Source organism: Enterovibrio nigricans DSM 22720, from assembly GCF_900167155.1.
Taxonomy (GTDB): domain Bacteria; phylum Pseudomonadota; class Gammaproteobacteria; order Enterobacterales; family Vibrionaceae; genus Enterovibrio; species Enterovibrio nigricans.
This window is the reverse complement of sequence record NZ_FUXU01000004.1, coordinates 1-57671: the sequence shown is the minus strand read 5'-3', so window position 1 is coordinate 57671 and position 57671 is coordinate 1. Positions and strand designations below refer to the sequence as shown.

The window sequence follows — 57671 nt, the reverse complement described above, 5'->3', positions numbered from 1 at the left end:
AACCGTTCTTGGTAGCCGCGAACAACTATCGCGCATACTTAGGTAAATTCCCAGGTACAGGTAACGACTTCATTGCGTTTGCATCACCGGATGAAAACCGCACCGTGGTCGCGAACTACATCAGTAAAGTGACCGCAGAGAAAGGTGAAGTCATGCCAACGGCTGATAACAACTGGTCGTTTGCACCGATTGAGACCGATAAAGATCTACAGATTGTGTTTGAAACATCACCGAGCGAAAAAGCAGCCAAATTCATTGAAGAAAAAGGCCAGTACCCAATGAAAAAAGTGGGCACCGATGATGTTGGTTTTGCACTATATAGTGTTGATTTGAAAAAATAACATAGCGACAAGTTAACGAAATAATTAACGAAATGTTTCACAATTGAAAAATCTCGTTATGCAGACAAAAAAACCGCGGCCTAGGTCGCGGTTTTTTTATATGTTGACGGACGACACGTGGTTAATTGAGCTAAACCCAATTTAGCCCAAGATTTTTAAACCTTTGGAATAATAAAAAATGCAATGGATAACCCTGACCTTCGGTCAGCTGTCGACCAGACAGCTTTATGACCTTTTGAGGTTGCGGACTGACGTTTTCGTCGTAGAGCAAAACTGCGCTTACCACGAAATCGATGGCCACGACTTGCACCCAGAAACCCGGCATCTTCTCGGCTACCGAGATGACAAAATGACGGCTTACGCTCGTATATTACCTGCCGGATTGACCTACGATGACATCAGTATCGGCCGTGTTGTCACCGCAAATACTGAACGAGGTAACGGTTGTGGAAATGCCCTAGTCAGTCAGGCGTTGATTCAAGCGAACGGTGTTTGGCCTGATGCACCGATTACGATAGGTGCACAATACCATCTACGTGAATTCTACCGTCGCCATGGCTTTGACGAAATTTCAGAACAATATCTGGAAGACGGGATCCCGCACATTGATATGCGAAAAACGGCGGCCTGAGCCGCCCTTTATAAGCATGCGTGCCGACGCCTTAGTTCCGTCGGGCGAAGCCACCATCAGACAATCGGAAAAAGATCACTGACTTGTCCTTGCTGGCTTCAATCTGCAGCATGTCGAGCTCGCCTTGCGTATTACGCTTGAAGCGAAGCAGTTGCCCCGGCTGGATACGGCTCAGAGGCTTATCTGGGCCTTCAATGGCCGAGATAGCATACAGATCAGGCAATGGCAGTGATTGATCGCGGAAAATATTCGACAGCGTATCACCACGTTGCACTTCGTAATTAACCCAATCCGTGTCCACCGTTTGGGTCGAGATGACCGGCTCAGCATTGTTGTTAAACCCATCGTCATCCGCTTGTTTTGCCTCTTGGGCATTGCCGCTGAGATCTAAGGGCAACGAAACACGCTCACCTTCCGTAACCACAGCGTCATTGCTTTCGTCGCTGGACGGCCAAATCAGTAATACAACCAGTAAGGCTACCAGTACTGAAACTCCCATACGGTGGGGTTTAGGTAATGCCTGCCAGTGCGGTCTCACCTTCTCGACTAATGGCTGTATTTGGGCTCGTACTTTTTCTAACGCGGCTTTGATTACCTCACCCATAGGCGGTGTGGTGGATGCACTCTTTTTCACGCGTTTTCCTTTCAGGGTCATAACCTCTCCCAATTTCCTCATCAGGATCCTGCTAGCAAGTAAAACCGCGCATGCTAGCGGTGCTTTATCAGCAAATTGTCAGCAACCGCAATCTACTGACTGACAATTGTACTTTCCTGTATTTCGTGCGCAGATTCAACAACCAATCTGTAACCCAATTTGTCCCAGACTGCCTGCACCTGTTATCCTTCGCTACTTTAAACCCGCAAATAAAGAGAGACGACATGTCTGATGTAAAACTGGAGACCGTAGAGCAAAAAGCTAGCTACGGCATCGGCCTGCAAATGGGTCAGCAACTGGCTGGTAGCGGCCTTGAAGGTCTGAACGTTGATGCAATTGCGAAAGGTATCGCGACCGCTCTGGCGGGTGACATGCCTGAAATCGAAATCGACGAAATCAACAACGCGCTGCGTGAACTGCACACTCAAGCAGAAGAAGTTCGTCAATCGGCTGCAAAAGAAGCAGCGGCAGAAGGCGAAACTTTCCTGGCCGAAAACGCAAAGCGTGCAGAAGTGACTGTAACTGACTCTGGTCTTCAGTATGAAGTACTGGTTGAAGGTAACGGCGAAATCCCAACGTCAGACAAGCAAGTACGTGTTCACTACCACGGCACGCTGACTGACGGTACTAAATTCGACAGCTCTGTTGAGCGCGGTCAACCTGCTGAATTCCCAGTAACTGGCGTAATCAAAGGCTGGGTTGAAGCACTGCAAATGATGCCTGTAGGTTCTAAGTGGAAACTGTTCATCCCACAAGACCTGGCATACGGTGAGCGCGGTGCGGGTGCAGCAATCCCACCATTCGCGGCACTGGTATTCGAAGTTGAGCTGCTGGACATCCTGTAAGCCAACCTCAAAAAAGCCAGCATCACTGCTGGCTTTTTTTATGTCTGCGCTTTGCGAAACCTATAAATAGTTAGCTCGCCTCTTGATTCTGTTCATCATCAGAGTGTGACTCTTCCTGATGCTCCTCCTCCAACCAAGGCAAGTGGTGGGAAAAGGAATCGGAGAGAAAATCCACAAACAGCCTCACCTTCGCAGACAAATTGCGATTAAACGAATACACCGCCCATACCGCAGAGTCCGGAGCATGATACTCGTGTAAAACTTCCACCAGCTCACCAGAGAGGATTTTCTGGTTCACGTAGTAGTCAGGTAACTGCGCTAAGCCTAAGCCCCGCAGCGATGCATCAAGCACCGCGCTGCCACTGTTTCCATGCCAGCGCCCTTTGGGTTTAATTTGCACGCAGGTGCCATTGTCAGAATACGTCCAAGTATCTACCAGCCCGACCAAACAATTGTGCGACTGCAGGTCTTCGAGTGTCTGAGGAATACCATGTTCACGAAGGTAAGAAGGCGATGCACAGGTGTAAAGCTTACGCGGGGCAAGTTTCTTCGCCATCAGCGTACTGTCTTTTAGCTCCCCCGTCCGAATAGCCAGATCATACCCATCATGAACGATATCAACGACATCATTGGTAAAGTGAAATTCAACACTGAGTTTGGGATGCACCTTAATAAAGTCATTGGCCAGTGGCGCAATGAACTTCTCCCCAAAAATAGACGGTGCGGTGATTTTTAATGTCCCCACAGGCTCCGTCTGCATCTGGGTGACCAGTGCTTCGACTTCAGCAAACTTCTCGATCAAGTTATTACAGTGATCGAAATACATCTTGCCGACTTCCGTCAGCGTTATTTGTCGTGTTGTACGATAAAGGAGTCTTGTGCTCAATCGGCTCTCCAGCGCATCGATACGACGGCTGACATGAGAAGTAGAAACACCCAGCTTCCTTGCGGCGGCAGTAAAACTGCCACTGTTAACAACTTCAACAAATTCTTCAACACCACTCCAACGGTTCATCTTTGCTCCACTGAAAAGAAGTTTATTGATGGCTGCAACAATAAAGTCCGCCCTTCGACGGTCTGATTGTTATCCTAATGTTAATCCATAATGGGTAACTCTCCGCCCTTCTCCTACTAAGGTAGGAGATTTATCGGAATAAAGTAGTATGAAAGTCCATAATTTAGTTAAGGTCTTGCGTGTTAATTGTGCAATTTTTATTTGCCTTTGCACCATAAGTATCAATGCGGAAACAGTCTTAGAGCCCCTCGATTACCGAAATAATCAGTATCGGGCACCCGTGCCAACAACACTTCAGGGTGCGCGCGTGATCGAATCACCTGAAGCCCTAAAAGCATTTATGACTCAGGACAATCCTGTGTTAATTGATGTCTATCCCGCACCAAACCGCCCTGACAATTTGTCCCAAAATACGCTGTGGATTGAACCAAAACGCGACACCATCCCGTCATCGCTTTGGCTTGCCAACGTTGGGCATGGCATCGTTCCAGACTCCTTGGTCAAGCTTTTGGCAGACAACCTCCCGCTCAATCGACCCGTGGTGGTATTTTGCGAACCCAGTTGTTGGCATTCGTGGAATGCAGGGAAACGGGCATTGGCGTTAGGCGCGAAAGAGGTTTATTGGTACCGCGCAGGCGTGAAAGGCTGGCAAGAGGCGGGATATGAGCTAGAAACTCATACCCCTGTAAGACCATGACATCGCGATTTCTGCATTTCTTCGTGCACCTTAGCTTGCTGGTTAGCTTTGCAACCTCCGCGCAGACACCTGAGCTCGTTTTTGACGAGGTCGCACCGGGTGTCTATTGCCATCAAGGCGACATAGCCGATCTTTTCACCACGCAAACTGATCCCGTGGCTAACATGACCTTCATTGTGGGCAATGAGGCCGTGGCTGTGATTGACACGGGTGCCAGCCAACGCACAGGCGAGGCGTTATTGAAAGAAATACGGCGCGTTACCAATCTGCCTATTGCCTATGTCATCACTACTCATGTGCATCCAGATCATCATTTTGGCAATCAAGCTTTTGTGAAGGAGCAACCTCAATTTGTGGCGCACACCCGCTATCCCGGCGATTTTGCAGCCAAGGTTGGCTATTACATGGAGAGACTAAACAGCCCATGGTTTACAGGGACGAAACCTGTCGCCCCAACGTACCTTATCGATGCTGAAACCGTCATCGATCTTGGCAACCGGCCACTGATATTGACTGCCCACGATCGTGCTCATACCAGACATGACTTAACCGTGTTTGACGAAAAGACAGGAACCCTTATCGCCGGAGATTTATTGTTTGTTGATCACACACCAACGCTGGATGGCAGTCTGCTTGGCTGGTTGACCGTCACCAAGCAACTAGAAGCTATGCCCTACAAACGGGTGATTCCGGGGCACGGTGCCATTCAAACCGGCCCCAATGCATTCGCAAACCAGACGCAATACCTCACCGCGCTGGCACGGGAAGTTCGTGCCGCTATACAGAAGAACATCAATATAAACACCGCCAGCGAGACGGTATTAACGTCCCAATCATCAGAATGGAAGCTCTTTGAACTGTTCCATCCGCGCAATGTCATTCAGGCTTATAAAGAGCTTGAGTGGGAGTAATGTAAGGAGAATATTCATGAAATCCGTCATTATGATGCTGTCAGCCCTGCTGTTTGTTCTGCCAGTAACGTCACACGCTAAAAATGAACCCGAAAGTGCCAATTGGCCTTTGATCAGAGACAGCCTCTTTCCGAATGCCAGTAGACTCATTGAGGATGATGTCGTCACGCTTATCTCTCCAGAACGTGCGATTGACGCGGCGCTTGTTCCTTTGGATATCCAAGTAAATGTGAAACAAGACGATCCCAATCCCGTCGAAAAAATTTACCTCATCGTCGACAACAATCCTTCGCCCATCGTCGGTACCTTCGATCTCAGTCCAAACAGTGGCATCGCCAATATCTCTACGAGGGTTCGTATCAACGCATACAGTCCGGTCAGAGCTATTGCCCAAACATTGGACGGAAAATTACACATTGCCAGCAATTTTGTGAAAGCGTCTGGAGGATGCTCAGCCCCTGCTGGTGCTGACGATGTATTAGCACGTCAGCGAATGGGTAGAATGAAACTAAAAGATCTGGGGATCAACGACACGAGGCAGTTGCAATTGTTGATCAGTCATCCCAATTACAGCGGCCTGCAAATTGATCAACTGACCCGCCACTGGATCCCATCGGACTATGTCAGTGACGTAAACATCACGTTGGAAGGTGAGCCTGTTATGCGCTTTAACGGCGGTATTTCTATCAGCGAAAACCCCACATTTACCTTCCATGTCGATGGTAAAAAGCAAGGAAAACTGAAAGCGGATGTAAAAGACTCAACAGGACGAAAGTTTTCCAGTGAATGGGATATCTGAATCATTCGTGATTATGTCGCGGTAAGGAAACATTCCGACCCAGGCTTGATATTCAACTAATTTAATTGCATCAAAGCCTGGGAAAAACGCGCTGTTCAACCATAATAAAAACGGCAGAAAATAAAACAAAAATAAACGCAGAATCAATACATTAACCAACATCCCATAACGTTCAAACATTGTTGCCGCCGAACAAAAATGTTGTGTCTTTTTCCCGCTCACACAAGCTGTAAAGCTGCCATAAACTCAATTCACCAACATTTTTTTAACACCGTTTGGCAGCAAAAGACCGCTGAACAATAAATGCTGGAATGAGTTGGCATTCGGGTTCAATGCTGAAACGCGAAACCGCCTTGTTGTAGTTCGCCAGAGACGCCAAGCACACTTCTCATTATTGGGCAATACTGGTTGATAAGAGCGACTCCACAACTCGCGGATTGCGCCCCTAAATTGCGACAAATAGGCATTCTGTGCGAAGCCATGCTTCGTGGCATATGCCGTCATGGAGGAAGTAAACATGATAGTTGTAGAAAAGTTGCGAAGCTCATTGTTAGCTGTTGCAACAGTTTCCCTTGCCATGCTGTCTCCGACAGTTGCTCAGGCAAATGACGAGTTGCTTGAGCTACAAAAAGATCCCAATCAATGGGTAATGTGGGGTGGTAACTACGACGGTACCCGCTACAGCCCACTTGACCAAATCAATGCAAAAAATGCCAAAGACCTTCAGGTTGCTTGGACATTTTCAACAGGTGTTTTGCGCGGACATGAAGGTGGCCCATTGGTTCTGGGCGATACCATGTATGTCCACACGCCCTTCCCAAACAAAGTTTTTGCTATTGATTTGAATACAAAAACATTAATTTGGGAATATGAACCAAAGCAAGACTCTTCCGTTATTGCGGTCATGTGCTGTGACACAGTCAATCGTGGCCTTGCCTATGCAGATGGGAAAATCTTCCTTCAACAAGCCGACACCACGCTCGTCGCGTTAGATCAAAAAACCGGGAAAGTGGTTTGGAAGATTATCAACGGCGATCCTAAAGTCGGTGCCACCAACACCAATGCTCCACTTGTCGTGAAAGACAAAATCATCACAGGGATAAGTGGTGGTGAGTTTGGCGTTCGCGGCTATGTCACGGCGTATAACATCAAAGACGGCAGCGTCGCATAGCGTGCTTACAGCACTGGGCCAGATGACGAAATGCTGGTCGACCCAGAAAAAACCACGGCAATGCTTAAACCCATAGGAAAAAGCTCCAGCCTTAAATCTTGGGAAGGTGACCAATGGGAGATTGGTGGCGGTACAACGTGGGGTTGGTTCTCTTACGATCCTGAGCTGAATCTTGTCTATTACGGAACGGGGAACCCGAGTACATGGAACCCAAGCCAACGTCCCGGTGATAACAAGTATTCCATGACCATCATGGCGCGCGATGCGGATACAGGTATGGCGAAATGGCTCTACCAGATGACACCACATGATGAGTGGGATTATGACGGCATTAACGAAATGATCCTTGTCGACAAAAAGTTCAATGGCAAAGACAGAAAACTGCTTGTTCGCTTCGATCGTAACGGCTTCGGCTACACGCTCGACCGTGTAACGGGTGAGCTTCTTGTTGCAGAGAAATTTGACCCTGCGGTTAACTGGGCAACGCACGTTGATATGGAGACAGGTGTTCCCCAAGTCGTGGCCAAAGACTCTACAGGTCAAAATGGTGAGGATGTTGACACCAAAGGCATTTGTCCGGCGGCACTGGGCTCTAAAGACCAACAGCCTGCAACGTATAGCCCCCGTACGGGACTTTTCTATGTGCCGACCAACCACGTGTGCATGAACTATGAACCTTTTGAAGTCTCCTACACGGCTGGTCAGCCCTATGTAGGTGCAACCCTGTCTATGTTCCCCGCACCCGACAGCCATGGTGGCCTCGGTAACTTTATTGCGTGGGATGCAGAAAAAGGTGAAATCGTCTGGTCGCTGCCAGAGCCCTTATCTGTATGGAGCGGCGCACTGGCAACCGGTGGCGGCGTGGTGTTCTACGGCACACTTGAAGGCTACCTCAAAGCCGTCGACGAGAAAACGGGGAAAGAGCTTTATCGCTTCAAAACCCCCTCAGGCATCATCGGCAACGTAAATACCTATATGCATGACGGCAAGCAATATATTGCCGTCCTATCAGGCATTGGTGGTTGGGCTGGTATCGGCATGGCGGCAGGTCTTGAAGGCGATACCGACGGCCTCGGCGCGGTAGGTGCCTATCGTAAGCTGTCTGACTACACCCAACTGGGTGGCGTACTGACCGTGTTTGCACTACCAAATTAATTATAAAAAAACCAAGAAAGGGGAGATTAGCTCCCCTTTCTTCTTAAACCTGAAACAATGAATCAGGTTGTATTTGCGCCCGCCTTCTACACTCAATTTAGTTATGGAAAGGAATTCACATGTATAAACGTCTACTTATATCGTTTTGTTTATTTTGGGGATTGGTGAGTCATAGCATTGCGGAAGAAGAACATATCGTCAGAGCTGTCGGCGTAAAGTTCGACCCGATGTTTGTCGTATTGCAACCGGGGGATCGCGTCAGCTGGACCAACATGCCCGCACATCTTATTGAAACCATTGATGTCATGGTGCCGGAAGGTACACAGAAAATAAAAACAGAACTCGGCGTGGATGTCAGTTTTGTTTTCGACCAGGAAGGGGTTTATGTCTACAAGTGCACGCCGCACTGGGGATCACGAATGGGCGGCATCCTACTTGTTGGAAACCCGAATGGCATTGAGGGAATCATTGAAGCCTACTTCGCCGAAATTCAGATAGATAAATCTTTATTACCCGCCAAGGGCTTGCTGAAAAAATTCAGAAAATATTTACAAAAAGAAGGTTTGATATAACCTTGCAGGAGGCAACTTATGTTCAACGTTGTAAAAATAAGTTCGCTTTTCATTTTGCTGTCAGGTGTCGCTGCGACGCCTGTCAGTGCCAACGATTTCCCTACCGTTGAAAGAGTGAAATTCGTTCAAGAATGCATGGCCCTTAAAGGCGGCCCCAATTACGTCAATATGTATGGATGCAGTTGTGTTATCGACAAAATTGCCGATACGATGACGTTTGAAGAATACACCTATGCGGACGCCTTCGTTCGTCTAAAAAATATGCGTGGTGAACGGGGCGGCTATTTCCGCTCCTCGAAAGACAGCCGAACCGCGAGGAAAGGGTTCCTCACCCTCAAAGAGGACGCTGAGCAACAATGCTTCGTGGGCCAACAAATCACACAAAATAAAAATCAATAGGAGCCGAAAATGATGCAGATTTTTACTCGACTCCTGATGGCTACATTCTTGCTTGTCGGCGTGACCGCGCAAGCGGGAGAAGCAACCTTCCCCTCCCCGCTTCCGGATAAACTGCGCGTGTGCGCAGACCCAAATAACCTGCCCTATTCCAATCGCAAGCAACAGGGGTTCGAAAACAAAATTGCCAAACAGTTAGGGGACTACTTTGGACTGGAGGTGGAATATGTTTGGTTCCCGCAACGCATGGGATTTATTCGAAACACACTGAAGAATTGGTCAGATGAAACCGGGCGATTTGCGTGTGATTTAGTCATTGGTGTGCCCGCACAATTTGATATCGCCGCCACCATCAAACCTTACTACCGCTCCGCCTACTCGTTGCTTATTCGCAAAGATGGCGCCTTAGCGAACGTTAAAACGCAGCAAGATCTCGCCAACCTTCCCGACGACGTCAAAAAATCGCTCAACGTTGCCGCCTTCACGCCCTCTCCCGCGGTATCTTGGCTTAGAGATAACGGGTTTAAGGACAACACCTCTTTTTTTCGGATAATGAACGGCGACCCTGAAGACTACCCAGGAAAAATGGTCAAACGCGTATCAGACGGTGAATTTGATGTCTTACTCATATGGGGCCCCATCGCTGGTTATTTCGCTAAACCTCAGTCCGATTTAACCGTTATTCCCATGACTTCAGAAGGCAGTAAGGTGTTTGACTTCGCCATTTCTATGGGCGTGCGTTACGGTGAACGTCCTTGGAAACAGACAGTAGAAATGGCCATGGATGCAAATGCCCCGCAAATCGCCATGATACTCGAAGACTACGGAGTGCCCGTGGTAGAGGCATCATCCAAGCCTCGAAAAGATGATGACGATGATTAATCAAACAGCGGCACCGAAAGGTGCCGTTTACGTATAACGTAGGACAAAGCGATGTTGCAACGTTACCAACGTCACTTTTTGTTTGCGTTCATTTTGCTGTCGCTGGATGTTGTAGCACGTCCGCCCAGCAGCATCGTGGTACTCGACTTCGAATTGAATGACCTTACGTATACAGAAGACAATCAGAGTGAAATCAAACGTACCGCGTCCCTAGCCCCACTGCTTAGCGAAGCGTTGTCCTCGTCATTCACCCTCATCCCAGTCTCCCAATCGGCTTATCACTCTGCCAATCAAGGCGTCGGCTACTTGATTCAACATCCCTCAGTCGCTGCTGATTTGGGTAATGCGCACCAGGCGGATTGGATTGTGGTCACGCGACTACACAAACCCAGCTTTCTCTTTGCGTATCTCATTGCGTACGTTGTTCATGTTCCCTCAGGCACAGCCTTACCCAAACGCATTGTCGAAATAAAAGGTCAGCAAGCCAAATTAAATCAGCGAGGCGTCAATAAACTCGCCGAGCAAATTACCCAGCAAATCGCGACGTTTAAACAATAAGAAGCGTTGTCTCGCCATTGCTACTTGAGAGAAAGGTTGCAGAACGCATAGACTGTTGGCTGAATTTGCCATGAATCCTATCCTATGAAGCGTTTATTGATCACCTTCACCACTGTGTTTTTACTTTCCGCCTGCACCGCTGATGCAGGAAGGAACATGGCTGAAGATGAATGCTACAAAATCCGAAACACCAAAGAGCGGCACCAATGCTTTGAGGATGTGGATCGAACATTTCGCGAATATTGAGTGAAGTCTGGGCATAAAAAAAGTGACGCTTTTAGCGTCACTTTTTCGATTGCGGATAGCGATTAAATCCCTTCACCATCACCGCTAACATCGTCTTCATGAAGACCACATTCTCGTTTTAGACCAAAGAAACGGGTCTCTTCTTCGCTCATGCCTTCTTCCAGCTTCCGGGTCGTGTGCACGTCCCCTACAGACACATAACCTTGGTCCCAAAGTGGGTGATACGGCAAATCATGCTCTTTCAGGTAGTAATGCACATCTTTGTTCGTCCAGTCGATAACAGGCAAAAACTTAAACACACCATTTTGAATGCCTAAAATCGGCAGCGTTTGACGCGAACTCGATTGATCACGACGGAGGCCTGAGAACCACGTTCCCACATTGAGCTCATCCAAAGCACGACGCATCGGTTCAACCTTGTTTAAACGGTTGTAACGCTCAATGCCTTCCACGCCTTGCTCCCACAGCTTACCGTGCTGTGCTTCCTGCCACGCGGAGCTTTGAGCGGCACGATAGACGCGTAAGTCCAAAGATAAGGTGTTCGTCAGCTCATCAATGAACTGATACGTTTCAGGGAACAAGTAACCCGTGTCAGTCAGGATCACTGGGGTATCAGGTTTCTCTTGCGTGACAAGGTGCAGCATCACCGCGGCCTGAATACCAAAGCTTGATGACAGGGCGAATTCGCCCTGCAGATTTTCCAACGCCCAGCGAACCCGCTCCTGCGCTGACATGCTTTCGAGCTCAGCATTAATGGGTGCCAGTTCTATTATTTGCCCGGCCTTGGTACGGCCCAGCAGATCGGACAGTTGAAATTTAGGCATAGAAATCCCTCTTAGAGACTTTCACTTCCGCGATAATACCGGCGCGGATAACAAAATCACCGAATCCTTCACCCTCGTTTCGTTCGCTTGACCAGCGACCAACCAGTGTGTCGATCTCTTCTAAAATCTGTGCGTCAGTGATGTTCTCTTTGTACATTTTCGGTACGCGAGTGCCTTCTCGGTTACCGCCAAGGTGTAGGTTGTAACGACCCGGCGCTTTACCCACCAAACCAATTTCCGCCAACATGGCACGGCCACAACCGTTCGGACACCCCGTCACACGCAGAATAATGTGCTCATCTTCCAAATCGTGTTTTTCTAAGATCTCTTCCACGTCTGTCACAAATTGCGGCAAGAAACGTTCAGCTTCTGCCATCGCCAGCGGACAGGTTGGAAAGGCCACACATGCCATGGAATTCTTACGCTGCTCACTGACACCGTCATCAATCAGGCCGTGTGCACGTGCAATTTTCTCGATCTTGGCTTTGTTGGATTTCGACACACCAGCCACGATCAGGTTTTGGTTCGCTGTCATACGGAAATCACCTTTGTGGATTTTCGCAATCTCAGCCACGCCAGTTTTCAACGGTTTACCTGGGTAGTCCAACAGGCGACCGTTTTCGATAAACAGCGCCAAATGGTGCTTACCATCAATGCCTTCAACCCAACCGATGCGATCGCCACGGTCCGTGAACTCATAAGGGCGGACGGCTTCAAACGTAATGCCCGCACGTTTTTCGACTTCGGCTTTAAATACGTCAGTCCCGACACGATCCAGCGTGTACTTGGTTTTGGCATTTTTACGGTTCGAACGGTTACCCCAATCGCGCTGGGTCGTCACCACAGCCGCAGCGACATCTAAGGTTTTGTCTAACGCGACAAAGCCTAAGTCATCGGCTTTACGTGGATAGGTCGCCGTATCACCGTGCGTCATAGCAAGGCCACCGCCAACGAGTACGTTAAAGCCAACCAGCTTGCCGTTGTCGGCAATCGCCACAAAGTTCAAGTCGTTCGCGTGAACATCAACATCATTTTGCGGCGGGATCACCACCGTGGTTTTAAATTTACGTGGCAAGTAGTTTGAGCCCAGAATCGGCTCTTCGTCTTGGTGACCTTCTACCTTCTCACCGTCTAACCAAATTTCCGCGTAAGCACGTGTTTTGGGTAACAGGTGCTCACTGATTTTCTTCGCCCACTCATACGCTTCTTGGTGAAGCTCTGATTCAACAGGGTTCGTGGTACACAGCACGTTACGGTTCACGTCACCCGCTGTTGCAATCGAGTCGATGCCGATTTTGTTCAGCGTCTGGTGCATCAGCTTAATGTTGGGTTTCAGCACACCGTGAAACTGGAACGTTTGGCGCGTCGTCAGACGAATGCTGCCGTACATGGTGTGTTCAGTCGCAAACGCATCAATCGCCAGCCACTGCTTCGGCGTAATGATGCCGCCCGGCATACGAGCACGCAGCATGACATTTTGCAGCGGCTCAAGCTTTTGCTTTTGGCGCTCAGCACGAATATCGCGGTCATCTTGCTGGTACATGCCGTGGAAACGGATCAGCTGGAAGTTATCTGCTGTAAATCCACCCGTGACACGGTCTTGAAGATCTTGCTCAATCGTACCGCGCAGGAAATTGCTTTCTCTTTTCAGGCGCTCGTTATCGGCCAACGGGCCCAACTCTTCGCCCAACACGACTTGCTTGTCACTCATTAATACACATCCTTTTGATAGCGCTTCGCCTTACGCAGTTCATTCAAATAGCTTTCTGCGTCTTCTCGGCTCTTGCCGCCGTGTTCCTGGGCGACAGTAATCAATGCTTCATGCACATCTTTGGCCATGTAGGTTGCATCTCCACAGATGTAGAGGTACGCCCCGTCTTGCAGCCATTGCCATACGTCTTTGCCTTGCTCAACAATCTTATGCTGAACATACACCTTCTCAGCTTGATCACGGCTAAAGGCAAGGTCGATTTTGGTCAATAAATCGTCTTTTAAGAATTTCTGCCATTCAACTTGGTAGAGGAAATCTTGGGTAAATGTACGGTCACCAAAGAACAACCAGTTCTTACCGTCGGCTCCACGAGCATCTCGCTCTTGCATGAAAGCGCGGAATGGCGCGATACCTGTACCCGGCCCTACCATGATCACTGGCGTATTGTCGTCTGCTGGCAGTTTGAAGTTGTTGTTGTGTTCAATGAATACTTTCACAGACTCTGCATCCTCTGCGCGCTGTGAAAGGAAGCTCGATGCACCACCCAATCGGGTATTTTCACCGTGTTGGAACTCCACCAGTCCCACGGTCAGGTGCACCTCTTCACCCACGTCTTCTTGGCTCGATGCAATCGAGTACAAACGTGGTGTCAACTTGCGCAATAGCCCCGCCAATTGCTCCGCAGTCAGCGTGGTTTTCTTCTCGCCCAGCACATCCACCACTTGGGTGTTGTTCGCATACTGGCGTAGCTTATCTTTGTCTTCAGCCAGCTTTTGCAGTTTCTTACTGCCTGACAGTTCAGCTATCGCCGTCACCTGCTGTGGATTTGAAGCAGTGATTTCAAATTTTTCGATAAGCGCCTGGCGCAGCGACAGAGACTCGCCGGCTACTTCTACCGTTTCGTCACCAGTCAGACCGACTTTCAGCAGAATTTCATCCGCAAGTTCAGGGCTGTTGGTGTAGTAAACGCCCAGCGCATCACCCGGTTGGTAAGTCAGACCCGATTCACCCAAGTCGATTTCAATGTGGCGAACATCCTTGCCAGAATCACGTCCTGTGATTTTCTGGTTGGTGACAAGCTCAGCGGCATACGGGTTTTGTTTGTTGTAAGCCGAAGCCGCCCCCGCTGACGTTGCTGCATGCAAAGGAACAACCACTTCGTCAGCACCACCGCCGAGGGTTTCTTTTACTTTGCTCAGAACATCCACGCTCCAGCTTTCTGCGTCCGCATCATAATCCACGTCACAATCAACGCGCGGTAGTATTGCTTTCGCGCCTTGCTTCGACAGGAAAGCGTCAAAATCTTTACCCGTTTGGCAGAAAAACTCGTAGCTTGAATCACCCAAGCCAATAACCGCGTATTGCAGTTTGTCGAGCTTCGGTGCTTTTTTTGATTGCAGGAATTCATGCAAAGAAATGGCATTGTCAGGCGGCTCGCCCTCACCGTTGGTCGAGGCCACGATGATAACGTGCGTTTCCTTCGCCAGATCGCGCGGCTTGTAATCATCCGCCGAGTACAAAGAAACCGCTACGCCGTCAGCCTTTGCTTTGGCTTCCAGTGTTTCCGCCACACCTTTCGCGTTGCCGGTTTGCGAGGCATAAATGATGGTCAGCTTGCCTGCTGGCTTGGCAGCCGTAGCCACAGCTTGTGCCAATGGTTGAGGGGTGCTGCCAGCAGCTGAAGGCGTTTGGCTAAGTCCCCAAAAATAACCGCTGATCCACGCCAGCTGTTGTGGCGACAACTCTGCCACTGCTTGCTGCAACTGACCGATTTGCTGGTCGTTGAGCGGACTTGCCAACGCAGATAGTTCCTTGAGTAACATGTCACGACATTCCTTTATTATTGCGTGAGCATAGATTAGCCACTCAGCGTAATAACTAAAAATAATAGAAACGCATGTTTTATAACCTTGGGTTAGAACAACCCGATAGAAAAGAGGGTGAAAGCGGTAAGTGTTCGAAATCCGGCAAGCAATTGACGGATGGGCGTTTAGCAGCGCCCTAAGGTACTGCTTGAAAAAGGTCTATTGCCCCAGTGAGACAATCACGTGTCGACGATACGCACCTGATGAAAACCGATGTCGAGCGCGTTTTCCGTGGCCATGTCGACATCACCGAAGCATTGCTCAACACCGTTTCCATCGGTCAGCGGTACCAAACCACCGCGCGCATGACGAAACTCAACAATCCAGCCATCACTAGATAACGATGGCTCCACAACCGCTTCCACCAGCATTTGCTGCGTGTACAACGAGCGCAGTTCATTCTTTGTCATTGCTCAATCCTAGTTCGTAAAATCAACGAGTTAAACTGAATAGTTTTAATAATTATGTGGATTAAGCTTAGACGTCACGCTACTGATGTGCCATTTCACTCGTTATCGATTGTGAGACGAGCCCGCGACGACTCTTGGCAATTCACCGTCGTGATGATCGCCACTTAACATGTGAATGAGCGTCATTTTAAGACGCATGGGTGAAACAGGCTTATGCAGCACCATATAGCCAAGCTCTCGCGCTTGATACTGCAATTCCTCGCTGCGATTTGCGGTAACAATGACCGTTGGTACGGGTCGCATCCGCTGTGCATTTAACATCTGGGCCAAGGTGAGCCCCGTCAACTCGGTGTCCAGATGATAATCAACAATCAGAAGCTCAACGGGGTCTTTAACCGTATCCTGTCCTATTTGTAGCTCTTGCAAGGAGGCCGCTGCCGTCACTTCACATCCCCAACGCTTGAGAAGTTCTTCCATCGCATGGCAAATATTGTGGTCATTATCCACCACCCAAGCACGCGCACCTTGCAGCATCACCCCGCCATCAGACACCAATGCCTCGACACTCGGAGAGGCGGTGGTTTCACGGTTACCGTAAGGCACCAGCACGGAAAAACGCGAGCCTATGTCTGGCACAGAATCCACCCAAACGGTATGCCCCAGCACGGTGGCAATTTTATCAACGATGGCTAACCCTAAACCTAATTGGGTGTGGTGATGGTCATGCTCATTCGTCAGTCTTTTAAACTCTTGGAATATTTCTTTTTTCTTGTCCTCTGGAATACCGACCCCTGTATCCAACACATCAACACGGATACCGTCAGCACAACGACGACAACCCAATAAAATTTTGCCTGAATGGGTATAACGCAGTGCATTCGTCATCAGATTTCTAACGATACGTGCCAACAACTGGGAGTCGGTGTACACATACGCAGAACTCGCTACATACCGCACATCGACGCGGCTACCTTCGGCGGCATGAATAAAGTCATCGGCGATATTGTCGAGCAGCTCTCTGATAGGAAACGACTGCTTGTCGGCTCTGACGACACCCGCGTCCAACTTGGAAATTTCAACCAAGGTCGTAATAAGGGATTCAACGTCCTCCAAGGAGTGCGAAAGCGACGTAACCAGCTTTCTCGCGGACGGCGACATTCGGTGGCTTAGCAAAGACCCAAGATACAGCTGCGCGGCATTCAGCGGTTGCAGAAGGTCGTGACTGATCGTTGCCAAAAACTTGGTTTTCGACAAGTTCGCACGTTCTGCCTCCTGCTTGGTTTCCAATAGCCGCTCTTGGACGATACGACGCTCTTCGACTTCGTCTTTTAATTGATCATTCAACGCCTGCAATTGTGCTGTCCGTTCTTGCACACGCAATTCCAACGTCTGATAGGCGCGTTCCAGTTCATCGGCATTTTGTCTACGTTCAGTGATGTCCCAATTCAGCACGAACAAACCGGAAATCTTTCCCGTCGGTGATTGGTTGGGTACATAGCTTTTCACAACGTACCGTGGCTGACCGTTGGCATCGATTTCCTCGATTTCAAACACCACCGACTCACCCGAAAGCGCCCTGTCCACATAAGGTTTCAAGGCGGCAAACTTGGATTCACTGCGAGAAAAAGAGATGTGCTTACCAACCAGCTCGCCACGAGGAAAGCCATACCATTGGTCATAGGCGCGATTGGTAAATTGATAATGAAGATCGTCACCGACGTAGGCAATCAATGCGGGTACGTTATCCGTAATAAGGCGCAACCACTGCTCCGTCTCGCGAAGCTCTTTGGCATCCAGATAGCGCTGGGTGATATCCGTGTAAGTATTAACGTAATCCGCATTGTCCATGGCGTGGCTGCGCACTTCGATAACACGCCCATCCGACAGTGTTTGCACCCGAACACCTTCAGGTGGAAACTTGCCCCCTCGGCCAATTCGCCAGAGCGTAAGAGGTGAGTCTGCCATGAGGGCGTCTATGTTTGCCCCGCTCATTTGCTCTTGCGTAAAGCCCGACATGGCGAGAAAGCGCTGATTAAACACTTGAACGGCCCCTTCTTTGCTCACCATCAGAACACCTTGAGAAAGGTTATCCACCATCGCTTGAAGCAGGCGGCTTTTTTCCGCCATAGCCGCTTCAAAGCGCGCGGTTTCTGCCAATTTGAGCTGGGTGATGTCGGAATACAGCATCACCAATCCCCCGTCACTGGTTTCCCGCTCTTTGACCTGCAACCAACGATTGCCTTGCAGCTTGATGGTCTGGCCGTTTCGTCGCCCCTCCATTTCTTGAACAATCAATCCGTGTTCTTTGGCCAGCTTTCGGATTTTTTCCGGTGTCAGCGATGAGGTATTGAGCGAGACGACATTGTCCTGCCAATAGCGTTGAAAGCGGCTGTTTGAATACACCAGTTCACGGTCGGGGCCGTAGAGTGCAAAGCCATCTGAAATTGACTCAATGGCATCAATAAACCGTTGATGCGCTTGCTCTGCCTGGGATTTGGCGAGGGATAATTGACGGTTGGTCGATTCAATTGACTGGAGTGCATGATTCAGCTCTTCGGTTTTGTCGCGCACTTGATCGGCAAGAACGACAGAATGCTGGAATGCCCCCCACGCATCCACTTGCGTACTACTGCCTTGCTCGACACGATGTACTAATGCATCAATCATTTTTTTTTGACGTTCGTTCTCTGCCTTGAGTACGGCAATTTGTGCTTCCAGATCCTTGTCTTTATTCGTCAATTCATCCCGCTTTTTTATCCCGCTTTTTTATCCAATAACGGTACCGCCCATGAGTCCGATGTGGGAGGGTGTCCAATCATCACGCCAGTGAGCGTCTGATTCATATGAATACCATTCAGTTGTTCCCCATACGTGTTGAACCCTAGCAGTCTGAAGCGACGAAAGATGGCGTGGGCTTTATCTCGTGCCAAGTTTTGCTCAATCTCCAATCGACGCAGGAAGCAATCACACCCCAAGGTCAATTCGGGCTCGCCGACGCGGGCCACAATGGCATCGAGTTTACTTTCCATGTCAGCGAAGATATCACCCGGACGCATCGCCGTTACCACAATGCCGTCATCCACTGCGCAGTAGAAATCTAGGCTCAAATCCTCATTCACTTTTTGAATAGAGCGCACGTAATATTGGTCGCCAATCAATGCAGCCAAGGGGTGCAATGCGTAAATTTCAGGCCTTAATTCTGTTAAGTCTATGCCAATTTCACGCGCATAGACGGCAGCCGCGGGTTCGGCATTAAATTCATAGACACGACGAGCCGTGCTGTCTGCGTGCGTCACGACCAGCTTACTGTCTAGGCTCTCAATATGGTGTGTGGTGAACACCTCAAACGGACAATGGGTGTTAAACATCACCACAATGGCAGACTCTGTATGGAAGGTTCCGTCACTGTAGACATGGGTGTTAGCGAGGTTGATGTCATCACCAGCCGAGCCACCAAAATGCGGAATTCGCCCGAGTGCCGTGTCTAAGGTCACTAAGAATCGCTCTTCAATGGGGGACAATCCATCAATGAGGGTCAACACAAACGTGCCGGAATTGATGGGGGCTTTTTGATTGCTTTGACAGGTATCAATCAATGACGCAATGCAAAGCTGCGCGGATTGCAGATCAAAACCTTCCAACGGTACATGCATACCGCTGACCTGAAAGTCACGTCGGGAAAAACCCAATGCTGAAATACTGCTTTTGGCGTAGCCCGAATCCGTGATTTCACCGGCGGAGGTACAGCCCATAACCTCACAATGAGAAAATGCCTGCTGCATTTCTTTACCAAGCGCGTCTAGATCATAACCCGAAGAACAGAAAAACAGGACGAAACCAATCTCTTCATTGTCGAGCTGCTTCGCCAATTCTCGTGCAGCCTTCGTCGCGTCCAACTGATAGGTGGCAGCACTGAAAATTGCCTTGCGGTGTTGATCGGAGGTTTTTGGTACGGCCATATGCCCTCTCCCGCTCAATGAAGGTGTAAAGGTCCTTCAAATAACCCACCTTAAGTTTACTCTCTGAACGGTTGAGAAGCGCTCCTACTTAAGAAGGAAATTTACACTTTTGCAAACCCAGCAGATCAAAAGTTTCAAGAATGTGACATATTAAAGATCACAATCGGTACTGAGCTCACTACACTGGTCAATAGGCACCTTCGTTATAGGGGCTTCATTGAACATGACAAGATACCTTAACGGAATCAACGACTTTCGCATTGCCCTCCGGATTGAGTGGCAGTTGTAGGGAAGAAATAAGGGATTAAACCATGCATAAGTTTCTTGTTGCTGATGATCATCCGTTGTTCAGAGATGCGTTGGTGGCTGTGATCCGCGCAAGGTTTGAACATTGCGAGATCCTTCAGTCTGAAGATATTGAAAGAACGCTCGACACCGTCAAAGATCATCAAGATCTTGATTTGGTGTTGCTTGACCTCAACATGCCGGGAATGGCGGGACTTAAAGGCCTATTGGAACTAAGAAATCAATACCCTACTATCCCCGTCGCCATCATCTCTGCTGAAACAAACAAACAGATCATTCTCCAAACTATCGCTTACGGTGCGGTCGGGTTTATTGCCAAAAGTGCGCCGAAAGAAAAAATGCGTGAAGCCTTTGAACAGATTTTAGACGGGCACGTTTATCTGCCAGCAGACATCATTCGCGCAGAGAGCGATCAAAGCGGAATGCATCGCAGAGATGACCCCCAATTCTCCCCCGAAATGCTACATACCCTCACTCGACGTCAACTGTTGGTGTTGAAATCCATGGCGCAAGGTGCCGCTAATAAGCAGATCGCTTACGATCTGAATATTTCGGAAACCACCGTTAAAAGCCACGTGTCTGCCATCTTGAAAAAGCTGGGCGTACATAACCGGATCCAAGCAGTCGTTGGTGTGACAAATATCGATTTTGATCGCTATTTAAAGCGGTAACGCGTCGATCAATGCACCGTAGGGTGTTTGAGAGCAGCCAACACTTTGACCGCTAATTGTGCCAAGGTATGCCGCGTTATTGACTCAAAATCCACAGCCACAGACTGGCCCACCATGCCGAGCAATGCGCGATGAAAACGCGCCTGTGACTTGCTGTAACGCGCGGAAACCAACCCTAATCCGCCTCGGCAAGCCTTTTCAAATTGCTCTTTTTCCAACGAGATCGCCAACTCTTCAAACGCTTTTAGCAGCGCAATAAAACTCACGCTTGGGTCACTGTCTGAGACGGTATCGAACGTGAGTTCGTAGTTCATCAGGTCAACATTCACACCAAAGCTATAGCACCGCCCTCCGAGTCGACGTTTTTTTACCAATGGCGTCGCCATCACCGCTTGCCCTAACACAGCAATGGCGCCCGCATCCACCTGATGTGGAAACGAGAGCGTTACATGCATGGCATTGTCGTCATCTTTATGGCTCGCCATGATGCTTCCTGTTCTGAAAACCGGCTCACTCTTCACGCAAGTGAACACAATCCCATCCGACGTATGTGCCCAATCACCGTCGATGGCACTGATCTCAGTGTCACTCAACGTATTGTGCCAAAAGTCACGCAACACCCGAACATCCGACGCTCGGAGATCAACGGTGTAGCCGATGACTAAAGCATTGGCGCACAGCCATTCACCCATCGCACCAAGCATGGGCTTACTCTGCATCCATGCCCATCGCAGCGTGCGTTGCTGACACAACACCAACCACCGTTTGAGACTTTCTCGCGTTTCTTCGTCTCGGGCATTACAACGGCAAAGGATCGCCATCCGTCGAAGTGGCTGGCAGGGAGATATCCATTCTTCGTTGACCTGATTCTCACGGGTCGCAGGCAAGTTAAGTAAATTCTCAGCGTCTTCACTTTTCAAAAAATCCGGTGTAAAAGGGGTCATGCCAAAATCGTGATATAAGCGCTGAAGGCTGTCTCCCCAACGATCCACCATCTCTCGCCCCTGCTGGATGCAAAAATAGCCCGACTGCCAGATTGCCCGCTTTGACGGTATCCGACGCTGAACATCCTCGACAAAGTACGTAAGCCTTTCGATGTCCGTCACTTCAGAAACGGCAAATCGCAGGGTTGGCACTGGCTGAAAATCGCTCATTAAAGGAAGAAGCGTCGCACCTAACGCCTGCAATTTTTGCTGTGCTCGGAAGGTACTCAACGAAGGGGGCAGGATCGCTGACCATTGAGGTGTGTATGACAGCGCATGAATCGTCACAGGCGCACCATCCTGATAATCGCTTTTCAGCAAAAAGTCAGATTTGGGTACAGGCAAAGCGCCGCCTACCCCCTCCAGCGCTTTGGAGATCTGTCGCCAGAGTGCCACCATAGGCCATGAACCCGCAGTCAAGACATTGTAAACTCAGGACGGTAATGCGTTTGGTGATACCGCCTGAGCGTCACGATATCCAGTGCTTCAAGCGTATCTGGCATCCCCCCAAATAACGGGGCCCTGGGCTGACTACATTGCGCTCGGGTGATTGAGTCTCTGAATACGGGGCTGCGGATATACGCTTCAAGCTCACGATACAGTGCCCCATCAAAGCCAACTCCTTGCTCACGAATAATTTCCTCGTCAAAGTCCTCTTCGGTGAGTTGAGGAGAAAACACACTGTCAGCAAAAAAGCCCAGCCCTCTCAGCGCCGAGGTGGGATCATAGCCCGTCAGATGAAAGCGGGTGCTTTGTAGCTTGGTGGTCGCATTGAATTCAAGCAGGGCAAGTTCAGCCCGCAAAGAGAGGAAGGTATCAGGGTCGGGGTTACGCATGGACCCACGAAGCACCATATGTTCAAGCGCATGCGTGACGCCACTGTCATCCTCGACGGGCGTTGGAACAACAATAGAGGCGCTTAACCGATCTTCGTCTGACGAAGCGTGATGCCAATGCAGCATGCCACTGGTGTGTCGATAGCCTACCCACCCCATTTCCAACTGTTGTTGATCCGGTGGTAACAAGAACCAATCTGGCGCAGCAGGATGCGGTTTCGCCATTCATTTCCCTCACGGTTTGACGGATATAATCAGTTGGCTATTTTTGATGGTTCTCGCTAACGCCGTTGAATGGCAGCCTTGGTTTGCTTTCGCCACGGCCTCTTCAATCACCGTATGATGCGGCGACTTGCTACAAACTGGATCGGCATTCGCCGCATCGCCAGTCAGCAGTAATGCCTGACATCAACAACCACCAAAATCTTGCTCTTTCTCATTACAGCTTCGGCAAGGTTCGGGCCTCCAGTCAAATCCGCGGTAGTGATTAAAGCTCTCTGAGTCATACCAAATGTCAGAAATGTCGTGTTCTTTCACATTTGGGTGAGGAAGATCGAGCATTGCAGCGCTGTGGCAAGGCAAGGCTTTTCCATCCGGCGCGATATTGATGAATATTGATCCCCAACCACTCATACAAGGTTTCGGACGCTCCTCGTAATAATCTGGGGTCACAAAAATAAATTTGGGGCCTTTCCCCTGTTGGCGTTCACGCAGCCTATTCACGCGGTGTTCAGCGCTCTCTATTTGTTCTCGGGACGGCAATAACGCATCCCTGTTGTGTAGAGCCCAACCGTAATACTGCGAGGTGGCCAGTTCGACAAAATCTGCATCCAACTCAATGGCCAATTCCATAATGGCCTCAATCGATTCGATATTCTGTCGCGTGATCACCGCATTCATCACCATGGGGAAACCCTGATCTTTCACGGCCTTAAACATGGCTTTCTTATGCTGGAAGGCATTGCGTTTACCGGCGATAGCATCATTAAGATCGGGATCCGCCGATTGAAAGCTGATCTGAATATGATCCAACCCCGCCCGCTTTAACGCTTCTATGCGCTTTTCATTCAAACCGACCGACGAGGTGATCAAATTGGTGTAATAGCCCAATTGATGTGCATGGGCGACAAGTTCTTCGAGATCTTTGCGCAGCAAAGGCTCTCCGCCAGAAAAACCCAGCTGCACCGCCCCGAGCTCGCGTCCCTGTTCAAGCACCCGCTTCCACTCTTCGGTGGAAAGCTCATCATCGGGATCGCCAAGGTTGATTGGGTTGGAGCAATACGCGCAATGCAGCGGACAGCGATAAGTAAGCTCCGCCAGCAGCCACAAAGGAGGGCTAATCGCTTTCGAGCCATTTTTTGTCACAGGCCACCTCCACAAACTCACGCACATCATCAGCCAGATCCACGCCCGGGAATTTAGTTTCTAATCGCGTAATCACTGCCTGAACCGAGCTTGGCGTCTCAAATTGCTGGAGGATTTCGGCGGCACTGTCACTGAGTTTGACCATGCCCTCTGGAAAGAGCAGCACATGACAGTCTTGCGCCTTTTCGAACTGAAGGCGAAACAGTGGATTTCGCTTCAAGACGGAATGTTCCATAGTGCGCCCCCTTATCGGTCCAGTGCATGGTGCCAAACAGGTTGGTCGGTGATCCCCACATACGGCGGCCGTTCAAACTCGTAAGCCATGCTGATGGCATCAAGCAACGACCACAAAATGTCGAGCTTAAATTGAAGTATATTCAACGCTTGCTCTTGCTGCTCAAATGTCTTGAAGTGCTGCAAGGTAATGAATAGACCATGTTGCACATCACGACGTGCCTGACTCAAACGCTGGCGGAAGTAGGTTAATCCTTCGGGGTCAATCCAGCCGTAATGAGCGGGCCAGGAATCAAGGCGGGATTGATGGATCTCAGGCGCAAACAATTCTGTCAGTGAAGAGCAAGCCGCTTCCTGCCACGTAGCGCGGCGGGCAAAATTCACATACGCATCCACCGCAAAACGCACGCCGGGCAACACCCATTTCTCGTCAATCACTTCCTGCCTATCAAGGCCTACGGCTTCAGCCAGTCTCAGCCACGCCTCAATACCGCCCCACTTGCAGTCCAATGACTTGTGTCCGTCATGGTCGAGGATACGTTGCACCCACTCTCTGCGAATATCAGGATCTCGGCAATTGGCCAGTATCGCCGCGTCTTTGACGGGGATTGAAGTCTGATAGTAGAAGCGATTCGCCACCCACATTCGGATTTGTGTTTTGGTACATTTCCCGCTGTACATGGCTTGATGAAAAGGATGATGAATATGGTAGTACTGCCCTTTTTCCAACAACTTATGCTGGAATTCTTCTCTACTCATTGCTTTGCTCATCATCCCTCCTAAATATGAATTTCCATGCCATCAAATGCCACCTCAACGCCAGCCTCCAAAACCGCTTTATGCTGCGGGGAATCAGGATCGAGAATAGGGTTGGTGTTATTGATATGTATGAGTACTTTTCGCGGTTTGCTGAATTGAGAAAGCAGGGCCAGCATGCCCTCTTCGCCGGAGACGGACAGGTGCCCCATCTCACTGCCCAACGACGTGCCTAGCCCTTCTCGGATCATTTCATCGTCCGTCCAGAGCGTGCCATCCATCATCACGCAGTCCGCCTTATCCATGGCGCTTAACACGACAGGCGCGGGGGCCGCTAATCCCGGCGCATAAAAAAGCGATGCCCCAGTTCGGGTATCGACGATCTGTAAGCCAATATTGTCGCCCGGTCGAGGGCGATCGCGATCGCGATAAGGTGAAAATGGCGGTGCGTTAGACTCAAGCACGATGGGCACAAAGCGCAGCGACGGCACACTTGGTATTTGCCACCCTTCTTCGGAAGAAGGATCCACCGTCGTAGTGCGATAACCCCCTTGCCAATGCGTCATCATGGAGAGAATGGGATAGCTGGAGCTCAGCTCATCCGCAACTTCTTTGGTGCAATACAAATCAAGCGGCAAACCTTCACGCAAGATCAACAGACCCGTGGTGTGATCGATTTGTGCATCGGTGACGATCACTGCGCGTACCCCAGAGCCTCTGGCTCCATCTGCTTTGGCTAATTGCGGTGACGCATTGATTTGTTGGCGAATATCCGGCGAGGCATTAATGATCACCCAATTATCACCATCATCGCTAACGGCAATAGAGGATTGTGTTCGCGGTTGTGCGCGACTGGTTCCCTGTCTGACGGACTGGCACATACGGCAATGGCAATTCCATTGCGGAAACCCACCCCCTGCGGCTGAACCTAGTACAACAATCTGCATCGTTCACTCCCTTCAACGCGCTGCCCCGCTCGTTTTATTAAGCATAAGAAATATTTTGAAAAAGAAAGATTTTGAATCAGAAATAAAAAAGGGATGAGTCCGGGGCCGGCCTCATCCCGATTGTGCAAACTTAGCGGTTACTGATGTACAGAGTAACCTCGAAGCCAAGTCTCAGTTCGGTGTAGCTTGGTTTTTTCCACATAGAATTCACTCCTTTGTATCCAGATACAACGAGACAATCTTGCCTCTATAGATAGACTAGCCTTGACGGAGAAACTACCAATCCTACTTTGTGATGATTTCCCTTTTCTAAGACACTATTACTGGCAAAAGTCTTTTGAAAAATCAGGGTTAACCCATCACGTCTACCGTTTTAATCTTAGACACACTGCGGTTACGCTTACCATAACGCTCTGCCACACAACGGTTTTTATCGGAAATAATGACTGCGCACTCCATACATTGAATGCACTCGTTGTAATCAATCTCCCCGCTTTTGGCGATTGCATGAATACCGCAGCTCTTTTCACATAACCGACACGGACTGCCACATTCCTTTCGCCTAGTCAGCCAACTAAAGAGTCGAAAACGCCCTAACACCGCCAATCCCGCTCCGAGTGGACACAAATAACGGCAATAGGCTTTGTGAACACGGATGCTCAACAATAGGAGAAGTACGGCATAGGCGATAAAACGCCGTGCTCACCAGCACCACTAAGACAAGATATTTGGCGTATATCAATCGACTATGCAGCTTCTCATTGATTTGCCATTGCCGTATTCGCAGCTTCTCTGCAAGCACGGTCACCGCTTCTTGCATCGCACCAAACGGGCACAACCAGCCACAGAAAAGTCCTCGTCCCCACAAAAACAAACTGACAAAGACATAACTCCAAAGGACAAACAAAATCGGATCGAGCAGGAAAACCGTAATATCGAACCCGTGCCAGAGCGACAACAGCAAGGTGTAAATATTGACGACAGAGAGTTGTCCCTGCGCGTAGAAGCCAATAAACAGCACCACGAATGCTAACGCCCCCCAACGCACGGGGTGAAGCAAATGGCCAAAAGCAGAAAGACGATGTTGAAAGGCAAACAGTGCGGTCAGCAAAGACAGGTAAACACCCAAAATGGCGATTTCCAACTGTCTATCAATCCAAAGTCGCTGCCACAAGGGCAAGGGCGGTTTGGGTGGTGATACGGCGATCAACAAAGTGTCTGGCAACACATACTGTGTGATGGCTTCCACCGACTCAAATTCAAGGAAGTTCTTTTTCAGTTGAACACGCATCCCAACAGTAATAGGTTCGGCGGGATCAAAGCCACTTTGCTCAGAGAAGGTAAAGATAAAAACCTGATCAAAATCGAGCAACGGCGAAACAAAGGTAGGCGGCGCAATGTGGTAGAGATCGGCGTCTCGAAGCACCAGCGGACTGCCATCTTGCATCAACGAAAATCGCGCAGGGGTCGTTCCCCGCACAAAATCATCCGCCACCAGTCGATAGCCCCCACTTGACCCCACCAGCACAGCAATGTCGCCAGGATCCAAGGCCGACATAATGCGAAGGTACTCCGCCTCTCCCAACACGTTCACGCCAATGGTGGGGGGGTTCAACACAGCGACTGAGAGATCGATATACGGTAAATTGTCATTTTCATCGTCTCGTGCATCACGCAATAAATTAAGGTCCCTATCGAACAATGACGCGGCCTGCTCATCGCTCACTGTCCACTGCAAAAGCGCCCCTTCAAGAAGGAGTTCATTTAACGATTTTTGCAAAAACTGTTCTGTATTGAGCCGTGCTTTTGTGGCCGAACCAAACCCTGTCAGCCGTGATTGCGCAACCTTTCTTGCCGCAGAAAGGAGGGTGTCATGCACCACCAGCACAGACACGGTTGCCTTGGTCACACCATCGAAATAAACAACCTTATCGCTGGCAATTCGCTGCTGGTTGCTACCAACAAAGACCTGCTGCTTCAGCGATAGTCCTCGGTATTGCTCAATAAAATCCGTTAACGCAGTTTCACCCAACCCATGCAGAAAAATCGGCTCATGGTGGCGAAGCAATACCACCCCCACAATTCGCCCTTCGGTATCCAGCCCCACTCTCATGTTAATGGTTTCACCAGAAAAGCCGGGGAAGTCAGTAAGGTCATCAGTTTCAAACACATAACCGATAGGTTGGTCGAGTTGGTAGATTTCAGTAATAGGGAGATGATCGGACGATGCTTTCATGCGTGTTGCACGGGGGAAAAGAGACTCTGCTTCTTCGGATAATTCCATCCATTCCGCAGACACAAAAAACGGCAATAGCATCAGAAGAAGCCAAAGTAACCAGGTACTACGCCACGGCATGACAACCCCGCTAAACAGAAAGCTTATAAAAAAGCGGGGCAAAATGCCCCGCAATGCGTCTGTTTCCGACAGCGTCGGGAGTTTCACACTGTCTTCGACCAGACGGACAAGGACGAAGGACTAGAAAAATCCGAGTGGGTTGATGTCGTAGCTGACTAGCAAGTTCTTGGTTTGTTGGTAGTGATCCAGCATCATTTTGTGTGTTTCGCGTCCAATACCTGATTTCTTGTAACCACCAAATGCGGCATGCGCAGGATACAAATGGTAACAGTTGGTCCAGACACGACCCGCTTGAATGGCGCGACCCATGCGGTATGCGCGGTTCATGTCCCGCGTCCAGACGCCAGCACCCAAGCCATATTCGGTATCATTGGCAATCGCCAGCGCTTCCGCTTCATCTTTGAATGTCACCACGCTCACGACCGGACCAAAAATTTCTTCCTGGAACACACGCATGTGGTTTTCACCTTTCAAGATGGTTGGCTGCACATAGTAACCACCACCAAAGTCAGCAGATTGACCACCGATCAACACCTCTGCGCCTTCTGCGCGGCCAATGTCGAGATAGCCCATGATTTTGTCGAATTGCTCGTCAGATGCCTGTGCACCCACTTGGGTTTCCGTGTCGAGCGGGTTGCCATGCTTGATTGCATTCGCACGCTCGATGACACGCGCAATGAAATCATCATAGATACTTTCTTGCACTAACAAGCGTGATGGACACGTACACACTTCGCCTTGGTTGAAGAATGCCAGCACACAGCCTTCGACCGCTTTACTAATAAATTCCTCTTCCTGATCCATCACATCTTCGAAATAGATATTCGGTGATTTACCGCCAAGCTCAACGGTAGAAGGAATAAGGTTGTCTGCTGCGCAGCGCAGAACATGGTTACCAATAGCCGTGGAACCGGTGAAGGCAATCTTAGCAATGCGGTTTGACGTAGCCAGTGCCTGCCCAGCTTCCGGCCCCATGCCGTTGACGACATTGAGCACACCCGGCGGCAGTAAATCACCCACGACTTCCATCAGCAGTAACATTGTCGTCGGGGTTTGTTCAGCAGGTTTTAAAACAATGCAGTTACCGGCAGCTAACGCGGGAGCAATTTTCCACGCCGCCATTAAGAGCGGGAAGTTCCACGGGATGATTTGTCCCACAACGCCGAGTGGCTCATGGATGTGGTAGGCCACGGTATTGGCATCGATTTCAGCCGTAGAGCCCTCTTGTGCCCTAATCGCCCCAGCAAAGTAGCGGAAGTGATCAACACAAAGCGGGAGATCAGCGGCAAGGGTTTCGCGCACAGCCTTGCCGTTTTCCCACGTTTCTGCGACAGCAAGGTATTCAAGGTTGGCTTCGATACGGTCAGCGATTTTAAGCAGGATGTTGGAACGTTCAGTGGCCGAGGTAGCCCCCCAAGCGGCTTTTGCCTGATGAGCGGCGTCGAGAGCGAGTTCAATGTCTTCAGCGCTGGAACGTGGGATCTCTGCGATCGGATCGCCTGTACAAGGCGACGTATCGGTGAAGTATTGTCCTTTGACTGGCGGTACCCAATCGCCGCCGATGTAGTTGCCATAACGCGCCTTAAAATTAACGACAGCTCCGTCAGTATTCGGTTTTGCGTAAATCATTGTCCACCCCTGTATGTTGGCGTTGTTCCTTGTTTCTTCCCTGAAGTGCCCACCTTTAGAGGACGACGTCAGGCGCTTAACATAAAGAGTATGGAGTGTTGGCCGTTCTCACCATCACCCCTTGGTCGACAAAATCTCATACTTTCGATGGAGTTTTTCAGCCACAAAACTTAGTAACAAAATTATTGATATATAAAGTATTTCACCAGTCAAATCGCCATTGCGTTGAGAGACCGGGAACAGGAACGGAACCTACAACCTGCTTCTTCTGCGCCCGCAGGTCGAGCCAATACATCCAGATGGCTTCAACTGTCCATGCATCCTGCAATCTGTCTTCCAGTATGAATGTATCTCCCGCACTGACCTGTCCTGTTTCCAACACACGGTAATACCATCCCGTTTTCATCAATGACACCAGCAGTGCCATCACATGACTGTTGCCGACATGCTGGTTGAGCTTCCAACACGGCATACGAGGCTGGCTAACCTGAAGTAGTGCGGAGCCGACGCGGTAGCAATCGCCTACGTAGACCGTGTTATCTGTCATCCCTGATGAGGAGAGGTTCTCACCAACACAAGGCGATGAAAAACGGGCGGCGAGGTGTGGTAACGCTTCCGCCAACGTCGTGTAAGTTTCAAACGGGAACTGGTAGAGCGCTTTATCCAGCCCACCATGAACCCGGCTGTCGACCTGAAAATCGCCTTCCAGCCCCATCTCAGTGACCTGAATCTTGCCTTCAATCGGCCGTTTTACTATGCCTGTTGAGACAGCCCGAGGGCCTATGACGGAAGGTGTCGCAATGCAGACGGTTTTCAGTCGTGGCGAATCAGACATGGTGTACCTCCTGATCGCACCATGCCGGACTCTCGCCCGGCATGGTGTTTCCTGACAAAGATCTAACTGTTTTTGGGGAGTTTAAACGTCCAGACCATACCGCCTTGGTTGAAGTTCTTGACCCGCTTGGCCACGTCTCCGCCCCAAAGTGGCACCGCTCCCCCCAACCGGAGAGAATAGAAATGTATTGCTCACCGTCCATTTCCCAAGTCACAGGTGTCCCGACAATGCCTGAGCCCGTATTAAACTTGTAAAGCAGCTCACCAGTTTTATCATCGAACGCCATTAAGTAGCCTTCAGGGTTACCCGTGAATACCAGGCCACCCGCAGTTGTCATCACGCCGCCCCACAGAGGTGCGTAGTTTTTGTATTCCCAGACACGTTCGCCCGTTTTCGGATCGTAGGCGCGAAGTGCACCGATATAGTCATCGTTAATGGACTTAATGGTAAAACCCGCCCCGAGGTACGCGGCCCCTTTTTTGTACGAGACTGGCTCATTCCAAATGTCCATCTCCCACTCGTTGGACGGCACATAAAATAAACCCGACTTCGGGCTGTACGCCATCGGCATCCAGTTTTTTCCGCCTAAAAATGAGGGAGTTGCCACCACGGTTTGGCCTTTTTTACCATCGGCGACATCGGTCGGATTTCCCGGGCGATTGCTGTCGATATACAGCGGTCGGCCTTTGTCATCCAACCCCTTCGCCCAACTGATCTTGTTTACAAACGGAAAGCCACGAATGAACTCACCGCTGGTGCGGTCAAGCACATAGAAGAAACCGTTACGATCCGCTGTCGCGGCCGCTTTCACTGTTTTGCCGTTTTGCTCGTAATCGAAGGCAATCAACTCATTCACACCATCGAAATCCCAGCCATCGTGCGGGGTGGTTTGGAAGTGCCAAACGATCTTGCCGTCATCCGGATCAATCGCTAAGCGAGAGGATGAAAAGAGGTTGTCACCCGGACGCATATGAGAGTTCCAAGGTGCTGGGTTACCTGTACCGAAGAACAGCAGATCGGTATCCGCATCGTAGGTGCCGCCTAACCATGGCGCAGCCCCGCCACTTTTCCACAGATCGGCTGGCCAGGTTTTTCCGGGCGCGCCACCGGAAATGCCGTTTTCGATTTTCTTACCGTCTTTCCATACGTAGCCCATGTGGCCTTCAACGGTCGGACGCTCCCACACCAACTTGCCGGTCTTGGCATCATACGCCCTCACTTTCCCAATAATGCCAAATTCACCGCCGGAGACGCCGGTAATCACATTGCCTTTTACCACGATAGGCGCAGCCGTGATCGAGTACCCATCTTGATAGTTATCGACGGTTTTCTTCCAGCGCACTTTGCCCGTTTTTGCATCCAAAGCCACCAGCTTGGCGTCCAGCGTACCGAAGATCACCAGATCGTCGTAAAGTGCTACGCCACGGTTGATCACGTCACAACACGGCATGATCCCATCCGGTAATCGCGCATCGTATTGCCACAGTTCATCCCCAGTTCTTGCATCAATGGCATACACTCGCGAATACGATCCCGTGATATACATAACGCCATCTTTGATCATTGGCTGGCTTTCTTGCCCACGCTGCTTCTCACCTCCCAGAGAAAATCCCCAGACAGGGCGAATTTCTGAGACCGTTTCTTTATTGATGGTGTCCATCGGGCTAAAACGCTGTCCTCTAAGGCCCATGCCGTAGGTGACCACATCCTCAGTCGTTTGCTGATCGGCCATGATGTCCTTGTCTGTGACACCCGCAGCCATTGATGGCGCGGTCAGCACGAGTGAGAGCGCGGCGAACAATCCGCACCGTTTAAATGACATAGCTGTCATAGGGAAATACCTCTTCGTTGGCTGTTGGCTAATAAGCTGGTTTGCTCATTAGCGATTCCTGCCTGCGCTACCCCGAATGTCCTTATAGGGTTCGTAAAGTGTTAGGAGCAGATAGAGAAACAGGCGTTCAATTTAGGGTGTTTGTGCAATGGCGTCAGATTCAGGTAGGAAGCGTTCTGGCAGACGGTAATCGACACCGAACTTCTCTCCCCAGCGAACAAAATCGCCGTTTTGAATATGAACCATGACAATGTCTTCCAGTGCGTAGGCCAGCTGACGGTAATCGGTTTGCACTGCCATTCCCAACTCCCAGTTCGATCGACCAAGTAACGGAAATGCCAGTTCAGTGAGTGATTCACTCGCATCTGTTGCCGATGCGTTTTGTTGGTGAAGCCATTCAAGTTGGGAACTCATGCCCATCACAATGGCGACATCTCCCTGCCCTAACGCCGTGAAGGCATCAGTGATAGAAGAGTAAGTGCGGCTTTTTTCTCTGAGTCGACCACCATAAGCGGTAGTCAGATAAAACTGTGGAACCGTATCGACTTCAACGCCGACCGGGTGATACATAAAGCGTGCGGCGGTTTGTGGTGCATCGAGCTTTTTCGCATCAAACACCATCCGCCAACGCTCTTGTTGGTAGGGCACAAACATGTGTACGCGTTCGTGTGCAGGATGACCCACATCGTCCCTTTGCATCGCAAAGGCTCGGTCATAAGGCACACGCAACATCACGTCCGCTTTGACACGCTTACCGTCATCACTGGTCAGGTTCATCCCTTTCCAGAGGTAATTGCGCATGTCATCTTCAACCGTTTCATCGGGTGTCATCCAGTGCAGATCAAGCTTCACGTTCAGCCCTTTCGCCAACGCGTTTGCCAGTTCGATATCGATGCCAGCAGGAGTTCCGTTTTCATCCTTGAAAGAATACGGAGGGAAGTGGTCATAAACGGCCACGCGAATCTCACCGTTGGCTTGAATGTCATCAAACGAGAGCGCATAAGTCGGCATCGTCACGCCAATCCAGAGTGCAAAAATCATCAACACATCTATGAACTTGATGCCTTTAAACCCGATATCGTTCACCGCGACCATGCCAACGCCCCCTAACCGTTTTCTTCCGGAGCGACAGACTCAAGCCAAGTCCGAATCGCCCACAGCGCTTCTTGATTGAGGTGCTCTGTCATTTTTGGCATGTATACCGCACCGTTTCTGACTGCACCGTTTTGCACGCGATAGATGTACCATTCATCTCCATCGTAGTCGGGGGAAAGCAAGCGAAGATCCGGCGCGATACCGCCAGATATCCCCTCCAAGCCATGGCAACGTGCGCAGTTTTGGTTGTAGGCCGATGCGCCTATCCGCTCGACTTCCACTCTGACATCACCGTCCAACTCTCGGTACGGGTTGGTCTCAGTCCAATCCGCCCCCAGAACGGGGATTGATGTGGTGTCGATCGACTGCGGTGTCACGTCCCCATGAGCCCAAGCCCACTGAGATACCAGCGCAGAAACCAACGCTATCGCAGTGAAAACACAAACCTTTCGCTCAACCTTTTCCATGTTACAAAACTCCTTTGCGCTGATAGCAATTGGATTCAGTCTAGGCGCTGCCGCCCTTGACTAACATGCTACCAAGGCGGGTATAACCCTCATTCTTTGGGAGGATATTCTTATTAGCTAGACGAACGGATTTGGCAAAAACGCCCGTCCCTGCTTACAGTAAAAACGTTGCCTTTTTCGGAGAGCTGTACTTGATGAAACGTTGCTGGGTTTGCTGTCATAACACCTTCATTGCCTTTCTTTTTCTGGTGTGGGGCATGATTATGTCTGCCAGCGTTAGCGCAGAAGTGAACGTTCGGATTGGCATGTTGCGCTTGCCCGTCGAAGAGACCCGCGCAGTGCCAGAATACCTGAGAGAGCCCGAAAACAATGGGGAAGCCGGTGCCAAACTTTCCATCAAAGACGCCAACGGCACCGGTAAGTTTCTTGGTCAAAAATATTCGCTGTAGGTTACAACATCTGACGATATTGTAGTGCTCAAAAGGTCTGCTGCTGCATGGTATGACGAGGGCATTCGCTACTTTCTAACTGACTTGGATACTGACTCACTAAAAGCACTGCGATCGTCTCTCCCAGAAAATGCCTTGTTGCTCAATGTGGGCAACCGCGATGACAATTTACGCTCCAGTATCTGCCTGCCAAACACGCTTCACACCGCACTCAGTTATTCCATGCAGGGAGATGCCCTGTCTCAATGGCTTCGCGTGAGGCGTCTCAACGACATCTTTGTCGTATCGGGAGTAACCAATGCCGACAATGCATACCTTACGGCGGTAAAAAACACACTCCAGAAATACCGCCACAAGGTAGTCGCTGAAAAGGTGTGGAACTTTGACACTGATTTACGCCGCTCTGCCTCTGCGGAAATTCCGCTGTTCACGCAAGCCAGTGATTATGATGCGGTATTAGTGATTGATGAGAGCAATCTCTTTGGTCAGCACCTGCCCTATAATACTTGGCTACCCCGCCCTGTAATCGGCACCCATGGGCTGCGTGCCGATGGCTGGAGCTATGTCATAGAACAATGGGGAGCGATTCAGTTTCAAAATCGCTTTACCAAACAATTTGACCGCCACATGACCGCAAAAGATTACGCCGCTTGGGTTGCTGTTCGTTCCATCAATGAAGCCGTCACTACGCTCAATAGCGGTGACGTAGATACGGTATTGCCCTTTATCATAAGCGATCGCTTCCAGCTCGCGGCTTACAAAGGCCGCAAGCTCACTTACCGCCCCTGGAATGGTCAACTTCGCCAAACAGTCTCCCTGTTTGACGCACAAGCACTGGTTGCTACGGCCCCCTTCGAAGGCTTCCTTCATCCGCGCAATGATCTCGATTCATTGGGCATTGATGAAGCACAAAGCCAGTGCCGTCTTTACAAATTTAACACTGCAAACAATCAGTAAGGATACAGACGATGCATTACGCCAAATCGATTCTCGCGCTAACACTTGCCACCCTGATGGTTTCGCCGCTTCTCTCTTCAGAAGCCATGGCGAAAGAGCTCGCTTATGTCACCAACGAAAAAGATGACACCGTGAGCATCATCGACATGGACTCGATGGAAGTGATCAACACCATTGACGTGGGCGATCGTCCCCGTGGTATTGAAGTCAGCAAAGACGGCAAACAGCTCTACATTTGTGCCAGCGAGGACGATACCGTGCAAGTGCTGGATTTGAATAGCAACACCATTGTTGGCGATCTTCCCTCGGGCGAGGATCCAGAGTTATTCGCCCTGTCGCCGGATGGTAAGCGCCTTTATGTTGCAAACGAAGACGATGCGCTGATGACGGTGATCGACATTCCGACCTCCAGTGTTGTCACCCAAGTAGAGGTGGGCGTAGAGCCTGAAGGTGTTGCAGTAAGCCCGGACGGGAAAATCGCCATCATCACTTAAGAAACCTCCAACATGGCGCATTGGATCAATACAGAAACCAATGCGATGTTCCACAACACCTTGGTTGATGCGCGTCCACGCTACGCGCAGTTTAGCCCTGATGGCAAACAGCTTTGGGTCAGCGCAGAAATCGGAGGCACCGTGTCTGTGATCGATACCGACACCAAAGAAATCATCAAAAAAATCAGCTTCGCCCCCAAAGGGGTCCACAAAGACAAAGTGCAACCTGTTGGCGTAAAACTCACGTCTGATGGTAAAACCGCCTTTGTTGCCTTGGGTCCCGCAAACCATGTAGCCGTCGTGAATACAGGCACTCTGGAAGTTGAAGATTGCTTGTTGGTCGGCCGCCGCGTATGGCAAATGGCACTGAACGAAGCGGAAGACCGATTGCTCGCCACCAACGGCGTAAGCGGTGACGTGTCCATCATTGATGTACCAAACCGCGAGGTGATTAAAACCGTCAAAGTCGGTCGCTACCCTTGGGGTGTTGCCGTTCGCACTGTCGAATAACGACGCCCTATGATTGAGGTTATCCATCTCAACCACCACTACGGTTCGCGCCACGCATTGAATGACATTTCACTGTCTCTCGGGCGTGGCCTCCATATGCTGCTCGGGCCAAATGGCGCAGGGAAAAGCACCCTGTTTTCGCTGCTCACACGGTTAACGCCCGTTCAATCAGGAGAAATCAAACTTCTCGGTGAAATCCCTCAACGTCAGACCATGGCAAAGTTGGGCGTGGTCTTTCAGCAAAACACACTCGACCTTGATTTGACCGTGGCGCAAAACCTCAGTTACTACGGTGCACTGCATGGGTTCAGCAAATCACAAAGCCTAGAAAAAGCCGGGCCGCTGCTCGAACACTTCTCCCTTGCAGACAGACTACACGACAAGATCCGCGCCTTGAACGGCGGTCACCGACGTCGCACAGAACTGGTCCGCGCCTTGATGCATTCGCCGGAAATATTGTTGCTTGATGAACCCACCAGCGGTCTGGATCCCAAGGCACGCGCGTCACTTTCAGACGCCGTGCGATCGCTTTGTGAAAAGCAACCTTTGTGTGTGCTTTGGGCGACCCATTTGATTGAAGAAGTGGATGACGATGACGACGTACTCATCCTGCATCGCGGCACCCTGCGGGCGCACAATGTCGCACATGCGCTAAAAGAAATTCACCAGCACCCGACGCTGGCAAAAGTCTTCGCCAACCTCACCGCGGATGAGATGTCGGAGGCAAGCCGATGATGCGTTACTGGTTTGCCTTTAAAGGCATTTGCTACCGAGAATGGCTGCGCTTTTTCCAACAACGCGCCCGCTTTGCCGCAAGTCTAGTCCGCCCGCTGTTGTGGCTGATTGTCTTTGCCGCAGGCTTTCGCGCTGCCCTTGGCATCGCCATCATGGAGCCCTACGCCACCTACATCAATTATGAGGAATATATTCTGCCCGGCCTGTGCGCCATGATTTTGCTTTTCAATGGCATGCAAAGCTCGCTGTCTATCGTTTATGACCGGGAGATGGGCAGCATTAAAGTCCTGCTCACCAGCCCACTTCCACGTCCTTTTTTACTGCTATCAAAACAGATCGCCAGTGCCTTGGTGAGCGTCTTACAAGTAGGGGCCTTTTTGGTGATTGCCGCACTCTATGACAGGCCGCTTTCTCCGTTGGGCTACATCATGGCAATCCCGGCACTGTTCATTACCGCGCTAATGTTGAGTGCGCTAGGGATAGTGATTGCCTCGCGCGTAAAACAATTAGAGAACTTCGCTGGCGTGATGAATTTTGTCATCTTCCCGATGTTCTTTTTATCCTCTGCTCTGTACCCGCTTTGGAAAATGCAAGAAGCAAGCATTTGGCTTTATGACCTCTGCCGCTACAACCCTTTTACCTTTGGTGTTGAGCTCATTCGATTTGCCCTCTACCAACAGGTGAATGTCACCGCGCTCTTGGTGGTCTCCACCTGTACGTTGGTGTTTATCGCACTGGCTGTCGCTGGATTTCAACCAACACGTGATCAGGGGAAAAAAGGCCGTTAAGCAAAGAGGAAAATCAGGCACAAAAAAACCGCGCCATTGCGCGGTTTTTCATTTCCACTGACGAGCAGCGAATTAGAAGTTAAATTCTGCACCAACGAAGAAACCGTCGTTCATGAATTTACCGTTGTTCGCGCCAAAGTAGTTGAAATCGTAATCTTGAACGCGGTAGCCCGCTTTCATGTTCAGATCCGCAGCAACCAGACCCAGCGTGAATAGAACACCTGCTTCTGCATCTACTGTGCTCGTATCGTCGTAGCTACCAAAGCTGAAGGTACCGAACAGAGACAACGGCGTTGCTGGAATACCCAGACGCACGTCACTGTATACGTTTGGCTGCCACTCATCGAAGTTCTGGTTGTTAAAGCGACCATCGAATTTTTGTAAGTTCAGACCAATGTCAAAAGAGATCAGGTCGTTATCCAGAATTTCGTAGTAAGCAATCATGTCAATCTGAGTAAAATCAGTATTGAACTTGTTTGATTCAACGCCAGTGTGACGAATTTTAGCGTTAGGAATCAATGGAATGAAATGTTCAAACGCCGCGTAGTAAGACATCTGTACGTTTGCGTCATCAGCGCGAACATCATTGATCTTCGCATCGGCATACCAAGCATCTGCGCCTACTTTGGCCCCTAAAAGTACAGCTGCTTGCGCAGGCAGTGCAAACGTGCCCGCCACTGCTAGTGCAGCAAGAGATAGGTTTAGTTTTTTCATTGAAAGGGCTCCGCCTTACATTTTTAGGATTATGTTTGCGGGGACTATAGCAAAAAACCAATAAAGATTCCGCACAAAACTGACGGTTTTTTATGCGGAATCATCGATTTAAACCTAGTGCATAACGCTACTTATAGGCTTAATAGCGGCGTGCTCGGTTGTATCTACGCGAGCGTTTATAGCAGTAATTACGTGCATTTTGTGCTGTTTTATCTCGCCCTTTGAGGAGCCAAATAATCGCGGCAATCAAGATAATCCATGGCAACATCTTGAACAATAAGCCAATCATGCCAGCCAGTGCCATGACAATAAAGCCCACAGCCATCGCTGCAACAATGCCGAGGAAACTAATACCTGTTGCCAACAACACTAATGTAAAACCAACCAGAAACAGAAATTCAATCATCAGACCCTCCTAAGGTACACAGAGACTTTCTTTTCCTAGGGTATTGCACGAAGTAGGCCAACTTTACTAAATTTATATATTTCAATGAGATAATAAAAAACCGCAACCCTAAGAGGGCTGCGGTTTCAATGTTTTTAGTAATTTACGCCAAGTATTGCGGTAAATTTAACCAACCGTTCAGACAAATACGGTTAAACGTCCAATTCCGCCGGGATTTTCGCCAACGCCGCTTCCAGCACTTCGATACCCGAGCCTGGTTTATGCGCATTTTCACTGATGTAACGACGCCATTGACGTGCACCTGGCATGTTCTGGAAAATACCCAGCATATGGCGGCTGATATGGTTCAGGTACGTACCTTTGCTCAGTTGTTCTTCGATATACGGGAACATAGCTTTGACCGCCTCAGAACGCTTGATGATTGGCGTATCACTGCCGAACAAGCGGCTATCTACTTCAGCCAGCAAGTAAGGGCTTTGGTAAGCTTCGCGACCAATCATCACACCATCCATAAATTGTAGGTGCTCTTCGGCTTCTTCCAGCGACTTGATACCACCGTTGATTGCCATGGTCAGGTGCGGGAAGTCTTTCTTCAGTTGGTAAACGCGTGGGTAGTCCAGCGGCGGAATTTCACGGTTTTCTTTCGGGCTAAGACCTGACAGCCATGCTTTACGCGCATGAATAGTGAAATCATCACAACCGCCTTTCTCACTGACGGTACGAACGAAGTCGACCAGAAATTCATAACTGTCCTGATCGTCGATACCAATGCGAGTTTTTACCGTCACAGGAATATCGACCACTTCTTTCATGGCAGAGACACATTGCGCCACCAAATCCGCTTCGCCCATCAGGCAAGCACCAAAGCGACCATTTTGTACACGATCAGACGGACAACCGACATTCAGGTTAATCTCGTTGTAGCCTCGCTCTTGCGCCAACTTCGCGCAATGCGCCAAGTCCGCCACGTTCGAACCGCCCAATTGCAGCGCCACCGGATGTTCTTCTTCATTGAACATCAGGAAATCACCTTTACCGTGAATTATGGCACCGGTCGTCACCATCTCGGTATACAACAGCGCGCTCTTCGACAAGATACGGTGGAAGTAGCGACAATGGCGGTCGGTCCAATCAAGCATGGGCGCAACAGAAAATCTAGAGGGGCTGTAATTGTTAGTCATACCTTATATGGCCTTGTTTTATCAGGTTTGCCAGCTTCCTGTAAATGCGTTCAAATACATTGAAATACCCTAAAATACTTGCTATAGATCCCCTCACAGAACCCCTCACTCAAAAGGGGATCCAGAGGATATCAAGTGGCATATTACAATGTAGAACGCAGAACCTTGAGCAGTGGTGAACCACGCTACAAAACCACAGTATTTGTAAAAAAGAATGGGCGCATAGTACACCGTGAAAGCAAGACGTTCAAAAAAAAGGCTCTAGCCAATACGTTTGGGAAAAACAATACCCCCTACAACCGCTTCAAATTTAGTCAGTGCAAAAGTCCCTCTCCGTCAAAATCGTCAAAATAAGCAACACCGATCGCAAAATAAATGACGGTTACACCTACTCAATTTCACTTAATTTAACACTCGGTCGCAATTTTATCTCCCTATTGGCATCGCTAAAAACACGAATGTCGATTAGATAAAAAAATGAGCAGCAAGGTAAATCCAATATCAATCAAATACACCGCAAGCTACTGATAGTTATGATATTTATTATATTTATTATATTTTTTATTCTTTGAGAACGTTTCATGCGTTAAATCATTCACTTATGAAATACATTCGTGCCGAGCCTGTTAACAAGCCATGGGTGTTTTAGACACTTTTTGGCTGTTTTGGACATAACAGACGATTAATTAAACGGAATAAAAATAATGAATAAGAAACTACTCGCCATTGCTATCGCCACTTCTGCTTTCACTTCTCAAGCGGTTGCAATCGAGCTTTATAATGCAAACGGTTCAACATTCGCGATCGGCGGCCACGTGTCTGTTGCACTGAGCGATTCAGAGAAAGGCGAGCTGGAAGTTATCTCCGCATCACCACGCCTGAACTTCAACGCGACTCACGACATGGGCAACGGTTTTGTTGCTGATGCAAAAGGTGAATGGGCGCTGAACTACCTGACTAACGGTGCAAACGCGTTCACTACCCGTTTGGGCTACATTGGCCTGACGCATGAAAACGCTGGCCGTGTTGTTGTAGGTACCCAATGGGCACCTTACTACAATGCAGTTGCAGCAACTGACAAGCCTATCTCTTACGCAAGTGACTTTACTTACAACGACCACGCTAACCTAGGCACCGGCCGTGCGGACAAAATGGTGAGCTACACCAACACGCTGGCACTGGGTGAGTCACAATCGCTGACACTGGCTGGTGGCTGGCAGGGCGCACATGGCGACTATGAAACTCGCCTGCAAGCAGCAATCAGCTACAAAATCTCTGATTTTGCGGTTAACTACGCTTTCACTACGGGTGATGTAGCTGCTGATAACGCGCAATCTCATATCGTCAGCGCAAGCTACGGTTCTTGGGGTAAAGGCCTTTACGTTGCTGGTGCTTACGCGATGGGTGAGCACATGATCCAAGATCTAGAAGAAACCAACGTGATGGAGCTTCTGGCAGGTTACGCGCTGAACAACGGCGTAAATCTGATCGCAAACTACGAATCAGTTGAAAACAAAAAAGCGGACAGCTCTGTTTATGCGACTGCTGCCGTTCAAGCTGAGTACAAGTTCACTCAGACGTTTGTTGGTTTTGCTGGTTACCAGTTTGGCCTAGATGGTTCAGAAGAAGACAACAACCAGTGGAAACTGGGTGTTCGTTACTACCTGTAATCGAATAAACGTGTCAAACGGGCTTCCCGCTTAACACACGAAAATCCCTGAGCCAGTCTCAGGGATTTTTATATCTATGCCCATGACCGCGTCGCGGTGTATCCCCCGCTCAACCCTTTCGCTACACACGGAAGTAGCAAGTCCAATAAGCCAAAAATTGATCCTCAGGAACCTCCTCTCTTTTATGACGTAATTGCGTTTTTACTAATATGGTTTCGCATCAACACTCTATTTGGAATAAAATATTGATATGCCAGTAAAAACATATTCACCCAAAGACTTGCTAAGGAAACGTGTATGAGGGATGTAGATCCGATCTGCGACATCATTGAACGCATTACAACGTTATTCAGAAATGAAGTTCGCCTTGCTGGCTTAGAATATGGTTTGCATCCTGTTCATTTGGAAGTGCTTTACTACCTCTCTCGCTGCAACCAACTCAGCGACACGCCTGCCGCTGTTACCGAGTTTTTGGGGATCACGAAAGGCACAACATCTCAGTCGATCACCTTGTTGGAAAAAAAAGGGTTTTTGACCAAAGAAAAAGACCCTGTTGATCGTCGCATCACACACTTGCTCTTGTCTAAACAAGGGTTGGCCATTTCACAACAAGCGATTCCACCCGCTTCTATTCGCCGTGGCATAGACAAGCTGGGTGATGCTCAAGATACGCTAAAAACACAGCTTGAGGCCTTGCTTAGGGATATTCAGAAATCAAATAACTGTGCAAGTTTTGGCCTTTGCAAAACCTGCCGTTTTCACAAGCCCTATTCAGATCAGGAATTCTTCTGCGATTTGACCAAGATGACCTTAAACATTTCGGGTGGCGATCTTATTTGTCGAGAACATTCAGAACCTAGCAAAGATACGTTATAAAAAAGCCGGACATTGCAGCAATATCCGGCACCATCTTTATCTCATCTTCCGTCAGATAAATGCGTTATCCAAGATGCAACGTGACACATCCAAATTAATGGCTTCGTGTTCACCTAACGCGGTCATATTGTGTTTTTCTAGCTTAGACACAATAGCCTCAACCGCTTGTTGCTTGCCCATTTCTGCCGCGGAAAAGGTGGTTTCAACACCCAAAGAACGATAAAAATGTTCGATGGCATCAATGGTCTGAGACGCCAGTTCGTCTGACTCCGCCAAACCAAATACGTTGCGGCCCATTTGCTCAAGCTTACTGCGTTTCACGTCTATCTGGTTGCGAAGCAGTGATGGCTGAACAATCGCCAGAGAGCGTGCATGGTCGACGTTCCAAATCGCGGTGATTTCATGTCCAATCATGTGTGTTGCCCAGTCATGCGGAACGCCGGAACCTAACATGCCATTCAACGCTTGGTTTGCCGTCCACATCAAGTTCGCACGCCAGTGGTCGCAGTCTCGCTTTTCAAATTGTTGCCCTAACACCAACAGGTTTTTCAGCAAGGTTTCTGCGTAGCCTTCTTGAACCATGTTTCCTGTCGGATAGGTAATGTACTGTTCACAGATATGTACCCAGGCATCCACAACCCCATTGATAACCTGATGTTCAGGCAGCGACTTGATGACATCTGGGTCTAAAACCGCAAATTTAGGCTGCACTGCTGATGACATGAAACAGAGCTTTGATTGCTCCGCGGCATAGGTGATAACGGCACCGCTATTAGATTCAGAGCCCGTAGCAGGTAACGTCAAAATCGCGCCCAACGGCGTCGCTTCTGTCACGCAATGGCCTTCGGACATGATGTCCCAGCTGTCACCGTCATACTTGGATGCCGCTGCCACAAACTTCGAGCCATCGATCACTGAGCCGCCACCGACTGCCAAAATAAAATCAACGCTTTGTTCTTTAACGATCGCTACCGCTTTGTCGAGCGTCTCACGTGTCGGGTTTGGCTCAACACCCGAAAATTCCAGCCACTTGTGATCGCCCAACGCTGCAGAAACTTGCTCATATACGCCATTGCGCTTGATAGAGCCGCCACCGTAAATCACTAGCACTTTGCTGTTCGCGGGAATCGCCGTTGCAATTGCAGAAATTTGGCCTTGGCCAAAGTGAACAACCGTTGGATTGACGTAGGTAAAATTCATGTCCATTCCTAAAAAAACGCCATAATGAAAAAGGGCCTTTAACTCCCTGTTCCTCGGGATCCTACCCCTTTTCAACGCGCCCGCAACCATTATTAGAGCAGTAAAATCTCTCAGGTTTTATCGTCCGTCCGGCGACTTTTTCCAGCCAAATACTCAAACGAGCAACCGTCCTAAGCCCGCCCACTCAACTGGATTGAATTTGTCCGATTAGCCTGACACCAATATGTTTCCTATAGTAGGAATATGGACTCAGACTTTTGGTGGATATACAGTGATGAATGACAACCTAAAGCGCCTTTTAAGTGTTGCCGAATCCAAGGTAAAAGAAGCTCAAAAGCAAGAGAAGGAGCTTGAGCGAAAAGCACTCGAAGCCGAGTTCATTGAGAAATTTAAAGCCGTGAGCAGCAAGGTGATTACGCCCGCCATGGAGCTTGTCAGCCATCGTTATGAAGACGTCAACAAACGCACGGTGAAGTGCTGTCAGCTTAATTACGACAAAAAGTATCAGCTTCTGGTGCACGACAGAGAGATCCTCTCTATCTCCGCCAACCCTCAGCAAGGAAAAATCGAGGTAGAAGCGAGATACATTTTTTCAGGCGAAGGGAAAACACGTTCAGAAAGTTTTCCTATCGAAGAATTTCAAGAATCACTTGTCGCGATGAAAATCGTGAGGGCACTCTCGCAACGCGGTGCCCCCTTGTTCTGTGAAGTGTCGAAAAAAGTACAATGATTAAACTGAGAGCACCGAATCACGTTTAATCAAAAGTGGCTGAAAACCTCTCACCAATGCGCTGTCCTTCCCTTCAATAGACAGCCTCGCCGCATTCATGCCCATGCTTTCAATCGGATTACGGATGGTCGTCAGTTTCGGGCTGAAATAGCACTCTGGTAACACATCATCAAAGCCGACAATCGACAGCCTTTCTGGAATACCAATGCCATGTTCTTTGAACACTTGCATCGCCGCAGCAGCAAAAAAGTCATTAAACGCCACCAGCGCCGTCACTGGTAATCCTTTGTTAAGGAGGTTATTTGCCGCGGTGACACCACCCTGCTCTCCAAACGGCACTTCTTCAATCCAATCAGGATTAAGGTCTATACCGGCTTCAGTGAGTGCGCGGCAATACCCATTGAAACGATCAGCTTTATCATCAAGTGCCATTTCACAGGAAATATAGGCAATTGCTCGGTGACCTTGATCAATCAAATGCTTGGTTGCGAGGTAAGTCCCTTCGCCGTTATCTAGCCATACACATTGTTCTTCTATGGCGTCTACATGGCGGTTTACGACAATCAACCCTGGCAATTGGTTGGCGAGCTTGGTCAACGTCACATCAGTCATCCCCTTGCTGTGCAGCACAATATTGCGGCACCCTCGCGCCAACAAAACATCAATGGCTTCTTGCTCTCGGCCTTCATCGTATTCACCACTGAGCACCATCAGATTGCGACCGTGCTTACGCGCAATCTTTTCTACTCCCTGAGTCAGCAGGCCATAGAAGGGAGAATTAAAACGGCTCACCACTAAGCCCAACAAGTCATCGCCCTGATTGATTGTGAGTCTTCGGTTCCCCTTTACGTGGAAATCGAGTTCACGCATGGCAGCTTCCACTTTCGCCACCGTTGTAGGTATCACATTGTTGGCCTGATTAATCACTCTCGAAACGGTCGCGATGGAGACGCCTGCTGCTTTCGCAACATCCTTGATGGTTGCCATATGTGTCCTTGATCATACTTTTGAATTATGTAAATTACATTGAAATCATATTGTTTTGCATTGGTGAAATCCATCACGGATTGCAGGTGTTTTACGGATTATTTTAATAATTCGACTTAGAACTGATTTGAATTTTTATTTATCTCTGTTTTTTCTAGCCCTACCGAATGTAAATTACATGAATAACAAAGTAACATCTGCTCCATCTAATGTTTTGGCATTGCTCCCCTTGGTCGCAATGCTTGGTTTTCTGGTGATTGGATACGGCGTATTCGGACTACCTATTGAAAGTCTTCTTCTGGCATCAGCTGTTGTAGCAGCAGGCGTTGCATGGAAAATGGGTTTTAGCTGGGATGACATTCAAAAAGCCATTATCGATCGTCTGGCACAAACCCTTCCTGCAGTATTCATTCTGATTCTGGTCGGCGGCCTGATTGGTAGCTGGATGGTCGGCGGAACAATTCCACTGCTGGTTTACTACGGTCTGAAAGTCATCAGCCCTGAATACCTCGTATTAACGTCATTTCTCGTAACCTGTATGGTGTCTTTATGTACGGGCACGTCTTGGGGCTCTGCGGGTACTGTCGGTGTCGCATTGATGGGCGTTGCAGCCGGTATGGATGCAAACCTAGCCGCTGTTGCAGGTGCTGTGGTGTCTGGTGCCTACTTTGGTGACAAAATTTCTCCGCTTTCAGACAGCACCAACTTTGCGCCCGTGGTGGCAGGTACCGATTTGTACTCGCACATTCAGCACATGCTTTGGACGACAATCCCTGCGTTCATCCTGTCTGCATTGGTGTTTTTCTTTGTGGGTAGTAGCGATGTGTCGGCAGATACTCCTGAAAAAGTGGTTTCGATTCTGGCCAACCTTGAGCAATTATTCTCTTTGAATGTGTTCCTGATTTTACCACCGTTATTAATCCTTTGGGGTGCGGTACGCAAGCTGCCTACGATCCCTCTGATGCTTGCGGCGATTGCAATCGGTGTGCTGAATGCGGTGATTTTCCAAGGCTTCAGCCTACAGACAGCATTGACGGCAATGATCAGCGGCTTCAATGCAAGCATGTTTGCTGGCGCAGGTCTTGGTGATGTAGAGATTGTTAAGGATGTGCTGACATTGGTTAACCGTGGTGGCATGACATCCATGATGGGTGTGGTTCTGCTGGTATTCTGCGCCTTCTCTTTCGCTGGCACACTGGCACTGACAGGCGGTCTGAAAGTGCTGGTAGACACCATGGCAAAAGGCATTAAAGGGACCACCAGCCTGATTGGTGCAACCATCGTCACTACCATCACTGTTGTGTGTACCACCTCTGACGGCAAACTGGCACTGCTTATCCCTTCAGAGCTGTTCCGTGACACTTATAAGAAAATGAAACTGGATGCGAAGAACCTGTCTCGCACCATTGAAGATGCGGGCACCATCATCGAACCACTGGTGCCTTGGACTAACGCGGGTGTATTCATGGCTGCAACCTTGGGTGTATCAACGTTGGATTACCTGCCTTGGGCAATCCAAAACTACTCGGCGATTTTCTTTGCCATGATTTGGGCGGTGACCGGCATCGGTATCGCGCAAGCGAAAGACCACATGAAAAGCGCACAACCTGCTGCGGCTGTGTAGAAGAAAAACCTAAAACAATAACAAATTGAAGCCTTGTCTCCCCAAGGCTTCCACTTTTTCTGAGGACGTTATGGCTCACGAACTGAATACAGTAATTAACCGCTACGGCACCGATTGTCTCAAATGGGACTACATGGAGAAATGGCTGGGCGTCCCAGAAGGCGAGGCGCTGCCAAGCTGGGTCTCTGATTGGGATTTCAAAGCCCCTGACTTTATCACCAAGCCTCTTCAAGAACGTTTGGACCATGGCATTTTTGGCTATTCAGAGCGTAGCGATGAATACTTCAATTCTGTGATTGATTGGTGGAAAGACCGCCATCAAGTGACATTGAAAAAAGAGTGGTTTCACACCACGCCGGGAAGCCTGCCTGCTATTGCGATGTTGGTTGAACGCTGGAGTAAGGAAGGCGAGAAGGTTCTGATTTTAAGTCCGGTTTATCACGCATTTTACCGCACCATCGAGAACACGGGCCGCACCGTTGCCACGTCAACGATGATCAACGACAACGGCTACTACACCATCAACTTTGACGATCTTGAAGCCCAGTTCAAAGACGGTGTGAAAGTCATGATCTTCTGTAACCCACATAACCCTGGTGGCCGAGTGTGGACAGAAGAAGAAGTTACTCGCCTTTGCAAACTATGCCACCAATACGGTGTATATCTAATTTCTGACGAGATTTGGGCAGATATCGTATTCGGCGAAAATACTTTCTTCAGCTGTTTGCGCGTCGACCCAACCTACTTCGAAAAAATGGCTGTGTGTATCGCGGGTACTAAAACCTTTGGCCTGCCGTCTCTGCGATTAACCAACACCATGATCCCTAATGAGAAAGAAGCAGAAGCGTTAAAATCCAAACTCTTGGCCTATGGCATTGATGTGTATAGCGCATTCAGTATTTTGGCCAACCAATCGGCGTACCGTAACGGTAAAGCGTGGGTGGATGACACGCTGCAATACTTAGATGGCAATAATCAGTTATTGGCAGCGTTTGTGCACACCGAGTTAAAACAAGTAACTTATCGTATTCAGGAGTCTACCTATCTAGCTTGGGTCGACTGTCGCGCCATGGAACTGGACGATGAAGAACTCGAAAAGCAACTTCACGCTGCCGGCGTTATTCCGACCATGGGCTACAACTTTGGAGAAGAGGGGCGCGGCTTTATTCGTCTGAACTTGGGCTGTCCAACATCAGTACTAGAGGAAAAAATTCGCCGTCTTCGCACTGTATTAAAGTAAAACAATGCCTTTTAGGTGGGCCGAAAGGCCCACCGCGCTTCACCATCAACACTTCATCTGCAAGCGATCCACAATCAAAGTAACGCGAATCTCACCTGCCTATTGGTATTCATCAACTACAATTACCCAAAGCCCAACCGCCGTCACGGTGCAGCAAGTACGCGTTAAAGATGCTGTGATAGAATAAAGCCTTCAGCCTGATTTCTGAGGTCTTATGGCCAACCTTTCACACCTAATTACCCGCGCGCAGTCATTATGCGAACAACGTGGCGTGCGAATGACAACGCAACGCGGACGGGTCTATGAAATTATTATCCAAAGCAAACGTGCGATCAGTGCTTATGATTTGCTGGATAAATTGAGAGAAACCGAGCCTCAGGCAAAACCACCAACGGTTTACCGAGCACTCGATTTTCTGCTTTCTCAAGGGTTTGTACATAAGGTCGAGTCAACAAACAGCTTTATTGCTTGCTGTCATCTCGGTCACGAACCGCATTGCTCTCAATTGTTAATCTGTGATTCATGCGGTACGGTAGAAGAATGCCACGCTGATGCGCTATCTGATGCACTTCAGGAAAGAGCACATCAGGTTGGCTTTAAAGTGATCAATCACGTCGTTGAAACACATGGAACTTGTCACACTTGTCAGGTGGCGACACAGAAAATGCAGTAGGACGGTGAATTAACATTATGCGCGCAGAATTTATAAATCCATTTTTATCTTCATTGGTCAATGTGCTGACAACGATGGCGCAACTCGAAATCACGCCGAGGAAGCCACAAGTTAAAAAGTCAGAAGTTGCCAAGGGCGATGTGTCTGGTCTTATTGGGATGGTGGGAGCGCAAACGAAAGGTTCTTTTTCTGTGACTTTCGAAGAAGATCTTGCGCTGGAAATAATGAGTCGCATGCTGGGTGAACGCCCAAGCTCGATCAATGCCGATGTCACCGACATGGTGGGCGAAATTACCAATATGGTCACGGGTGGCGCTAAACGTATTCTGGCTGAGAAAGGCTTTGATTTCGATATGGCGACACCCATTGTTGTTTCGGGTCGCGAGCACACCATCACCCACAAGAGCGAAGGCCAAATCATTATCATGCCGTTTGAGTCAGAATTTGGCCGAGCGTACATTGAAATATGTTTTGACTGAATATGCTTTTCGCTCATAAAAAAACGCCGCAGATTTTGCGGCGTTTTTTATGTCAATCACAGTCACTCGCTGGTCGCACTATGCGCGCCACTGCTTGAACGTGTTGATCAGGCCATTGGTTGAACTGTCATGGCTATCCACTTCATCTTGGTCAGCCAGCTCTGGCAAGATTTGGTTCGCCAATTGCTTACCCAACTCCACACCCCACTGATCGAAGCTGAAAATATTCCAGATCACGCCTTGAGCAAAGATCTTGTGCTCATACATGGCAATCAACGCACCCAGTACACTTGGCGTGACTTGCTTAACCAGAATCGAGTTAGTTGGGCGGTTGCCTTCAAACACTTTGAACGGCACCAGTGCAGCCACTTCTTCTGCGGATTTGCCCGCTGCTGCAAATTCTGCTTCAACTTGCTCTCGCGTCTTACCAAAAGCCAGCGCTTCGGTTTGCGCAAAGAAGTTAGCCATTAACTTAGGATGATGATCGCTCAGCGGGTTGTGGCTGATTGCAGGTGCAATGAAATCGCATGGGATCAACTTAGTGCCCTGGTGGATCAATTGGTAGAACGCGTGTTGACCGTTCGTACCCGGCTCACCCCAAATGATAGGGCCTGTTTGGTATTCCACTGGATTGCCATCACGGTCTACGTACTTACCGTTTGATTCCATATTGCCTTGTTGGAAGTACGCAGCAAAACGGTGCAGATACTGATCGTAAGGCAGGATCGCTTCGGATTCGGCACCATGGAAGTTGTTGTACCAAATGCCAATCAACGCCAGCAACACTGGCAGGTTTTCAGTAAACGGCGTGCTTTGGAAGTGCTTGTCCATCTCGTGCGCACCAGACAGCATCTCAATAAAGTTGTCATAACCCACAGACAAGCAGATAGACAAACTAATTGCTGAACACAGCGAGTAACGGCCACCAACCCAGTCCCAGAATTCGAACATGTTGTCAGTGTCGATACCAAACTCAGACACAGATGCAGCGTTGGTAGATAGCGCGGCGAAGTGCTTCGCAACGTGCGCTTGGTCTTGTGCCATTTCGAGGAACCAGCCACGCGCAGACAACGCATTGGTCATGGTTTCTTGAGTGGTGAACGTTTTCGACGCGATCAGGAATAAGGTTGTTTCTGGGTTCAGATCCTTCAGCGTTTCCGCGATGTGTGTGCCATCAACGTTAGACACGAAGTGCAGGTTCAGGCGCGTTTTGTACGCCGCCAGCGCTTCGCTCACCATATAAGGACCCAGATCTGAACCACCGATTCCGATGTTGACCACATCGGTAATTTCTTTGCCGGTGTAACCTTTCCACTCACCGCTGATCACACGATCTGAGAACGCTTTCATTTTTTCCAGAACCGCATTCACGGCTGGCATCACGTCTTCACCGTCCACCATGATTGGTGTATTGCTACGATTGCGCAGGGCAACGTGGAGCACTGAGCGGTCTTCAGTCAGGTTGATCTTGTCGCCACGGAACATCGCGCTGATTGCGTCTTTCAGCTCGGTCTCATCTGCCAGCGCAAACAGTTTGTCCAATGTCTGCTCACTGATCAGGTTTTTTGAGTAATCCAGCAGAATGTCATTACCGAACTGAACAGAGAATTTGTCAAAACGATGAGGGTCGTTGGCAAAAAGCGAGGTAAGGGTCAAATCCTGCGCATCTTCAAAGTGAGCAGTCAGCGCTTTCCACGCTGCTGTTTGCGTCGGATTGATGGACTTCAACATAATTATTGTTCCTTTGTAGACAAAGTCTGTTCCGTGGATACTGTCATGCCACGTTTCACAGAGGTCGACCGCTTTCATAGAAGCAGCCTTCAGATTCGCGTAATGTTACGATGTCATTCGCATCGATACTAGGCTCTACACACAAACAACCTGTCTCGCCAAGTTGAGTGGGTGTAAATGTTGTCACGATTGCATGGCAATCTTTTTGCGCTAGGTCAGTGTTCGTATCATAACCAACACTGGGTTATTCAGTCGCCCAAGACTTTAACCAATTTCAGTACTGCAGGGTGTTTTAAATGTGGATACAAAAAACCTTTACGCTTCGCGCTCGACCTCGTGGTTTTCATCTGATCACGGACGACGTACAACAAAACCTGCCTGAGCTTTCCGATATCCGAGTTGGTATTCTTCACCTTTTCATCCAGCACACCTCCGCGAGTCTCACGCTAAACGAAAACGCCGATCCAACCGTGCGTGCTGACATGGAAGCGCACTTTAATAAGTTTGTGCCTGAGCGTGCGCCTTATTACCAACACACGTATGAAGGTGATGACGTACGGGTTATATAGACACGGATTATCGTACCGGGTTATGTGGTGGCTATATAGACATCAGGTTTCTTAGTTAATAAACTTTCTTACAGAAAAATCCTATAAATCTTCATTAAGCATTTTCTGAAGGCTTAATCATCCAGATACTTAGTAATAGATGTTGCAGAACTATAAGTATGATGTTTGCTCTGATCTGCTCTTTACTGGCAAACATCTAGTTCTTTAAAGCCTGAACTTACCCGATAGCCTCTCTTCTAATTGTGGCGACAGGGTGAGAAACAGCTAAATATTCCTGCTGATAAAGAGTGAACAACAGCGATGTAAACCTTGTAATGCAACACTATGTTATCTTCCCTTGATTTGACAAAGTCCACACTCAAGAATCTAGGCAAACGGTTATTCTTTTTTAAAACGGAGTTCATCAAGTTCCTCCGGTACTTCCAAGATTACATTTTCATCGGCTGTTAATAAGCCGCCATCTTTATAGCCGTAGATTGGCTCATTAAAACTTGAATTTAGTATGCTCTGTCGCTGCTTCTCGATTTCTTTAAGGGAAAGTGCCATATCCTTTGGACAAGGTGACCGTCCCCACCAGTTCAAAAGCAGTTCTATTTTATGCTTTGGTGGTAAGTCTTGCAGAATGCTATTCATGAGTGTGCAGCATGCAACTTGGTTGGTAAATCCTTGGTAATCTCCCATTGAGCTTGGAATGATGTGTTCAATAGATGCATCACGCTCAAGAAGCGGCTTTCTACAGTAAAAGCAAAAGCCACCTTGCCGGTGAATCAAAGTGTTTAGCTTCATGTTGTTATCCAAGTGTATTGAAATCGTAATATCAGATTAATGCAAAATGAGCGACATATCCCGTGGTGATATAGACTACATTTGGTGATAGTTCTGTCTTTTAGGCAGAGCAATTATGAAAGATCCGCGCTTGGTCGCTTTTGGTGAAAAAGTTCGTCAAACGAGAAAAGAGAAAGGTTTATCTCAGGAAGCGTTGGCTGATCTTGCAGGGATCGACCGTAGTTATATGGGACACATTGAACGAGGTGATCAGAACATTACCCTCACCAAGATCTATCAGATATCTGAAGCTTTGAGGGTGTCAGTTTCCGATTTGATTTCTGATTAAGTGTGCCCCCCCAATGCGAGAAGGGCATTTAATTAGTCTGCTAAAAAAACCGAGATTAGCCTGCCACAAGGGGTAACGTCGGTAAGCATTTCAGTACCTACAGTTAATGACGCAGTGCATGAGAACGATGAGAACTTTACGTTAGAGGCTTGGGTCGCCACCAACAAGAGTGATCTGAGCTCTGCCAGCGTCACCATTACTGACAACGATCCGGCTGAAGTGGGAATGAGGCTGTGTAGTAATGGTAGTTGGACCACACCAACGAACTCGCTAACTTGGTGTTCAGAAAACGATGACGTGACATGGATTGGGGACTACCACAATTCAACGCACACCTCTCGCTATGAAGGTGCAATTGATGGATTATCGATTGGCTCTGCCAGCACGCTGAATTACAAGATCCTATCAACACAAGATATTGGTGGCCTATCTCGATTCACGGTTGAGATGGACTATGGAAGTGGATGGGTCGTTGTGGGCAACTATCAATCAAGAGTGTACTCGAAACCAACGACTGTTTCTTATACCTATGACTTTACGCCAGTATCCACGCAAGCCAACTTCAGGCTCACCTGGAATATCACTTCAGATCGTCCTGATGGCGGTGACGATATTTCCATCGGACTCGAAAACGTGACTTGGTAATTCTGCCGCAATATGAAAGAGGCCAACGTTAAACGTTGGCCTCTTTCTTGTTAGAACGGTTGATTGATCATCACCCGGAACAACCCTTCTTCGCTGCCCCATGCCATTTCCGAACGCACCACAATCCCTTCTACCTGAAAGCGCATTCCTGCCCCCGCACTCCATTTCATGTCTTCATGCAGGGTTTTCAGATTGTAATCATCGGCCACGCGGCCCACGTCGGCAAACAACACCCATTGCCACCATGGCACATCGTACCAATTGAACACGGGTACATCACCGAGCGGTTGCCACTCAGGGATCACGCGATATTCCATGCTATAGCTCAGTGCAGAGCGGTCAGCGAAACGGCCAGTCTGGAAGCTTCGAAGACGATACAAACCGCCCAGTCTTACGCTTGCAAACTCAGGCGGACGATTAAATTCCGCCTGCCCATTAATATGAGTAATGTTGTTCCAGCTAGGCGTATCAGCGGTGTAGATATTCAAAGCAAACACCTGCTCTTTTGCCATAGCCTCCCACTCACCCAAGCGCCAATACCAGCTTTGGCTCGCTTCCCATTTCCACCAATTAGCACGGTTGTCAGAGCCGGGGTCTACCGTCACGATAAACTCACTCAGGCTACCTTGAGTCGGGTTGGTAGTGCTGTCTCGGTTATCCCATTTAAAGCGGGTTTCTAGTCCCCACACTTCCGAGTTATCAGAAAACGCACTCGGTATGTCTGCACCAACTCCGGTAAGGTTTTGCGCTTTGTAAAAAGGGCGAAAATCAATAGACGATACACCGCTGTTCCATGGCACATTGCCATCAACTGAACGCTTGGGGATTAACGCCGCACGAATTGGATTCTCTTGAGCAGCCCCCCAAGGCAAGATGTAGCGCACAGAAAGGTGGTGCTGCGCTTCTCGGCTGTCCAATTTAATTCGGTCATCGAAAGTGGAATCATTCGACGCGGCGTTACCTAGGTAATAGTCAAACTGCTTATAATCCGCTTCGTAAAACTGCCCACCAAACAGCCACCGACTATCGGCTGCTAACACATAGTTATTGGCCGCAATAAAACTCAGCCAAGTCCCCGTGGAAGAGCCCAATCCCGCAGCAAATAAAGACGCTTGCGGCTGCCCCGCGCCTTTCCATAATCCGGCCATCCCCGCAGAAAAACCCATCACTTCAGTAGAAAAAGCAAACGGGACAATTTCAATATCTAAGGCTTTGGGCGGTTGCTTTTCAGCCATCGCCGTCATTGGCGAACAAAAGAAAGCCGTAACCAGCGTTACGGCTTTAGACAATGATTTATTCAAGACAACCTACAACATGATTCAGGTGTATACGAGTTCGACACGGGAGGTCAGATTGGTTACGAGTTCATAGCCTATCGTTCCGATGTGACGCGCCACTTCTTCAACAGGGAGATCTCCCCCCCAAAGCACCACTTCATCGCCCACACGATCGGTCGAATCCGGTCCAAGATCCACGGTGAGCATATCCATAGAAACGCGGCCAACCAAGGGGACCTTACGTCCATTGACAAGTAACGGCGTGCCATCTGGTGCAACGCGTGGATAACCATCGCCGTAACCAATCGCCACCACACCAATCTTGGTGTCACGGTCAGCAAACCAACGTGCGCCATAGCCCACAGGTTCGCCTTTTTTGTGGTCACGCACCGCAATCAAGCTCGATGTCATGGTCATAACCGGTTTCAAACCAAAATCAACACCGCAACGCTCAGACATTGGCGAAATACCGTAAAGACTGATGCCCGGACGCACATAGTCAAAATGACTTTCTGGCCAGATCAAACACCCTGATGAAGCCGCCAGTGACTTAAAGCCTAGCTGTCCATTAGTGAGTGTTTTGAAGACATCAATTTGCTGCTGAGTGAACGGCTTTTCCGGTTCATCGGCACAGCTAAAGTGGCTGATAAAGTGCAGCGGTTTTGCAACGTTTGGACAGGCGTTCAAACGCTCGATGAACTCAGGCACGCTCTCTGGGCGAACGCCGAGACGATGCATACCAGTGTCAATCTTCAGCCATACATGAAGTGGATGCTCCAAGTTGGCTTTTTCCAGTGCTTCGAGTTGCTCGGTGCAGTGAACGGCAGTTTGCAGATTGTGCGCTTCCAGCATCGGCAATTCAGCTGATGAGGAGAAGCCTTCGAGCAACATGATTGGCTTGATGACGCCACCAGCTCTGAGGCGAACCGCTTCTTCAAGTCGTGCGACGCCGAAACCATCAGCTTGGCAAGACAGGGCTTTCGCCACCTCCACCAAGCCGTGACCATAGCCATTGGCTTTCACTGCAGCCCATGTGCGGCTATTGGGTGCCATAGCTCGGATAATGTCGATATTGTGGTTTAACGCACCGGTATGGATCAAAGCGGTCGCTGCTTTCATAACACCTCAGACTTACTCTTCATCAAATGCAGGACCTGCATAGTTATCAAAGCGAGAGTACTGGCCTTGGAAGGTCAGGCGTATAGAGCCGATAGGACCGTTACGCTGCTTACCGAGGATAATTTCGGCGATGCCTTTTAGCGGGCTTTCTGGGTTATACACTTCGTCGCGGTAGATGAACATGATCAAGTCAGCATCCTGCTCGATCGCACCTGATTCACGCAAGTCGGAGTTAACAGGGCGTTTGTCTGCACGTTGTTCCAGCGAGCGGTTAAGCTGCGACAGGGCGACAACGGGCACGTTCAATTCTTTCGCCAACGCTTTTAGCGATCGGCTGATTTCGGCAATTTCAAGGGTACGGTTATCTTGCAGACCTGGTACACGCATCAACTGAAGGTAGTCGACCATGATCATGGACAGACCGCCATGCTCACGCGCCACACGTCGTGCACGAGAGCGCACATCTGTCGGCGTCAGGCCGGAGCTATCATCGATGTACATATTGCGCTTTTGCATCAAGATGCCCATGGTCGATGAAATACGTGCCCAGTCTTCATCATCAAGCTGACCGGTACGGATTTTGGTTTGATCGACACGAGACAACGACGCGAGCATACGCATCATCAACTGTTCGGCGGGCATCTCCAGCGAGAAAATGAGTACAGGTTTATCCTGATCCATCGCGGCGTTTTCACACAGGTTCATCGCGAACGTGGTTTTACCCATGGAAGGACGGGCTGCCACAATGATCAAATCAGAGCCTTGGAGACCCGCAGTTTTCTTGTTCAGATCAGAAAAGCCGGTTGAAACCCCTGTCACACCATCTTGCGGTGACTTAAACAATATTTCGATACGCTCAAGGGTTTTCGACAAAACGTTGTCGATGTTTTGCGGACCTTCGGTTTCAGAGGTACGGGACTCAGCGATGGCGAAAACCTTGCTCTCTGCCATATCAAGCAAGTCTTCTGACGTGCGACCATCAGGCTCATAACCCGCATCGGCAATTTCATTTGCCACACCAATCAGGTTACGCACCATCGCACGTTCACGAACGATATCCGCATAAGCGACAATGTTCGCTGCACTTGGTGTATTTTTAGCAAGTTCTGCAAGGTAAGCAAAGCCCCCGACGTCTTCCAGTGAACCATGCTTTTCCAAATGCTCAGAAAGCGTGATCAAATCGAGTGGATGACCATCATCGAGCAATCTCTTCGTGCTTTCAAAAATCAAACGGTGTGGCCGACTGTAAAAGTCAGTCGCAATCACCTTTTCGGAAACACTGTCCCAACGCTCATTGTCGAGCATAAGGCCACCCAGTACCGATTGTTCCGCTTCCAGAGAATGCGGCGGCACCTTCAGGGCATCTACCTGACGGTCTTTGGGTTTATTGGAATTAAATTGCTTGCTGCGTTGCTCTGCCATATTACTTATTACCTTGTCATTGCGCAGGCCATTATATACTCAAACAACGGCTTTGTTGCTTAATTCGGTTGGAAGACATGGCAGCCTAAAGTTGTTCGGTTCTTAAGCAATATACTGAGTTTCAGGC

General features: G+C 49.2%; 56 protein-coding genes and 5 pseudogenes (1 of these 61 running past the window's edge). 29 read left to right on the top strand and 32 right to left on the bottom strand.

Annotated elements, in window-relative coordinates; all coding sequences use genetic code 11:
- Positions 1-341 carry the final stretch of a 2',3'-cyclic-nucleotide 2'-phosphodiesterase gene (gene cpdB, locus B5D35_RS02610; RefSeq protein ID WP_078751050.1) on the top strand. Its footprint begins 1612 nt before the window's first position, so 341 of the gene's 1953 nt are visible here — the last part of the coding sequence; its start codon lies beyond the left edge, outside the window; the stop codon is at positions 339-341.
- A 178-nt stretch (positions 342-519) separates the two neighbouring features.
- A complete protein-coding gene (locus B5D35_RS02605) occupies positions 520-972 on the top strand; it encodes a GNAT family N-acetyltransferase (protein ID WP_078751049.1) in 453 nt (150 codons plus the stop codon).
- A gap of 31 nt (positions 973-1003) precedes the next feature.
- Here B5D35_RS02605 and B5D35_RS02600 read toward each other — a convergent pair whose 3' ends face one another.
- Positions 1004-1627: a LysM-like peptidoglycan-binding domain-containing protein gene (locus tag B5D35_RS02600; protein ID WP_078751048.1), complete on the bottom strand. Its 624-nt coding sequence runs from the start codon at positions 1625-1627 to the stop codon at positions 1004-1006.
- A 224-nt stretch (positions 1628-1851) separates the two neighbouring features.
- Between B5D35_RS02600 and bamJ the strand changes: the two genes are divergently transcribed.
- Complete coding sequence (gene bamJ / locus B5D35_RS02595) at positions 1852-2472, top strand: BamJ family beta-barrel-assembly machinery protein (RefSeq protein WP_078751047.1); 621 nt, start codon at positions 1852-1854, stop codon at positions 2470-2472.
- Between the two features lie 70 nt (positions 2473-2542).
- Here the strand turns inward: bamJ and B5D35_RS02590 are convergent, their stop codons facing one another.
- Positions 2543-3487, bottom strand: a complete 945-nt coding sequence (locus tag B5D35_RS02590) for a LysR family transcriptional regulator (protein WP_078751046.1) — start codon at positions 3485-3487, stop codon at positions 2543-2545.
- A gap of 175 nt (positions 3488-3662) precedes the next feature.
- Here B5D35_RS02590 and B5D35_RS02585 point away from each other — a divergent pair, with 175 nt between their 5' ends.
- The 8 genes and pseudogenes from B5D35_RS02585 to B5D35_RS02545 all read left to right on the top strand — a co-directional run bounded on the left by B5D35_RS02585 (position 3663) and on the right by B5D35_RS02545 (position 10628).
- Positions 3663-4184, top strand: a complete 522-nt coding sequence (locus B5D35_RS02585; protein WP_244556489.1) for a rhodanese-like domain-containing protein — start codon at positions 3663-3665, stop codon at positions 4182-4184.
- Entirely contained in the window at positions 4181-5095 is a 915-nt protein-coding gene (locus B5D35_RS02580; RefSeq protein WP_078751045.1) for a quinoprotein relay system zinc metallohydrolase 2, read from the top strand. The genes B5D35_RS02585 and B5D35_RS02580 overlap by 4 nt, the downstream gene beginning before the upstream one ends.
- A gap of 16 nt (positions 5096-5111) precedes the next feature.
- The gene (locus B5D35_RS02575) at positions 5112-5894 is read left to right on the top strand and encodes a quinoprotein dehydrogenase-associated SoxYZ-like carrier (RefSeq protein ID WP_078751044.1); all 783 of its coding nucleotides are present in this window, start codon (positions 5112-5114) and stop codon (positions 5892-5894) included.
- 577 nt (positions 5895-6471) lie between these two features.
- A pseudogene (locus tag B5D35_RS02565) lies at positions 6472-8220 on the top strand (methanol/ethanol family PQQ-dependent dehydrogenase).
- Between the two features lie 119 nt (positions 8221-8339).
- Positions 8340-8792, top strand: a complete 453-nt coding sequence (locus tag B5D35_RS02560; RefSeq protein WP_078751042.1) for a plastocyanin/azurin family copper-binding protein — start codon at positions 8340-8342, stop codon at positions 8790-8792.
- Between the two features lie 18 nt (positions 8793-8810).
- A complete protein-coding gene (locus B5D35_RS02555) occupies positions 8811-9191 on the top strand; it encodes a hypothetical protein (protein ID WP_078751041.1) in 381 nt (126 codons plus the stop codon).
- 36 nt (positions 9192-9227) lie between these two features.
- Entirely contained in the window at positions 9228-10070 is an 843-nt protein-coding gene (locus B5D35_RS02550) for a quinoprotein dehydrogenase-associated putative ABC transporter substrate-binding protein (protein ID WP_244556488.1), read from the top strand.
- Positions 10071-10121: 51 nt separating this feature from the next.
- Positions 10122-10628 carry a DUF2380 domain-containing protein gene (locus tag B5D35_RS02545; protein ID WP_078751040.1) on the top strand — a complete coding sequence of 169 codons (507 nt, stop codon included), beginning with the start codon at positions 10122-10124 and terminating at the stop codon, positions 10626-10628.
- A gap of 308 nt (positions 10629-10936) precedes the next feature.
- Here B5D35_RS02545 and B5D35_RS02540 read toward each other — a convergent pair whose 3' ends face one another.
- From B5D35_RS02540 to nosP, 6 genes are all read right to left on the bottom strand, one after another.
- Complete coding sequence (locus B5D35_RS02540) at positions 10937-11698, bottom strand: phosphoadenylyl-sulfate reductase (RefSeq protein WP_078751039.1); 762 nt, start codon at positions 11696-11698, stop codon at positions 10937-10939.
- On the bottom strand, positions 11691-13409 hold the full coding sequence (cysI, locus tag B5D35_RS02535; protein WP_078751038.1) for an assimilatory sulfite reductase (NADPH) hemoprotein subunit: 1719 nt from the start codon (positions 13407-13409) through the stop codon (positions 11691-11693). The genes B5D35_RS02540 and cysI overlap by 8 nt, the downstream gene beginning before the upstream one ends.
- Positions 13409-15232, bottom strand: a complete 1824-nt coding sequence (locus B5D35_RS02530) for an assimilatory sulfite reductase (NADPH) flavoprotein subunit (RefSeq protein ID WP_078751037.1) — start codon at positions 15230-15232, stop codon at positions 13409-13411. Before B5D35_RS02530 ends, cysI begins: the two co-directional genes overlap by 1 nt.
- A gap of 221 nt (positions 15233-15453) precedes the next feature.
- Positions 15454-15684 carry a thymidylate kinase gene (locus B5D35_RS02525; protein ID WP_078751036.1) on the bottom strand — a complete coding sequence of 77 codons (231 nt, stop codon included), beginning with the start codon at positions 15682-15684 and terminating at the stop codon, positions 15454-15456.
- A gap of 102 nt (positions 15685-15786) precedes the next feature.
- Positions 15787-18423: a hybrid sensor histidine kinase/response regulator gene (locus tag B5D35_RS02520; RefSeq protein WP_078751035.1), complete on the bottom strand. Its 2637-nt coding sequence runs from the start codon at positions 18421-18423 to the stop codon at positions 15787-15789.
- Positions 18424-18437: 14 nt separating this feature from the next.
- A complete protein-coding gene (gene nosP, locus B5D35_RS02515) occupies positions 18438-19643 on the bottom strand; it encodes a nitric oxide-sensing protein NosP (RefSeq protein ID WP_078751034.1) in 1206 nt (401 codons plus the stop codon).
- Between the two features lie 311 nt (positions 19644-19954).
- On the opposite strand from nosP, the gene B5D35_RS02510 reads away from it, so the two are divergent.
- Entirely contained in the window at positions 19955-20620 is a 666-nt protein-coding gene (locus B5D35_RS02510) for a response regulator (RefSeq protein ID WP_078751033.1), read from the top strand.
- Positions 20621-20628: 8 nt separating this feature from the next.
- On the opposite strand, the gene B5D35_RS02505 is transcribed toward B5D35_RS02510, so the two are convergent.
- The 14 genes and pseudogenes from B5D35_RS02505 to pedF all read right to left on the bottom strand — a co-directional run bounded on the left by B5D35_RS02505 (position 20629) and on the right by pedF (position 33954).
- Positions 20629-22002 (bottom strand): hypothetical protein, encoded by a 1374-nt coding sequence (locus tag B5D35_RS02505; RefSeq protein ID WP_244556487.1) that lies wholly within the window; start codon positions 22000-22002, stop codon positions 20629-20631.
- A 17-nt stretch (positions 22003-22019) separates the two neighbouring features.
- Entirely contained in the window at positions 22020-22664 is a 645-nt protein-coding gene (locus B5D35_RS24740) for an insulinase family protein (protein ID WP_244556486.1), read from the bottom strand.
- 183 nt (positions 22665-22847) lie between these two features.
- Complete coding sequence (pqqE, locus tag B5D35_RS02500; RefSeq protein WP_244556485.1) at positions 22848-23804, bottom strand: pyrroloquinoline quinone biosynthesis protein PqqE; 957 nt, start codon at positions 23802-23804, stop codon at positions 22848-22850.
- Positions 23776-24039 carry a pyrroloquinoline quinone biosynthesis peptide chaperone PqqD gene (gene pqqD / locus B5D35_RS02495; RefSeq protein ID WP_078751032.1) on the bottom strand — a complete coding sequence of 88 codons (264 nt, stop codon included), beginning with the start codon at positions 24037-24039 and terminating at the stop codon, positions 23776-23778. Before pqqD ends, pqqE begins: the two co-directional genes overlap by 29 nt.
- Positions 24040-24050: 11 nt before the next feature.
- Positions 24051-24809: a pyrroloquinoline-quinone synthase PqqC gene (gene pqqC / locus B5D35_RS02490; protein ID WP_078751031.1), complete on the bottom strand. Its 759-nt coding sequence runs from the start codon at positions 24807-24809 to the stop codon at positions 24051-24053.
- Positions 24810-24817: 8 nt separating this feature from the next.
- Positions 24818-25741, bottom strand: coding sequence for a pyrroloquinoline quinone biosynthesis protein PqqB (gene pqqB / locus B5D35_RS02485; protein WP_078751030.1), 924 nt, complete (start codon positions 25739-25741; stop codon positions 24818-24820).
- Between the two features lie 130 nt (positions 25742-25871).
- Complete coding sequence (gene pqqA, locus B5D35_RS02480; protein WP_081796241.1) at positions 25872-25943, bottom strand: pyrroloquinoline quinone precursor peptide PqqA; 72 nt, start codon at positions 25941-25943, stop codon at positions 25872-25874.
- Positions 25944-26092: 149 nt separating this feature from the next.
- The gene (locus B5D35_RS25375) at positions 26093-26404 is read right to left on the bottom strand and encodes a 4Fe-4S binding protein (RefSeq protein WP_332870333.1); all 312 of its coding nucleotides are present in this window, start codon (positions 26402-26404) and stop codon (positions 26093-26095) included.
- Entirely contained in the window at positions 26316-28097 is a 1782-nt protein-coding gene (locus B5D35_RS02475) for a 4Fe-4S binding protein (protein WP_342068294.1), read from the bottom strand. Before B5D35_RS02475 ends, B5D35_RS25375 begins: the two co-directional genes overlap by 89 nt.
- A gap of 120 nt (positions 28098-28217) precedes the next feature.
- On the bottom strand, positions 28218-29726 hold the full coding sequence (gene exaC, locus B5D35_RS02470) for an acetaldehyde dehydrogenase ExaC (protein WP_078751028.1): 1509 nt from the start codon (positions 29724-29726) through the stop codon (positions 28218-28220).
- A 202-nt stretch (positions 29727-29928) separates the two neighbouring features.
- Positions 29929-30561 carry an MOSC domain-containing protein gene (locus B5D35_RS02465; RefSeq protein WP_078751027.1) on the bottom strand — a complete coding sequence of 211 codons (633 nt, stop codon included), beginning with the start codon at positions 30559-30561 and terminating at the stop codon, positions 29929-29931.
- Between the two features lie 62 nt (positions 30562-30623).
- A pseudogene (locus tag B5D35_RS02460) lies at positions 30624-32392 on the bottom strand (PQQ-dependent methanol/ethanol family dehydrogenase).
- A 132-nt stretch (positions 32393-32524) separates the two neighbouring features.
- Entirely contained in the window at positions 32525-33487 is a 963-nt protein-coding gene (locus B5D35_RS02455) for a substrate-binding periplasmic protein (RefSeq protein WP_078751026.1), read from the bottom strand.
- 11 nt (positions 33488-33498) lie between these two features.
- The gene (gene pedF / locus B5D35_RS02450; protein WP_078751025.1) at positions 33499-33954 is read right to left on the bottom strand and encodes a cytochrome c-550 PedF; all 456 of its coding nucleotides are present in this window, start codon (positions 33952-33954) and stop codon (positions 33499-33501) included.
- A gap of 131 nt (positions 33955-34085) precedes the next feature.
- Between pedF and B5D35_RS24735 the strand changes: the two genes are divergently transcribed.
- The 6 genes from B5D35_RS24735 to B5D35_RS02430 are packed head-to-tail and all read left to right on the top strand — an operon-like array spanning position 34086 to position 37887.
- Positions 34086-34403: a hypothetical protein gene (locus B5D35_RS24735; RefSeq protein WP_244556484.1), complete on the top strand. Its 318-nt coding sequence runs from the start codon at positions 34086-34088 to the stop codon at positions 34401-34403.
- A gap of 24 nt (positions 34404-34427) precedes the next feature.
- On the top strand, positions 34428-35360 hold the full coding sequence (locus tag B5D35_RS02445; RefSeq protein WP_244556483.1) for a type 1 periplasmic-binding domain-containing protein: 933 nt from the start codon (positions 34428-34430) through the stop codon (positions 35358-35360).
- 11 nt (positions 35361-35371) lie between these two features.
- Positions 35372-35854 (top strand): YVTN family beta-propeller repeat protein, encoded by a 483-nt coding sequence (locus B5D35_RS24730; protein ID WP_244556482.1) that lies wholly within the window; start codon positions 35372-35374, stop codon positions 35852-35854.
- Between the two features lie 12 nt (positions 35855-35866).
- A complete protein-coding gene (locus B5D35_RS24725; protein WP_244556481.1) occupies positions 35867-36364 on the top strand; it encodes a beta-propeller fold lactonase family protein in 498 nt (165 codons plus the stop codon).
- A gap of 9 nt (positions 36365-36373) precedes the next feature.
- Positions 36374-37099 carry an ATP-binding cassette domain-containing protein gene (locus tag B5D35_RS02435; protein WP_078751024.1) on the top strand — a complete coding sequence of 242 codons (726 nt, stop codon included), beginning with the start codon at positions 36374-36376 and terminating at the stop codon, positions 37097-37099.
- On the top strand, positions 37099-37887 hold the full coding sequence (locus B5D35_RS02430) for an ABC transporter permease (RefSeq protein WP_078751109.1): 789 nt from the start codon (positions 37099-37101) through the stop codon (positions 37885-37887). The genes B5D35_RS02435 and B5D35_RS02430 overlap by 1 nt, the downstream gene beginning before the upstream one ends.
- Before the next feature lie 72 nt (positions 37888-37959).
- Here the strand turns inward: B5D35_RS02430 and B5D35_RS02425 are convergent, their stop codons facing one another.
- The 3 genes from B5D35_RS02425 to dusA all read right to left on the bottom strand — a co-directional run bounded on the left by B5D35_RS02425 (position 37960) and on the right by dusA (position 40188).
- Positions 37960-38601, bottom strand: a complete 642-nt coding sequence (locus tag B5D35_RS02425) for a TIGR04219 family outer membrane beta-barrel protein (protein ID WP_078751023.1) — start codon at positions 38599-38601, stop codon at positions 37960-37962.
- A gap of 139 nt (positions 38602-38740) precedes the next feature.
- Positions 38741-39007, bottom strand: coding sequence for an envelope stress response protein PspG (gene pspG / locus B5D35_RS02420; protein ID WP_078751022.1), 267 nt, complete (start codon positions 39005-39007; stop codon positions 38741-38743).
- A 191-nt stretch (positions 39008-39198) separates the two neighbouring features.
- On the bottom strand, positions 39199-40188 hold the full coding sequence (gene dusA / locus B5D35_RS02415) for a tRNA dihydrouridine(20/20a) synthase DusA (RefSeq protein WP_078751021.1): 990 nt from the start codon (positions 40186-40188) through the stop codon (positions 39199-39201).
- A 135-nt stretch (positions 40189-40323) separates the two neighbouring features.
- On the opposite strand from dusA, the pseudogene B5D35_RS24720 reads away from it, so the two are divergent.
- The 3 genes and pseudogenes from B5D35_RS24720 to B5D35_RS02405 form a co-directional block, all read left to right on the top strand.
- Positions 40324-40470: pseudogene (locus B5D35_RS24720) on the top strand (site-specific integrase); the annotation flags it as partial.
- A 422-nt stretch (positions 40471-40892) separates the two neighbouring features.
- The gene (locus B5D35_RS02410) at positions 40893-41858 is read left to right on the top strand and encodes a porin (RefSeq protein WP_078751020.1); all 966 of its coding nucleotides are present in this window, start codon (positions 40893-40895) and stop codon (positions 41856-41858) included.
- A 297-nt stretch (positions 41859-42155) separates the two neighbouring features.
- Positions 42156-42734 carry a MarR family winged helix-turn-helix transcriptional regulator gene (locus B5D35_RS02405; RefSeq protein WP_078751019.1) on the top strand — a complete coding sequence of 193 codons (579 nt, stop codon included), beginning with the start codon at positions 42156-42158 and terminating at the stop codon, positions 42732-42734.
- Between the two features lie 51 nt (positions 42735-42785).
- Here the strand turns inward: B5D35_RS02405 and B5D35_RS02400 are convergent, their stop codons facing one another.
- Positions 42786-43934, bottom strand: coding sequence for an iron-containing alcohol dehydrogenase (locus tag B5D35_RS02400; protein ID WP_078751018.1), 1149 nt, complete (start codon positions 43932-43934; stop codon positions 42786-42788).
- Between the two features lie 274 nt (positions 43935-44208).
- On the opposite strand from B5D35_RS02400, the gene B5D35_RS02395 reads away from it, so the two are divergent.
- On the top strand, positions 44209-44664 hold the full coding sequence (locus tag B5D35_RS02395) for a hypothetical protein (protein ID WP_078751017.1): 456 nt from the start codon (positions 44209-44211) through the stop codon (positions 44662-44664).
- On the opposite strand, the gene B5D35_RS02390 is transcribed toward B5D35_RS02395, so the two are convergent.
- A complete protein-coding gene (locus B5D35_RS02390) occupies positions 44665-45651 on the bottom strand; it encodes a LacI family DNA-binding transcriptional regulator (protein ID WP_078751016.1) in 987 nt (328 codons plus the stop codon).
- A 178-nt stretch (positions 45652-45829) separates the two neighbouring features.
- On the opposite strand from B5D35_RS02390, the gene nhaC reads away from it, so the two are divergent.
- From nhaC to B5D35_RS02370, 4 genes are all read left to right on the top strand, one after another.
- Complete coding sequence (gene nhaC / locus B5D35_RS02385; RefSeq protein ID WP_078751015.1) at positions 45830-47275, top strand: Na+/H+ antiporter NhaC; 1446 nt, start codon at positions 45830-45832, stop codon at positions 47273-47275.
- A 70-nt stretch (positions 47276-47345) separates the two neighbouring features.
- On the top strand, positions 47346-48515 hold the full coding sequence (locus B5D35_RS02380; protein ID WP_078751014.1) for a MalY/PatB family protein: 1170 nt from the start codon (positions 47346-47348) through the stop codon (positions 48513-48515).
- A 214-nt stretch (positions 48516-48729) separates the two neighbouring features.
- Positions 48730-49188: a zinc uptake transcriptional repressor Zur gene (gene zur, locus B5D35_RS02375; protein ID WP_078751013.1), complete on the top strand. Its 459-nt coding sequence runs from the start codon at positions 48730-48732 to the stop codon at positions 49186-49188.
- Between the two features lie 17 nt (positions 49189-49205).
- Positions 49206-49667, top strand: coding sequence for a chemotaxis protein CheX (locus B5D35_RS02370; protein ID WP_078751012.1), 462 nt, complete (start codon positions 49206-49208; stop codon positions 49665-49667).
- 78 nt (positions 49668-49745) lie between these two features.
- On the opposite strand, the gene pgi is transcribed toward B5D35_RS02370, so the two are convergent.
- Positions 49746-51398, bottom strand: coding sequence for a glucose-6-phosphate isomerase (pgi, locus tag B5D35_RS02365; protein ID WP_078751108.1), 1653 nt, complete (start codon positions 51396-51398; stop codon positions 49746-49748).
- A 296-nt stretch (positions 51399-51694) separates the two neighbouring features.
- Between pgi and B5D35_RS02360 the strand changes: the two are divergent.
- Positions 51695-51952: pseudogene (locus tag B5D35_RS02360) on the top strand (secondary thiamine-phosphate synthase enzyme YjbQ); the annotation flags it as partial.
- A gap of 393 nt (positions 51953-52345) precedes the next feature.
- Here the strand turns inward: B5D35_RS02360 and B5D35_RS02355 are convergent.
- Entirely contained in the window at positions 52346-52753 is a 408-nt protein-coding gene (locus B5D35_RS02355) for an HNH endonuclease (protein ID WP_078751010.1), read from the bottom strand.
- 115 nt (positions 52754-52868) lie between these two features.
- On the opposite strand from B5D35_RS02355, the gene B5D35_RS02350 reads away from it, so the two are divergent.
- Both B5D35_RS02350 and B5D35_RS02345 read left to right on the top strand, forming a co-directional pair.
- Positions 52869-53081 carry a helix-turn-helix domain-containing protein gene (locus B5D35_RS02350; RefSeq protein ID WP_060780585.1) on the top strand — a complete coding sequence of 71 codons (213 nt, stop codon included), beginning with the start codon at positions 52869-52871 and terminating at the stop codon, positions 53079-53081.
- Positions 53082-53129: 48 nt separating this feature from the next.
- Positions 53130-53726 (top strand): annotated as a pseudogene (locus tag B5D35_RS02345) (hypothetical protein); the annotation flags it as partial.
- 50 nt (positions 53727-53776) lie between these two features.
- Here B5D35_RS02345 and B5D35_RS02340 read toward each other — a convergent pair.
- From B5D35_RS02340 to B5D35_RS02330, 3 genes are all read right to left on the bottom strand, one after another.
- Positions 53777-54970, bottom strand: coding sequence for a BamA/TamA family outer membrane protein (locus B5D35_RS02340; RefSeq protein WP_078751009.1), 1194 nt, complete (start codon positions 54968-54970; stop codon positions 53777-53779).
- Between the two features lie 75 nt (positions 54971-55045).
- Positions 55046-56122: an alanine racemase gene (gene alr / locus B5D35_RS02335; RefSeq protein ID WP_078751008.1), complete on the bottom strand. Its 1077-nt coding sequence runs from the start codon at positions 56120-56122 to the stop codon at positions 55046-55048.
- 12 nt (positions 56123-56134) lie between these two features.
- Entirely contained in the window at positions 56135-57544 is a 1410-nt protein-coding gene (locus tag B5D35_RS02330; protein WP_078751007.1) for a replicative DNA helicase, read from the bottom strand.
- Positions 57545-57671 lie beyond the last annotated feature (127 nt).

What these genes read in the sequence shown, in the direction of transcription:
- B5D35_RS02555 (WP_078751041.1), top strand. Translation starts at nt 8,811, where the DNA reads ATGTTCAACGTTGTAAAAATAAGTTCGCTTTTCATTTTGCTGTCAGGT.
- pqqB (WP_078751030.1), bottom strand. Translation starts at nt 25,741, where the DNA reads ATGCAGATTGTTGTACTAGGTTCAGCCGCAGGGGGTGGGTTTCCGCAA.
- B5D35_RS02395 (WP_078751017.1), top strand. Translation starts at nt 44,209, where the DNA reads ATGAATGACAACCTAAAGCGCCTTTTAAGTGTTGCCGAATCCAAGGTA.
- B5D35_RS24725 (WP_244556481.1), top strand. Translation starts at nt 35,867, where the DNA reads ATGGCGCATTGGATCAATACAGAAACCAATGCGATGTTCCACAACACC.
- dusA (WP_078751021.1), bottom strand. Translation starts at nt 40,188, where the DNA reads ATGACTAACAATTACAGCCCCTCTAGATTTTCTGTTGCGCCCATGCTT.
- B5D35_RS02605 (WP_078751049.1), top strand. Translation starts at nt 520, where the DNA reads ATGCAATGGATAACCCTGACCTTCGGTCAGCTGTCGACCAGACAGCTT.
- pgi (WP_078751108.1), bottom strand. Translation starts at nt 51,398, where the DNA reads ATGTTGAAGTCCATCAATCCGACGCAAACAGCAGCGTGGAAAGCGCTG.
- zur (WP_078751013.1), top strand. Translation starts at nt 48,730, where the DNA reads ATGGCCAACCTTTCACACCTAATTACCCGCGCGCAGTCATTATGCGAA.
- B5D35_RS02525 (WP_078751036.1), bottom strand. Translation starts at nt 15,684, where the DNA reads ATGACAAAGAATGAACTGCGCTCGTTGTACACGCAGCAAATGCTGGTG.
- B5D35_RS02465 (WP_078751027.1), bottom strand. Translation starts at nt 30,561, where the DNA reads ATGTCTGATTCGCCACGACTGAAAACCGTCTGCATTGCGACACCTTCC.
- B5D35_RS02425 (WP_078751023.1), bottom strand. Translation starts at nt 38,601, where the DNA reads ATGAAAAAACTAAACCTATCTCTTGCTGCACTAGCAGTGGCGGGCACG.
- B5D35_RS02410 (WP_078751020.1), top strand. Translation starts at nt 40,893, where the DNA reads ATGAATAAGAAACTACTCGCCATTGCTATCGCCACTTCTGCTTTCACT.
- B5D35_RS02390 (WP_078751016.1), bottom strand. Translation starts at nt 45,651, where the DNA reads ATGGCAACCATCAAGGATGTTGCGAAAGCAGCAGGCGTCTCCATCGCG.
- nosP (WP_078751034.1), bottom strand. Translation starts at nt 19,643, where the DNA reads ATGGCCGTACCAAAAACCTCCGATCAACACCGCAAGGCAATTTTCAGT.
- B5D35_RS24740 (WP_244556486.1), bottom strand. Translation starts at nt 22,664, where the DNA reads ATGGCGAAACCGCATCCTGCTGCGCCAGATTGGTTCTTGTTACCACCG.
- pedF (WP_078751025.1), bottom strand. Translation starts at nt 33,954, where the DNA reads ATGGAAAAGGTTGAGCGAAAGGTTTGTGTTTTCACTGCGATAGCGTTG.
- B5D35_RS02590 (WP_078751046.1), bottom strand. Translation starts at nt 3,487, where the DNA reads ATGAACCGTTGGAGTGGTGTTGAAGAATTTGTTGAAGTTGTTAACAGT.
- B5D35_RS02510 (WP_078751033.1), top strand. Translation starts at nt 19,955, where the DNA reads ATGCATAAGTTTCTTGTTGCTGATGATCATCCGTTGTTCAGAGATGCG.
- pqqD (WP_078751032.1), bottom strand. Translation starts at nt 24,039, where the DNA reads ATGGAACATTCCGTCTTGAAGCGAAATCCACTGTTTCGCCTTCAGTTC.
- B5D35_RS02370 (WP_078751012.1), top strand. Translation starts at nt 49,206, where the DNA reads ATGCGCGCAGAATTTATAAATCCATTTTTATCTTCATTGGTCAATGTG.
- B5D35_RS02575 (WP_078751044.1), top strand. Translation starts at nt 5,112, where the DNA reads ATGAAATCCGTCATTATGATGCTGTCAGCCCTGCTGTTTGTTCTGCCA.
- B5D35_RS02475 (WP_342068294.1), bottom strand. Translation starts at nt 28,097, where the DNA reads ATGCCGTGGCGTAGTACCTGGTTACTTTGGCTTCTTCTGATGCTATTG.
- B5D35_RS02580 (WP_078751045.1), top strand. Translation starts at nt 4,181, where the DNA reads ATGACATCGCGATTTCTGCATTTCTTCGTGCACCTTAGCTTGCTGGTT.
- B5D35_RS02350 (WP_060780585.1), top strand. Translation starts at nt 52,869, where the DNA reads ATGAAAGATCCGCGCTTGGTCGCTTTTGGTGAAAAAGTTCGTCAAACG.
- B5D35_RS02505 (WP_244556487.1), bottom strand. Translation starts at nt 22,002, where the DNA reads ATGGTGGCACTCTGGCGACAGATCTCCAAAGCGCTGGAGGGGGTAGGC.
- B5D35_RS02550 (WP_244556488.1), top strand. Translation starts at nt 9,228, where the DNA reads ATGGCTACATTCTTGCTTGTCGGCGTGACCGCGCAAGCGGGAGAAGCA.
- B5D35_RS02400 (WP_078751018.1), bottom strand. Translation starts at nt 43,934, where the DNA reads ATGAATTTTACCTACGTCAATCCAACGGTTGTTCACTTTGGCCAAGGC.
- B5D35_RS02430 (WP_078751109.1), top strand. Translation starts at nt 37,099, where the DNA reads ATGCGTTACTGGTTTGCCTTTAAAGGCATTTGCTACCGAGAATGGCTG.
- B5D35_RS02545 (WP_078751040.1), top strand. Translation starts at nt 10,122, where the DNA reads ATGTTGCAACGTTACCAACGTCACTTTTTGTTTGCGTTCATTTTGCTG.
- B5D35_RS02540 (WP_078751039.1), bottom strand. Translation starts at nt 11,698, where the DNA reads ATGCCTAAATTTCAACTGTCCGATCTGCTGGGCCGTACCAAGGCCGGG.
- B5D35_RS24730 (WP_244556482.1), top strand. Translation starts at nt 35,372, where the DNA reads ATGCATTACGCCAAATCGATTCTCGCGCTAACACTTGCCACCCTGATG.
- B5D35_RS02600 (WP_078751048.1), bottom strand. Translation starts at nt 1,627, where the DNA reads ATGACCCTGAAAGGAAAACGCGTGAAAAAGAGTGCATCCACCACACCG.
- alr (WP_078751008.1), bottom strand. Translation starts at nt 56,122, where the DNA reads ATGAAAGCAGCGACCGCTTTGATCCATACCGGTGCGTTAAACCACAAT.
- B5D35_RS02355 (WP_078751010.1), bottom strand. Translation starts at nt 52,753, where the DNA reads ATGAAGCTAAACACTTTGATTCACCGGCAAGGTGGCTTTTGCTTTTAC.
- B5D35_RS02560 (WP_078751042.1), top strand. Translation starts at nt 8,340, where the DNA reads ATGTATAAACGTCTACTTATATCGTTTTGTTTATTTTGGGGATTGGTG.
- pspG (WP_078751022.1), bottom strand. Translation starts at nt 39,007, where the DNA reads ATGATTGAATTTCTGTTTCTGGTTGGTTTTACATTAGTGTTGTTGGCA.
- B5D35_RS02435 (WP_078751024.1), top strand. Translation starts at nt 36,374, where the DNA reads ATGATTGAGGTTATCCATCTCAACCACCACTACGGTTCGCGCCACGCA.
- nhaC (WP_078751015.1), top strand. Translation starts at nt 45,830, where the DNA reads ATGAATAACAAAGTAACATCTGCTCCATCTAATGTTTTGGCATTGCTC.
- B5D35_RS02405 (WP_078751019.1), top strand. Translation starts at nt 42,156, where the DNA reads ATGAGGGATGTAGATCCGATCTGCGACATCATTGAACGCATTACAACG.
- cysI (WP_078751038.1), bottom strand. Translation starts at nt 13,409, where the DNA reads ATGAGTGACAAGCAAGTCGTGTTGGGCGAAGAGTTGGGCCCGTTGGCC.
- B5D35_RS02330 (WP_078751007.1), bottom strand. Translation starts at nt 57,544, where the DNA reads ATGGCAGAGCAACGCAGCAAGCAATTTAATTCCAATAAACCCAAAGAC.
- B5D35_RS02380 (WP_078751014.1), top strand. Translation starts at nt 47,346, where the DNA reads ATGGCTCACGAACTGAATACAGTAATTAACCGCTACGGCACCGATTGT.
- B5D35_RS02530 (WP_078751037.1), bottom strand. Translation starts at nt 15,232, where the DNA reads ATGTTACTCAAGGAACTATCTGCGTTGGCAAGTCCGCTCAACGACCAG.
- B5D35_RS02340 (WP_078751009.1), bottom strand. Translation starts at nt 54,970, where the DNA reads ATGACGGCGATGGCTGAAAAGCAACCGCCCAAAGCCTTAGATATTGAA.
- B5D35_RS02455 (WP_078751026.1), bottom strand. Translation starts at nt 33,487, where the DNA reads ATGGTCGCGGTGAACGATATCGGGTTTAAAGGCATCAAGTTCATAGAT.
- bamJ (WP_078751047.1), top strand. Translation starts at nt 1,852, where the DNA reads ATGTCTGATGTAAAACTGGAGACCGTAGAGCAAAAAGCTAGCTACGGC.
- pqqC (WP_078751031.1), bottom strand. Translation starts at nt 24,809, where the DNA reads ATGAGCAAAGCAATGAGTAGAGAAGAATTCCAGCATAAGTTGTTGGAA.
- exaC (WP_078751028.1), bottom strand. Translation starts at nt 29,726, where the DNA reads ATGATTTACGCAAAACCGAATACTGACGGAGCTGTCGTTAATTTTAAG.